The organism is Nocardiopsis sp. NPDC055824, from assembly GCF_053616335.1.
Map to the genome: position 1 here is coordinate 1 of NZ_JBSHDN010000006.1, position 57,671 is coordinate 57,671.

At 72.3% G+C, this 57,671-nt stretch carries 44 protein-coding genes (1 of these 44 running past the window's edge); 24 read left to right on the top strand and 20 right to left on the bottom strand.

The window, feature by feature from the left end; translation table 11 throughout:
- Positions 1-46: 46 nt before the first annotated feature.
- The 5 genes from ACWGL3_RS02980 to ACWGL3_RS03000 form a co-directional block, all read right to left on the bottom strand.
- Positions 47-715, bottom strand: coding sequence for a hypothetical protein (locus ACWGL3_RS02980; RefSeq protein WP_267945023.1), 669 nt, complete (start codon positions 713-715; stop codon positions 47-49).
- Positions 716-1,198: 483 nt separating this feature from the next.
- On the bottom strand, positions 1,199-2,398 hold the full coding sequence (gltS, locus tag ACWGL3_RS02985; protein WP_267945021.1) for a sodium/glutamate symporter: 1,200 nt from the start codon (positions 2,396-2,398) through the stop codon (positions 1,199-1,201).
- Entirely contained in the window at positions 2,395-3,333 is a 939-nt protein-coding gene (gene hutG / locus ACWGL3_RS02990; RefSeq protein ID WP_267950418.1) for a formimidoylglutamase, read from the bottom strand. Before hutG ends, gltS begins: the two co-directional genes overlap by 4 nt.
- Positions 3,334-3,338: 5 nt before the next feature.
- The gene (locus ACWGL3_RS02995; protein ID WP_267945020.1) at positions 3,339-4,079 is read right to left on the bottom strand and encodes an IclR family transcriptional regulator; all 741 of its coding nucleotides are present in this window, start codon (positions 4,077-4,079) and stop codon (positions 3,339-3,341) included.
- A gap of 260 nt (positions 4,080-4,339) precedes the next feature.
- The gene (locus tag ACWGL3_RS03000) at positions 4,340-5,083 is read right to left on the bottom strand and encodes a hypothetical protein (protein ID WP_267945019.1); all 744 of its coding nucleotides are present in this window, start codon (positions 5,081-5,083) and stop codon (positions 4,340-4,342) included.
- A gap of 1,212 nt (positions 5,084-6,295) precedes the next feature.
- Between ACWGL3_RS03000 and ACWGL3_RS03005 the strand changes: the two genes are divergently transcribed.
- The 4 genes from ACWGL3_RS03005 (at position 6,296) to ACWGL3_RS03020 (ending at position 12,034) form a co-directional block, all read left to right on the top strand.
- The gene (locus ACWGL3_RS03005; protein WP_452460727.1) at positions 6,296-8,386 is read left to right on the top strand and encodes a HelD family protein; all 2,091 of its coding nucleotides are present in this window, start codon (positions 6,296-6,298) and stop codon (positions 8,384-8,386) included.
- Positions 8,387-8,784: 398 nt separating this feature from the next.
- On the top strand, positions 8,785-9,834 hold the full coding sequence (locus tag ACWGL3_RS03010; protein WP_267945017.1) for an STM4015 family protein: 1,050 nt from the start codon (positions 8,785-8,787) through the stop codon (positions 9,832-9,834).
- A gap of 408 nt (positions 9,835-10,242) precedes the next feature.
- On the top strand, positions 10,243-11,178 hold the full coding sequence (locus ACWGL3_RS03015; protein ID WP_267945016.1) for an AraC family transcriptional regulator: 936 nt from the start codon (positions 10,243-10,245) through the stop codon (positions 11,176-11,178).
- 91 nt (positions 11,179-11,269) lie between these two features.
- Positions 11,270-12,034, top strand: coding sequence for an SDR family NAD(P)-dependent oxidoreductase (locus ACWGL3_RS03020; RefSeq protein WP_267945015.1), 765 nt, complete (start codon positions 11,270-11,272; stop codon positions 12,032-12,034).
- Positions 12,035-12,145: 111 nt separating this feature from the next.
- Here the strand turns inward: ACWGL3_RS03020 and ACWGL3_RS03025 are convergent, their stop codons facing one another.
- From ACWGL3_RS03025 to ACWGL3_RS03035, 3 genes are all read right to left on the bottom strand, one after another.
- Entirely contained in the window at positions 12,146-12,811 is a 666-nt protein-coding gene (locus ACWGL3_RS03025; RefSeq protein WP_452460728.1) for a hypothetical protein, read from the bottom strand.
- 106 nt (positions 12,812-12,917) lie between these two features.
- Positions 12,918-13,103 (bottom strand): DUF397 domain-containing protein, encoded by a 186-nt coding sequence (locus ACWGL3_RS03030; protein ID WP_452460729.1) that lies wholly within the window; start codon positions 13,101-13,103, stop codon positions 12,918-12,920.
- Between the two features lie 28 nt (positions 13,104-13,131).
- Entirely contained in the window at positions 13,132-13,971 is an 840-nt protein-coding gene (locus ACWGL3_RS03035; protein ID WP_452460730.1) for a helix-turn-helix domain-containing protein, read from the bottom strand.
- 969 nt (positions 13,972-14,940) lie between these two features.
- Between ACWGL3_RS03035 and ACWGL3_RS03040 the strand changes: the two genes are divergently transcribed.
- The 13 genes from ACWGL3_RS03040 (at position 14,941) to ACWGL3_RS03100 (ending at position 25,498) form a co-directional block, all read left to right on the top strand.
- Positions 14,941-15,468 carry an ATP-binding protein gene (locus ACWGL3_RS03040; protein WP_452460731.1) on the top strand — a complete coding sequence of 176 codons (528 nt, stop codon included), beginning with the start codon at positions 14,941-14,943 and terminating at the stop codon, positions 15,466-15,468.
- A 405-nt stretch (positions 15,469-15,873) separates the two neighbouring features.
- Entirely contained in the window at positions 15,874-16,245 is a 372-nt protein-coding gene (locus ACWGL3_RS03045; RefSeq protein ID WP_452460732.1) for a hypothetical protein, read from the top strand.
- A 365-nt stretch (positions 16,246-16,610) separates the two neighbouring features.
- The gene (locus ACWGL3_RS03050; protein ID WP_452460733.1) at positions 16,611-17,036 is read left to right on the top strand and encodes a hypothetical protein; all 426 of its coding nucleotides are present in this window, start codon (positions 16,611-16,613) and stop codon (positions 17,034-17,036) included.
- A gap of 21 nt (positions 17,037-17,057) precedes the next feature.
- Entirely contained in the window at positions 17,058-17,678 is a 621-nt protein-coding gene (locus ACWGL3_RS03055) for an SAF domain-containing protein (protein ID WP_267945008.1), read from the top strand.
- Between the two features lie 31 nt (positions 17,679-17,709).
- Positions 17,710-18,540 (top strand): hypothetical protein, encoded by an 831-nt coding sequence (locus tag ACWGL3_RS03060; RefSeq protein WP_267945007.1) that lies wholly within the window; start codon positions 17,710-17,712, stop codon positions 18,538-18,540.
- Positions 18,537-19,859, top strand: a complete 1,323-nt coding sequence (locus ACWGL3_RS03065) for a CpaF family protein (protein ID WP_267945006.1) — start codon at positions 18,537-18,539, stop codon at positions 19,857-19,859. Before ACWGL3_RS03060 ends, ACWGL3_RS03065 begins: the two co-directional genes overlap by 4 nt.
- Entirely contained in the window at positions 19,856-20,701 is an 846-nt protein-coding gene (locus ACWGL3_RS03070) for a type II secretion system F family protein (protein ID WP_267945005.1), read from the top strand. The genes ACWGL3_RS03065 and ACWGL3_RS03070 overlap by 4 nt, the downstream gene beginning before the upstream one ends.
- On the top strand, positions 20,698-21,576 hold the full coding sequence (locus tag ACWGL3_RS03075) for a type II secretion system F family protein (protein WP_267945004.1): 879 nt from the start codon (positions 20,698-20,700) through the stop codon (positions 21,574-21,576). Before ACWGL3_RS03070 ends, ACWGL3_RS03075 begins: the two co-directional genes overlap by 4 nt.
- 20 nt (positions 21,577-21,596) lie before the next feature.
- Positions 21,597-21,800, top strand: a complete 204-nt coding sequence (locus ACWGL3_RS03080) for a hypothetical protein (protein WP_267945003.1) — start codon at positions 21,597-21,599, stop codon at positions 21,798-21,800.
- The gene (locus ACWGL3_RS03085) at positions 21,797-22,183 is read left to right on the top strand and encodes a TadE family protein (protein WP_267945002.1); all 387 of its coding nucleotides are present in this window, start codon (positions 21,797-21,799) and stop codon (positions 22,181-22,183) included. Before ACWGL3_RS03080 ends, ACWGL3_RS03085 begins: the two co-directional genes overlap by 4 nt.
- The gene (locus tag ACWGL3_RS03090; RefSeq protein WP_267945001.1) at positions 22,180-22,602 is read left to right on the top strand and encodes a TadE/TadG family type IV pilus assembly protein; all 423 of its coding nucleotides are present in this window, start codon (positions 22,180-22,182) and stop codon (positions 22,600-22,602) included. Before ACWGL3_RS03085 ends, ACWGL3_RS03090 begins: the two co-directional genes overlap by 4 nt.
- The gene (locus tag ACWGL3_RS03095; protein WP_267945000.1) at positions 22,602-22,979 is read left to right on the top strand and encodes a hypothetical protein; all 378 of its coding nucleotides are present in this window, start codon (positions 22,602-22,604) and stop codon (positions 22,977-22,979) included. The genes ACWGL3_RS03090 and ACWGL3_RS03095 overlap by 1 nt, the downstream gene beginning before the upstream one ends.
- A 14-nt stretch (positions 22,980-22,993) precedes the next feature.
- Positions 22,994-25,498 carry an OmpA family protein gene (locus tag ACWGL3_RS03100; protein WP_452460734.1) on the top strand — a complete coding sequence of 835 codons (2,505 nt, stop codon included), beginning with the start codon at positions 22,994-22,996 and terminating at the stop codon, positions 25,496-25,498.
- A 219-nt stretch (positions 25,499-25,717) separates the two neighbouring features.
- On the opposite strand, the gene ACWGL3_RS03105 is transcribed toward ACWGL3_RS03100, so the two are convergent.
- The 3 genes from ACWGL3_RS03105 to ACWGL3_RS03115 form a co-directional block, all read right to left on the bottom strand.
- On the bottom strand, positions 25,718-26,593 hold the full coding sequence (locus ACWGL3_RS03105) for a DUF1963 domain-containing protein (protein ID WP_267944998.1): 876 nt from the start codon (positions 26,591-26,593) through the stop codon (positions 25,718-25,720).
- Between the two features lie 468 nt (positions 26,594-27,061).
- Positions 27,062-27,790 carry an SMI1/KNR4 family protein gene (locus ACWGL3_RS03110; RefSeq protein WP_452460735.1) on the bottom strand — a complete coding sequence of 243 codons (729 nt, stop codon included), beginning with the start codon at positions 27,788-27,790 and terminating at the stop codon, positions 27,062-27,064.
- Between the two features lie 233 nt (positions 27,791-28,023).
- Complete coding sequence (locus tag ACWGL3_RS03115; protein WP_452460736.1) at positions 28,024-29,022, bottom strand: GlxA family transcriptional regulator; 999 nt, start codon at positions 29,020-29,022, stop codon at positions 28,024-28,026.
- 70 nt (positions 29,023-29,092) lie between these two features.
- On the opposite strand from ACWGL3_RS03115, the gene ACWGL3_RS03120 reads away from it, so the two are divergent.
- The 7 genes from ACWGL3_RS03120 (at position 29,093) to ACWGL3_RS03150 (ending at position 39,163) form a co-directional block, all read left to right on the top strand.
- Positions 29,093-30,451: an MFS transporter gene (locus tag ACWGL3_RS03120; RefSeq protein ID WP_452460737.1), complete on the top strand. Its 1,359-nt coding sequence runs from the start codon at positions 29,093-29,095 to the stop codon at positions 30,449-30,451.
- Positions 30,452-31,167: 716 nt separating this feature from the next.
- Positions 31,168-31,386, top strand: a complete 219-nt coding sequence (locus tag ACWGL3_RS03125) for a hypothetical protein (protein ID WP_452460738.1) — start codon at positions 31,168-31,170, stop codon at positions 31,384-31,386.
- Between the two features lie 244 nt (positions 31,387-31,630).
- Positions 31,631-32,104 carry a nitroreductase/quinone reductase family protein gene (locus tag ACWGL3_RS03130; protein ID WP_452460739.1) on the top strand — a complete coding sequence of 158 codons (474 nt, stop codon included), beginning with the start codon at positions 31,631-31,633 and terminating at the stop codon, positions 32,102-32,104.
- 362 nt (positions 32,105-32,466) lie between these two features.
- Positions 32,467-35,904 carry a phosphodiester glycosidase family protein gene (locus ACWGL3_RS03135; RefSeq protein WP_452460740.1) on the top strand — a complete coding sequence of 1,146 codons (3,438 nt, stop codon included), beginning with the start codon at positions 32,467-32,469 and terminating at the stop codon, positions 35,902-35,904.
- A 115-nt stretch (positions 35,905-36,019) separates the two neighbouring features.
- The gene (locus ACWGL3_RS03140; protein ID WP_452460741.1) at positions 36,020-36,472 is read left to right on the top strand and encodes a CoA-binding protein; all 453 of its coding nucleotides are present in this window, start codon (positions 36,020-36,022) and stop codon (positions 36,470-36,472) included.
- Positions 36,473-37,246: 774 nt separating this feature from the next.
- Positions 37,247-38,593 (top strand): condensation domain-containing protein, encoded by a 1,347-nt coding sequence (locus ACWGL3_RS03145; protein WP_344182124.1) that lies wholly within the window; start codon positions 37,247-37,249, stop codon positions 38,591-38,593.
- Positions 38,594-38,890: 297 nt separating this feature from the next.
- The gene (locus tag ACWGL3_RS03150; RefSeq protein ID WP_267944988.1) at positions 38,891-39,163 is read left to right on the top strand and encodes a phosphopantetheine-binding protein; all 273 of its coding nucleotides are present in this window, start codon (positions 38,891-38,893) and stop codon (positions 39,161-39,163) included.
- Positions 39,164-39,196: 33 nt separating this feature from the next.
- Here ACWGL3_RS03150 and ACWGL3_RS03155 read toward each other — a convergent pair whose 3' ends face one another.
- The 9 genes from ACWGL3_RS03155 to ACWGL3_RS03195 form a co-directional block, all read right to left on the bottom strand.
- A complete protein-coding gene (locus ACWGL3_RS03155) occupies positions 39,197-40,477 on the bottom strand; it encodes a condensation domain-containing protein (RefSeq protein ID WP_452460742.1) in 1,281 nt (426 codons plus the stop codon).
- Entirely contained in the window at positions 40,474-41,616 is a 1,143-nt protein-coding gene (locus tag ACWGL3_RS03160; protein ID WP_267944986.1) for an acyl-CoA dehydrogenase family protein, read from the bottom strand. Before ACWGL3_RS03160 ends, ACWGL3_RS03155 begins: the two co-directional genes overlap by 4 nt.
- Before the next feature lie 73 nt (positions 41,617-41,689).
- The gene (locus ACWGL3_RS03165; RefSeq protein ID WP_267944985.1) at positions 41,690-42,868 is read right to left on the bottom strand and encodes a threonine synthase; all 1,179 of its coding nucleotides are present in this window, start codon (positions 42,866-42,868) and stop codon (positions 41,690-41,692) included.
- Positions 42,869-42,974: 106 nt separating this feature from the next.
- Positions 42,975-45,656 carry a condensation domain-containing protein gene (locus ACWGL3_RS03170; RefSeq protein ID WP_452460743.1) on the bottom strand — a complete coding sequence of 894 codons (2,682 nt, stop codon included), beginning with the start codon at positions 45,654-45,656 and terminating at the stop codon, positions 42,975-42,977.
- A 1-nt stretch (position 45,657) separates the two neighbouring features.
- The gene (locus tag ACWGL3_RS03175) at positions 45,658-46,899 is read right to left on the bottom strand and encodes a hypothetical protein (RefSeq protein ID WP_452460744.1); all 1,242 of its coding nucleotides are present in this window, start codon (positions 46,897-46,899) and stop codon (positions 45,658-45,660) included.
- Between the two features lie 70 nt (positions 46,900-46,969).
- Positions 46,970-47,221 (bottom strand): acyl carrier protein, encoded by a 252-nt coding sequence (locus tag ACWGL3_RS03180; protein WP_267944982.1) that lies wholly within the window; start codon positions 47,219-47,221, stop codon positions 46,970-46,972.
- Positions 47,222-47,253: 32 nt separating this feature from the next.
- The gene (locus tag ACWGL3_RS03185; RefSeq protein ID WP_267944981.1) at positions 47,254-48,105 is read right to left on the bottom strand and encodes a 3-hydroxyacyl-CoA dehydrogenase family protein; all 852 of its coding nucleotides are present in this window, start codon (positions 48,103-48,105) and stop codon (positions 47,254-47,256) included.
- A 46-nt stretch (positions 48,106-48,151) separates the two neighbouring features.
- Positions 48,152-53,569, bottom strand: coding sequence for a type I polyketide synthase (locus ACWGL3_RS03190; protein WP_267944980.1), 5,418 nt, complete (start codon positions 53,567-53,569; stop codon positions 48,152-48,154).
- On the bottom strand, positions 53,569-57,671 hold the 3' portion of the coding sequence (locus ACWGL3_RS03195; RefSeq protein WP_452460745.1) for an SDR family NAD(P)-dependent oxidoreductase. Its footprint extends 526 nt past the window's final position; the window shows 4,103 of its 4,629 coding nt (coding positions 527-4,629); its start codon lies beyond the right edge, outside the window — the gene reads right to left on this strand; its stop codon occupies positions 53,569-53,571. Before ACWGL3_RS03195 ends, ACWGL3_RS03190 begins: the two co-directional genes overlap by 1 nt.

The following is a 57,671-nucleotide window of genomic DNA, read 5'->3' on the forward strand; positions in this document are numbered from 1 at the left end:
TCGCCCCGACCGGGCTCGGGGCGACGGACGGCGGCCCGGTCACCGGTCAGACCACGAAGAACGTGAACGCCCCGTACATCGAGATGCTCAGGGTGTACTCGTCGACCTCTCCGGTCGCCTCGTCCAGCGCCTGGCACGTGAACGGCGCGTCCGTGTCGGGCTCGCCTCGCACGAGGTCGGCCTCCATGTCGCAGAGCACGTACTCGGTGTCCGCCTGCACGCGCAGGGTGTCCTCGACCGTCTCGCGGATCAGCGGCCCGTCCACGAGCTGCGGCTGGTAGGAGACGAGGATGCCGGAGGACTCCACCGTGATCGCGTACTCGAACTCCTCCCCGAGGAAGTTCACCGTGCACGTGGCGGTCTCCCCCTCGGTGCCCGCGATCTCCGGGCACTCGGATGTGGCGTCCGGGTCCACGACCGACGCGAAAATAGAGACCTGTTCCAGGGCCTCCCAGGCGATGCGGTCGCCCAGCGGCGCGGAGCTGTCGGGCTCGGCGGGCAGGTCCTCCGCGGTCACCTCCGGCGCGGCGTCGGGGATCGGGCCCTGGTTGAAGTCGGCGGTGTCGATCTCCGGGGTCTCCTCCTCGGTCACCTCGGCGGCCTCCGGGGCCGCTTCCGGCTCGGGGGCGGCCCCGCCGCAAGCGGCGAGGACGAGGGTGGATCCGGCGGCGGCCACACCCAGGGTGATGCGGCGCGTGAGGGCAGGGTTCAGCATGTGTACCTCGGGGGTTCGGTGGAGGATCGGAGCCCCGCGTGGCGCAGGAGGCTCAGGTAAAGGGAGTGCTCAGACGCCGGATTTGTTGCACGCCGACGCCATATCGTGACCCGAGGCTCTCCCGCGACTCCTCGGGTGACGCCCGCTTCACAGCCGTTTCCGCGCCCCGCCTGACCTGACCGAATCTCCGGTGAGGCCGGTCGCCCGGCCCGCGCCCGGGCCCTCCCAGGCGCCCGGTTCGTCCGGCGTGCCCATCGCTCGGTCCAGGGGCACCGACAGCGGGATCGCCCCGTCCGCGGCCGTCCAGGCGTCGGTGGCGGCGTCGAGGCAGCAGATCACCGACGCCCCTCCGGCTCGGATGCTCTCCGGACCCTTCCCCCTTCAGGACGCCCCGCGGCCCCCGCCCCGGAGCGGGGACCCAGGCCGAAACGACGAGGGACCCCCAGGTCGGCGACCCGGGGATCCCTCGGGAGGCGGCTCGGGTCAGGCCACCGCGTTGATGCACCACACGATCCACGGCAGCGCCACGATGTCGATCAGCACCGCACCGGCCAGCGGGACGATCAGGAAGGCCTTCTCCGAACGGACCCCGAAACGCCGGTTGAAGGCGTCCATGTTCGCCATCGCGTTGGGGGTGCCGCCCAGGCCGTGGCCGACCATGCCGGCCGCCATCGTCGCGGCGTCGTAGCCCTTCCCCAGCAGGCGGAACACGACCAGCGCGACGAACAGCAGCAGGACGATCACCTGGACCGCGAGGAGCAGCACGAGCGGCAGGGCCAGCGCGTACAGGTCCCAGATCCGCAGGCCCATCATGGCCATGGTGAGGAACAGGCCGAGCGACAGCGACGACACCAGCGACAGGGCGCCCTGGTGCATGCGCAGCCCGAACCGGTCACCGACGTTGCGCGCGACGGCCGCCACCACCATGGCGCCCACGTACGCGGGCAGCACGAACCCGGTCGTCTCGCTGAACCACGTGCCCAGCGCGACCCCGGCCACCATCACCACGCCGATCAGCACGGCGGTGTTCACCAGCGGGCCGTAGCCCACCGGCTCCTCCTTCTCCTGCGCCTCGGCGGCGGCGGACGCGGCGGTGTCGGCGGCCGCGGGCACCTCCACCTTGTGGCGCCGCATCAGCCAGGAGGCCATCGGACCGCCCAGCAGACCGCCCGCGACCAGGCCGAAGGTGGCCGCGGCGATCGCGATCGCGGTGGCGCCGTCGGTGCCCAGGGCCTCGGCGGTGGGGCCGAACGCCGCCGCGGCGCCGTGGCCGCCCTCCAGGGCGACGGCGCCGGCCATCACGCCCAGCACCGGGTCGATGCCCAGGGCCGTGGCCATGCCGATGCCCACCACGTTCTGGAGGATCGCCAGGGTCCAGCACGCCAGCAGGTAGACGATCAGCAGCTTGCCGCCCTTGCGGAGCAGGCTGACGCTGGCGCCGAGGCCGATGGTGGTGAAGAAAGCGATCATCGCGGGCTCTTGCAGCGTGGTGTCCAGCTCCAGCTGGGCCACACCGGTCTCCCGCAGCGCCAGGACGGCCAGCGCGAACGCGAAACCGCCGATCACCGGGCCGGGGATGCTGAACCGCTGGAGGAAGCCGATGTGGCGCCGGGCGAACTCGCCCAGGAGCAGCAGGACGACGGCCAGGGTGGTGGTCTGGATCAGGTCCAGGGAGATGTTCACGAGTTCCGTCCTCTGGCCGCGCGCACGCGGTCCACCATGCGTGCGGCGACGCGCGCGGTCCGGCCGTCCACGTCCAGGGACGGGTTGAGCTCGGCCACGTCGAACAGGGCCAGCCGTCCCGAGGCGGCGACCTCCTCGACCACGGCCTGCACCACCTCGGTCGGAACGCCGAGCGGCGAGGGGGCGCTCACCCCGGGCGCCACCCATGCGGGCAGGGCGTCCAGGTCGAGCGTGAGGTAGACGTCGTCCACCGTGTCCAGGAAGGAACGGACGAAGGCCAGTACCCGCTCCAGGCGGGCGGCGGTGCACCGGTCGTCGGTGAGGTACTCGACGCCGAGCCGGTCGGCGCGGTCGAACAGCACGGGGGTGTTCCCGGCCTCGTTGATCCCGACGACGGCGTACCGGAAGTCGCGTCCCCGGGCCCGCTCGGCCTCGCAGATCTGGAGGAAGGGTGTTCCGGAGGTGGGCTCCGGCTCCTCGCGCAGGTCGAAGTGGGCGTCGATGTTGAGCACGCCCAGAGTGCGGGTCCGGTCCGAGCCCAGGCCCTCGTCCAGGCCCAGGTAGCTGGCGTAGGCGACCTCGTGGCCGCCACCGAGCACGACGGGGAAGTGCCCGGCCCTCATGGCCCCGGCCACCACCGAGCCCAGCGCGCGCTGGCCGGCCTCCAGGTCGCCGTCGTCCACGCGGACGTCCCCGGCGTCGTACAGCGCCTCGTCCCGGTGCAGGGCGAGCGGGGCGAGGGCGCGGCGCAGGGCGGCGGGTCCCTCGGCGGCGCCGGTGCGGCCCCTGTTCCTGCGCACGCCCTCGTCGGAGGCGAAGCCGACGATCGCGGTTCCGGCCCGGCCGGCGTCGTCGAGCGGGCGCACGGTGGTGTGCCAGCGCCGGTGTTCGGCGCCGGGGCCGTCGTCGCGCCCGGTCCAGACGGGGGGATCCACCCTGTTCAAATCGTTCCTCCACTCAGGTCACGCGCCGCCTCTTTGACGAGGCGGACGTAGTAGGGGCGCCGGCGCTCGGTCAGCGCCGCCGGGGCCATCACGGTGACGACCCCGTTCAGGGAGCCCGAGTCGCCGAGCACGGGGGCGCTCGCGCCCCACACGCCCTCGTCGAGGGCGCTCTCGCTGACCGCCACGCCCTGCTCCCGCACCAGGGGGTGCGCGGCCTCCAGGGCCCGCACCCGTTCGGCGGGGAGCCGGTAGGCGGCGTACACCTGCTGGCGCCGTGACTCGGGGAGGTGGGCCAGCAGCGCCTCGGCCGTGGCCCCGCGCAGCAGCGGCTGCACGGCTCCGCGGGTGTAGCAGCAGCGCAGCACCCGGGCCCCCTCGACGGCGTCCACGCACAGGGCCTCGGTGCCGACCGGCACCATGAAGGCCGCCAGTTCGCCGGACTCGTGCGAGAGCCGTTCCAGCCGTGGGCCGATGGCGGTGCGCTCCAGCGCGCCGTTGCGGTACTTCTCCGCGAACCGGACCGCCACGGGGCCGGCCCCGTAGGCGGTGCCGACACGCTGCACGAACCCGGTCGCGGACAGCCGGTCCAGCATCCGGTAGACGGTGCTGACCGGGATGCCGGTGGCCTCGGAGACCTCCGCGGCGGTGGCGTGTTCCGCTTCGGCGAAGACCATCAGCACGCCGAGCAGGCGGTCGGTGGTCCGCCCCGCGTTGCCGGACGTCGCGTCGGCTGACATGGCGCCCCCTCTCCCGGACCTGGCCAGCTCCGAGCGGCGCTCGGGACCGGCTCACTCTATGGATCGGACAAAAGGTATGAAAAGGGCAAATTCTCATCCGATGAGAAGGCTACGTTCCGATCCGCGCCCGGGAGTCCGACCGGTTCTGTGAGGCTGCACTCAGCCGTCACCCCTGGTGGGCACACGAAAAAGGCCCTGCTGAGCAGGGCCTTCGCCGGATGGTCGAGGGGACGTCGACCGCCCCCTCGGGAGGACCGGTCCTAGTACTCGGTGATCGACTCGGCGACGCCCTCGACGACCTGGACCTCGGCCATGACGGAGGTGCCGTTCGCCAGGGTGGCGTCGAACTCGTCGAAGTCGCAGATGACGTCGCCGGTGTCGGGGTCCTGGACGCCCCCGGCGCAGGCGTAGACACCGGCGTAGATCACGGTGTCCTCGGCCACGAAGAACGCCGTCCCGTCGATCATGTACTCACCCGGGGCGATGTACTCCAGCTCGCCCCGCACGACGGCGGAGCCCTCGGGGGCCTCGTCGGTCCCGGCGGCGCCCTCGCCGGGAGCCGCCCCGGGCGCCGGCTCGGCCTGGCGGTCGTTGTCGTACTCGGTGATCGAGAGGGCGTTCCCGGGCTCCTCCACCTCGGCCTCGGCGTACACGGGCGCCCCGCCCTGCACCGCGGCCTCGAGCGACTCCAGGTCGCAGTCCACGACGCCGAAGCCGTTCTCGTCGAGGCCGTCCTCGGCGGGGCAGGCGTTGAGGCCGCCCAGGATCTGCGTCTCCTCGGTGACGAAGAAGGCCTCGCCGTCGATGCTGAACTCGCCCGGGGCGATGAATTCCAGCAGGCCGCTCCGGGGCTCCGTCACCACCGCGGCCTCGTTGCCCTCACCCGCGTCCGAACCGGCGGCCACCGCGTCGATCACTTCCTCGGAGGAGCACGCTGCGGAGCCGAGGGCCACCACGCCGGAGGTCGCGAGGGCCAGGACGGTGGTACGGAAATTGCGGTTCATGCGATTCCTTTCTCCCCGAGGGAAGAGATATCTCATTGCGGGTGAGGGTTTTCGGGTATGGCTTTGGCAGGGATTTCGGGAATGGAGAACACGCGCGGTGGGGGAGGTGCGGTGTCTCGTGCAACCCGGGAAAAATGCGCTCCGATGGGCGCTTCCCCGCCGGTCGAGCTCGTCGAGAGGTGCCGTGGCCTCTAGCTATGCCTCATCGACGTCGGGATCGGATGTGTCGGGCTCGTTCCGTCATCGACGCGTGTCCGAGTTTGTGCATTTCGGTCGCCCGGCAACGCGGATCGCCCTTTCTCCTGTGCTCGGCGGGACGCTCCCAGCGCCGCTCCTCTTGTGTCCGTGGTTTCTTTCTGTGCCTTCTGATGTCAGAGGGGCCGGAGGAGTTCTCCCGAATGGCGAAGATTTTTCGGCACCGGGCCGAGACGACGACTCCCCAGGACGAAGAGCCTGGTCAGGACGGTACGACGGGCCCGGTCGGGGAGGGTCGGTGGGTGCGGTGTCCCCCGGTTTCGGAGCCGAGCCCCGATTGCCCATCCCGCCCGACCTCCTCACCCGGCACGGACTCGGGCTGCGTGCTTCGCGAGGGCGCGTGCACCGGACTGCCACCGCGACCGCGGACCTTCTCGGCAACGGCGCCCTCGACGGTGCCGTGAGGAGCGGCCACCGCGCCGCGGCGGAGGCCCTGCGCAGGGTCCGAGGCGGGGGTGTTCCGTCCGGGCGGCGCCAACGGTGCACCGCGCCGCCATCCACTCCGCGTACGCGATGGGCAGGGCAACCGGCCACTCTCGAACGCCACACGCCGCGAACGCGTTCGGCCCCGGCTGCGCACGGACCGGCGCCGTCGCCCCGGGCCATTCCTGCAAGCGGTCGACCGACGGCATTCGGCGACATCCGACACCTGATACCGGTTTTTCCCGTGGCACCGAGAATGCAGTAGCGGATATCGGCTGACAGAACGCCCGACCGGACGCAACCGGCCGACCGCCGGACTCCGCGACCCTGCCCACCGACCTCGGCAACCACCATGCCCGCGATTTCTGCTACAGCACCAGGCAGAAGTGACGACACTCACGCCAACGAATATTTCGCTGTTTCGCGGTGTTACGCTCCTTGCTTCTACCGTGAAACGGAAAGGGTAGATTTCGAGTGCCCCCACGCAATGCCACCCCATCGCCGAATGGCGACCATGCCGCGCAGACCGCAGCCGTGGCCGAGGAACAGCTCGTCCTCGACGAGGCCTTCACGCGCCGCGACGAGATACTCCAGTACCTCGACGCCGAGATCGCGGTCCCGGCGGGCGACACGACCGGGCACGCCCGGCTGCGCATGATGGCCGACCGCCGCGAGGAGCTGCGGCGCGCGGACCGGGGTCTGATCTTCGGCCGGCTCGACGCGCTCGACCGGACGGTCCTGCGCGTGGGGCGCGTCGGTGTGCCCAGCGCGGGGGACGACAGCGATCCCCTGGTCATCGACTGGCGCGCACCGGCCGCGAGGCCCTTCTACACCGCGACGCCGGTCGACCCCCAGGGGCAGGGCCGACGCCGCCACATCCGTGTCGACGGGCGGGAGGTGACCGGCGTCGACGACGAGCCGCTCGACGGGTCGGGGGCGGGTGAACTGGTCGGCGAGGGCGCCCTGCTCGCGGCCCTCGGAGAGCGGCGCACCGGCCGCATGGGTACCGCGGCGGCCACCCTGCAGCGCGAGCAGGACGAGGTGGTCCGCGCCGACTCCCGGGGGCCGCTGGTCGTGCAGGGCGGCCCGGGCACCGGCAAGACCGTGGTGGCACTGCACCGGGTGGCGTACCTGCTCTTCACCTATCCGCAACTCGCCGCGCAGGGCGTCCTGGTCCTGGGCCCGTCCCTGCGCTTCCTGGAGTACATCACCCAGGTGCTGCCGGCCCTCGGGGAGACCGCCATCGTGTCGGCGACCTGCGACACCCTCGTCCCGGGGGTCGGCGTGGAGCGTGCGGAGTCGCGCGAGATCGCGGAGATCAAGGGCAGGGGGCTCTGGCAGCAGGCGCTCTCCCGGTACTCGGCCTCGCTCGTCCCGCGGCCCGTCGACCTCGAACTGGTGTGGGAGGGGGAACGGTACACGATCGGTGAACACAGGGTCGCCCGGGCTCTCGCGTCGGCGACGGCCGGGCACTCCTACCACGCAGCGCGCGCCCTCTTCGGCCAACAGGTCCACCATCTGCTGACCGACGCGATAGCCGAGCGCAGCGAAGAGCTACTGGCGCAGATGGAAGAGGGCTTCGAGGACCTGCTCGCCCGGTTCGACGCCGGGATCACGCGCTCGGACAACCGCGCCGCGAGCAACGGCACCACCGGAACGGATGTCGACGGAGAGCTCACCGAGGAGGACCTGGAGCGACTGCACGACCGGATCGCCGCCGACTCCGGCGTGGCCGCCACGCTGGAGGGGTGGTGGCCGACCCGCGACACGACGACGGAACTGCGTCGGTTGCTCGGTGACGCGGAACTGCTGCGCCGGTGGGCGCCGGAGCTCACCGACGCCGAAAGGGAGATGGTCGTCGGTGAACCGCAGGAGTGGGCAAGCAGTGACATCCCCCTGTTCGACGCCCTGGACGATCTTCTGGGTGATGTGCAACCGAACGAGGAGCAGGGGGAGTTCCTGACCGACCGGGCCGCGGCACAGCGGGACTGGGTGTACGGGCACGTCGTCGTGGACGAAGCACAGGAACTCTCCGAGATGCAGTGGCACATGGTCATGCGCCGCTGCCCTTCCCGTTCGATCACCGCTGTCGGCGACATCGATCAGGCCGAGGCGCCGCACCGGCACACGACCTGGGAGGACGCGGTGGGCGCGGCCTTCGGCGCAAGATGGGCGCAAGCCCGGTTGACCATCTGCTACCGCACCCCGCTGGAGGTCATGGCCCTCACCGGGCCGGTACTCCAGAACGCGGGCAGCCGGAACGAACCCCCTCGCGCCGTGCGCGCCTCGGGCGTCGAGCCCTGGGAACGCACGGTGGACGAGGACGGCCTCGCGGCCGAGGCGGTCCGCATCATCGGGGAACTCTCGGAACGGTGGGCAGGGGGCATGGTCGGTGTCATCGCTCCCCGCGAACGCCTGCGGGCCCTGCGCGCGGCACTGCCCGACGTGCCGGTCCTCTCCGCCACCGAGGCCAAGGGGCTGGAATGGGACGCCACCCTGCTCATCGACGCCCCCGGCATCACCGCCGAACCCCGTGGCTGGAACGGACTGTACGTCGCACTGACACGGTGCACCCAGGAGTTGGGACAACTGCTGGTGACACACGGGGCGGAGGCGCCGAGGTGATCTCGACGGCACCGGGAAGGCGACCCTGACCCCTTTCCGGAACACGGCCCCTGGCTCAGGTGCCGCTGAGACGGTCTCCGCGCCCCGGATCTGCGGCCCCTCGCGCAGGTCCGCCGCTGCCCCACCGGTGGAGGGGCAGCGGACCTGCCTCTCCCCGCCGGAACGGACCTCGTATAGAGCGTTCGGTCCGGGTGACGTTGTGTGCACCGTCGTGCCGAGCTTCGTCAGGACCTCACGGAGGAACGGTTCGGGCTCACCACAGCCCTCGGGAGCGGGCCCGCCGTGCTCGGTGCTCCCACCTTCGACCATGCGCCGGAGAAACGCTGCGCCCGGCCCCTGCCTGTCCGCGCGCACTGCTAGACATGTCGCACACCCCTGGCCCGCAAGGAAGAAACACCATGATCCGCGAACACCTCACCGAGTACGCCGGCCTCCCCGTGGTCGAGTTCCTCGACCGGGAAGCGGAGGCGCACTACCTCCGGGAGGCCGCCTACAGCGCGCGCAGGAACCACGTGGAGGCCCCGACCTCGACCCCGCACCGGGAGAGGATGGACAAGGCCGAGCTCGCCCCGGACTCGGTGGCGTGGCGGCTCCGCCTCTCCAGCTACACCGAGGAGCTCGTCCCCTACCTGGCCAGGTTCGTCGAGGAGGTGGACACCTCCCGGGTGGTCGCGCTGGTGATCGGCGACTGGGGGTTCGAGGAGGGCAGCGACATCTCCTCCCGTGAGCTCCGGGACGCCCTGATCGCCCACGCCCCGGCCCTGCCCGCACTGCGCTCGCTCTTCCTCGGCGACATCACGTTCGAGGAGAACGAGATCTCCTGGATCCAGCACTGCGACATGGCTCCGCTGCTGGCCGCCTACCCGCGTCTGGAGGAGTTCACCGTCCGCGGGGTGGGGGAGACCTACGCGGGGGCCGAAAGGCTCTCCCTGCACGTGCCCGAACACGGCGCGCTGCGCTCGCTCACCCTCCAGAGCGGCGGCCTGCCCGCCGAGGTGGTGCGCCAGGTCCTGACCTCGGGGCTGCCCGCGCTGCAGCGCCTGGAACTGTGGCTGGGCGTGGAGGACTACGGCGGCGACGCCACCCCCGACGACCTGGCGCCCCTGCTGTCCGGGGAGGCCCTGCCCGGGCTCGGACACCTGGGCCTGCGCAACTCCAGCCGCACCGGGGAGTGGATGCGGGCCCTGGCCCAGGCTCCGATCACGGCCCGCCTGTCCTCGCTCGACCTGTCCCTGGGCACCCTGTGCGAGGACGACGTCGAGGACCTGCTCGCCGCCGTGCCGGCGCTCTCCCACCTGGAGCGCCTGGACCTGCACCACCACTACCTGGGTGAGGAGGCCGCCGAGCGGGTGCGGGCGGCCTTCGCACAGGCGGGGGTGGAGGTCGACGTCTCCGACCGGCAGGAGGCCCGTCAGAAGGACGACTACTACCCGGCTGTCGGCGAGTGAGCACGCCCCGGCTCCGGACCGGCTGAGTTCCTGCCGCTGGCCTCTGCTCCCACCCCTGCTGCATCCGCCGCCACGACGGGGAGGGCACACCGGCGTTCAGGAACAGGGGTGAGCCTGCCGGACTCGGGGATCGGCCGCCGTTGTCGACAGTGCCCCCACCCGGGTCACGGTCGCCACGGCGGTCGGCCCTCGCGTCCCCACGGTGTTGACGCTGCCGACCGGGCATGGACCAGGACCCGGCCCCTGGGCGTGAGCCGTTCCTGAGGGATGCGGAACACCACCGGCCGGAAGAAAGCCGGTACACCGACTGGCGCCACCTGGCAGGCTCACACGGAGAGGACTCCGTGGTCCTACACAGAGGAGCGCGGACGTTGACCGGATGCCGTCTCTTTCGCGATAGTTCCGGACATGACCGATGACCAACTCTCCGAGGTGATCGACCTCGTCGGGATTCGCGGACATGTGACCGGCGGCTTCGCGGTACAGGGCCCCTGGGTGTCGCGCGCCTCGGTCGATGAAGCGATGAAGCTCATCGTGATGGTGCACGGCCGGTCCCGGCTCACCGCCGACGGCGGCGAGCCGATCGCGCTCGGACCGGGCGACGTCGCCATCCTGAACGACCGGTCGTGGCTGGAGGTCGAGGGCGGCGCCGGCGACGGGCCGCGCCGTGAGGTCGTACCTGATCCGGACACCCTCCGCCTGCGCACCGCCGACGCCGACCACGACGACGTCGTCATCGGCATCCGGGTCGACCTCAACCGTGTCGGTCGCGAGCTCCTGCTCCAGACCCTCCCTCCGGTGGGGCACGTCCGGGCCGCGGACACCCAGGCCCTGCGGTTGCGCGGCGCCCTCGACCTGCTGCTCGCCGAGGTGGTGGGAGGCCGGCCGGGGGCGGAGTTCGCGATCCGGCAACACGGCCAGCTCCTGGTGCTCGAAGTCCTGCGCGCCTACCTCGGCCGACTCGAACTGCCCCCGGGGTGGCTGCGGGCGCTGGCCGATGAGCAGCTGCGTCCCGCGCTCGGGCTCATGCACAGCGCACCCGGTAAACCCTGGCGCCTGGAGGAGCTGGCGCGTGCCGCCGCGATGTCGCGAACCTCGTTCACGGACCGCTTCCGCTCCCTGGCGGGCATACCGCCGCTGACCTACCTCTCCCGCTGGCGGATGCTCCTGGCGCAGCGCGCCCTGCGCGATAGCGACGTGCGCGTAGGTTCGCTGGCGTCCGAACTGGGCTACGCATCGGAGGGCGCGTTCAGCAGCGCGTTCAGGCGGCAGGTGGGCGAGTCACCGCTGCACTACCGCTCCCGGGTGCGCGACGCACCCTCCGCCGGCCCGGAAGCTCCGTGATCGGACCCGGACAGGCCGCTCGGGACGATCGGGCAGAAAATACGGACTCGGAGGCATGGAGGGCCCGACCGGCTCCCGTGAGGATGGGCCCATGCCACAGAACGAACACCTCACCACCTCCCGCGCCACGGTTTCCGGAACCGCGACGACGGCGCTGATCACCGGTGCCGCACGCGGGATCGGCCTGGAGGTCGCCCGACAACTGGCCCTGACCGGGGTTCGTGTGCTGATCACCGCACGGGACTCCCGCCAGGCGGCCGAGGCGGCGAGCCCCATCGAGGGGGTCGAACCACTCCCGGTCGATCTCGACGTCACCGACCCCACGGCGGTCGAAGCCGCGGTGGAAGCGCTCATCGCACGCGCCGGGCGACTCGACATTCTGATCAACAACGCCGCAGCTTCCCCCGACCGGACCGACACCGCCACCGGGGCTGACCTGGGGGCCGCCGCCGATGTCCTACAAGTGAACCTGTTCGGCGCATGGCGCATGACCCAGGCCCTCCTCCCGCTGCTGCGCGCCTCGGACCACCCGCGCATCGTCAACGTGGGCTCCGGCGCCGGGTCCCATGCCGATGAGCGGTTCGGTCTTTCCCTGATGGGCGGATCGGCGGCGACCCACGCCGTCAGCAAGGCAGCACTGAACGCCTTCACAGCGGTGCTGGCCGCCGAACTGGCCGACACCCCGGTCATCGTCAACGTGGTCTGCCCCGGTGTCACCGCGACCGCACCCGGTGCTGAGCACCTGGGCGCACGCCCGGTCGAGGCCAGCGCTCCCGGTGTCGTATGGGCCGCGACCCTGCCCGACGACGGCCCGCGCGGCGGGTTCTTCCGCGATTTCCACCCTCTCTGCTGGTAGTTCGTGCCCGGACGCTTTCGCCTCCGGGGACGTTCTCGAGCACCGGCAGCCCGCAGCGGGTGTTCCGGAGCGGACACGGCTCCGGTCGTGGGCCGGGAGCGCTCCGTGTGTCTACGCCGCGTTGCCGGGTGCCTCCCCGGCGGCGTCGTCGTAGGCGTCGCGGAACGCCTTCGAACGGCGGCGCTGGCGTGGCACCAGGAAGAGGACCGAGACGGAGAGTCCGCTCAGGAGGATGGCCAGTCCCAGGAGGACGAAGACAAAGGGCGAGACTCCCTCCGCCAGGAGGCGGCTGATGCCCAGGAAGGCGTTGAAAAAGGCCACCATCCCTATCAGGGCGAAGGAAGGGGCCGTCGACGTGCTGCTCAGTTCCTTCGCGACGACGATCCGTCCCAGCCGGTTGGTCTCCGGGTCCGCGCCGAGCCTGCCTTGCCGGACGAGCCGCCAGGCCTCCGCGAGCTTGGCGGGGTCGGTGTCCGCGGGGAAGCGAGCGAACCCGGGATCGTGGCGGGCGCGCTCCGTCACTCTGGCGGGCGACGAGAACACGATGATCAGTGCCATGGGGATCGTGAACACCGCCAGCAGGATCACGGCGATGAGGAGACTCAGCTGCCACGGGCGGCCGGCGGTCACGAACGCGATGATCCCGCTTGCACCCATGAGGAGGAACAGGAGGCCCGAGAAGCGGAGGGTGTACGCGCGGGGGTGGTTGTCGCGGTAGATCTGCATTCGGGCTCCCCAGAGGAAGCGCTGGGGGCGGGGGTCTCCCTGGGGGGTCATGCCCGCAATGTATCGGTACGCGGTGCCAACGGCCGACGATGACCGTACACGCGGAGGTGCCCGGGGGAGGCCCCGGTTGGGTCGGCGGGCCCCTTGCCGGCTGCGGCTAATTCCTCGGGATCGTGCCCAGGAGGGCCGCCCATGAGGGGGCGTCGAACTCGATGTGCCCGAGTCTGCGGTTCTGGGTGTCGCGCACGGCCGTCTTCCCGAACAGACATGCCACTTCGACGCACTGGGGGCCATCGGGGTTGCTGTAGCTGGACTTGCGCCATTCCGCCGCGCTGTCGTTCACGGGAGCCTCGATTCCGGGTCGCTCGTCATCAGATCAGGCCTTCCAGGAAAGTGGCTGTGTCCTGAACGGACAGCGCGCTTTCCCGGGTGCGGCTGAACACCAGACTATGGCGGGTGATCTCGGCCTCTGACTCCAGGTAGAAGCCGTCCCCGCGCGCTTCGAGGAAGACCACGCTGTCAGCGCTGTTGCCGTTGCTGAAGCCCAGGATGGTGAACGGTAGCCCTGCTGCTGCGTGTGCTCCGGAGGAGAACGGGAGCACCTGAATCTCGACGTTCGGGCGTTGGCCGATGTCCAGTAGGTGGTGGATCTGCTCACTCATCACCGCTCCTCCTCCGATCTGGCGTCGGACGGCAGCCTCGTCCATCACGACGGTGAGTCGTGGAGGTTGTTCGCGTTCGAGGAGGGTGCGCTGCCGTTCGAGCCTGCTCTGTAGCCTCTGCTCGGCTTGGTTGCCCGTGCTCCCGACAGCGGCCTCCAGCAGTGCGGAGATGTAGGCCGGGGTCTGCAGCAGTCCCGGGATCAGACCGATGTTGAACTCCTGGATCACCGTGGCCTCCGCCTCCAGACCGACGAAGGCTCCGGGGAGGACGTCCTCGTATTGGAGCCACCACGGTTTCTGGGCGCGCGAGTCCCGGGCGATCTGGATGAGTTCCTGGGCTACGTCGACGGGTGCGCTGTAGAGCTGGCACAGGGCCATGATGTCGCCGGCCTTCACCCGCTGGAAGTTGCCAGCTTCAAGCCGCTGGATCTTGGCCCTGCTCCAACCCAGGGCCCTCCAGACCTCGTCCTGTGTCAGATCGGCGGTGGTGCGCAGCCTCCTGAGCTGGATGGCCAGGTATCGCCGTCGGACGGGCAAGCCGGTTGCCATGAAGCCCCCTCTGTTGTGACCACTGCCAGCGGGTCACAGTCTTCCAGGTCCAAAACGAACAAATGCGACTTTGATGCTTATATTATATGAGGCCCTTGAGAAATGAGGCCGCCTCACTTATTTTTAGAGCATCAGGATCCTCGAGGTCGTCAGGGGTTCCGTGGTTGGTGCTTGTCTCCCGGGGGTGGAGGGTCGGTGGGGGCGGGGCTTCGGGGTGTTCTGGGGCATGCATGCGAGGGGTGCTCTGAAATCCGACAGATCCACCAAAGCTGAAATAGTTGCATCTATTTCGCAAATTGTGCTTGTGATGTGAAAAGAGGCCTTTCGAGAACCTTGGTCGAGGCGACAGAAAAGAAGATGCCCCACTCAAGTGCTTAGGACCACTCGAGCGGGGCGTGATCACCACCTGAGAACGCAGGAGGAGACCGTGGAACACCCTAATGGACGACACCGCAGGCCCCGCCACAGCGCGGCCGGTCGGATGTGGGTCATCGCCGCCGCGCTGATCGCCATGGCGTTGACCTACGTCCTTGTCCCCCGGAAAGCGTCGAAGGCGCGGTCCGCGATCGCGCAGACGCCACACCGCCCCGCGCTGTCGGCGGGGCTGCCTCGACGCGTACCGCGGGAGGGCACGCTGGAACTGCCGGGACTCCCGGGGAAGCGGGCGCAGATGAGCTCAGCCGTGCTGAACTCCCAGCGTTGGGGGAGCGGCTACCACCAGGAACACTCCGGGAGCCTGCCTGCTGGCGACTGCCTCTGGCCGGATCCGGACGAGATCGCGGGCACTCTCGTACGCCCTTACCTGCCGTCGATCGCGGAGCAGAGCGTGCCGAGGATTCCCCGGCCCCGAGTCCCCGTAGGCGATCCTCTTGTCGAGCCCTGTGGCAGGGGAGGGGCGGACGATCCGGAGGGCCTCAGCGAGCTCGCTGCAGTGGTCCGGGTCTACCTCGACAAGGTCGGGGGAGCGTCATGATGAATCCGCTTCCCTCGCCGTGCTCGACCTCGGCTCCGGAACTGTCTCCACCCAGGAGGGCGTCCACCTGGTGGGAGCACCGCTCCTACCCTTCGGAACTCGCCTCCGCCGGCGAGGTCCGTGCGCACCTGCGGACCGATCTGCAGGGCTTCGCATGCGACCTGGTCGACAGTGTCGTCCTGTGCGCGGCCGAGTTGGTCGCCAACGCGGTCAAGTACGCGCCCGGCGGCGACAGCGTTCTCCGGGCCCTGGCACTCGTGAACGAGCGCACCCTGTGGTTGGCGATCGTCGACGGAGGCGGCGGAGCGAGCGTTCCCCGCATCCCGATCGGGCGCAGCGATGCGGAGTGGGACTGGGCCGAGGGGCAGCGCGGCCTGATGCTCGTGGACGCCCTCGCGGAGCGTTGGGGCCATTACCGTGTGGGTCCGGGACGGCAGAGCATGGGTCTGGGTGTCTGGGCCTCCTTCTCGGTGGCATCCGAGCAGGTCCCACTTGGGTTGCCGAGGTTCCGCCTCACGGATTGACCGGGTGGTGATCACGGTGGGCGGCGTCCGATCCGGACGTCGCCCACCGTCGTGCGCAGACGTCGTTCCGACGGCGTTCCGCCTGATGGGGCAGTGTTTTCGCAGGTAGCCGACTTGGACATCGGGGGTCGGTGAGCTTGCCGACAGTTTTCGGCTCTGCCATCCAACGAGAACGACTTGTGCGGAGGGTAACCGAGGGACTACGTTCTCCTTGATCACTAAGAGTGATCATCATGACACTCCAAGGAGTCTTTTGTGGTGCGTCGCTTCTCCCTGCCCGCCTTGGGGTTGGTGCTGGTCACGGGATGCTCCGTCGGAGTAGACGAAAGCCCCGAACCGGTCGTCCGGTCGTCCGTGGCACCTGCGGAATCGGAAGGTCCGGAAGGCACTCCCGAGGAAGAGGCCGTGGCGGTCTACCTGGATTTCTGGGACGCCATCGTTCTGGCCTCGGCCGAGATGGACCCGGAGCACCCGGCTCTGGAGGAACACGCGGTCGGACAAGCTTTGGACCTTTCCCAGGAAGGTGTCCAGGGAGTCAAGGATGCCGGTCTTGGCATGGAAGGTGAGCCGGTGCTGCGACCTGAGGTGATCTCCGCTGAGCCGGCGGCTAACCCGAGGTCGGTCGTGATCAGGGACTGCAAAGGTGCGGGGGACTGGAAGGTCGTGGGTGAGGCCGAACCCCGCACGGATAACGTCCGTGTGGACGCTCGTGTGAACCAGGACGTCTTCGAGTGGTGGGTCGTGGAGATGCAGATCTGGGGACCCGGGACGTGTTGAGCTCTATGGGCACTCTCGTGCTTGGTTTGACGGCACCACTGCTCGCGGGCGTGATGCCGGCAGCGCCGCTGCCTCAAGGGCCGGATTTCGAGGGTCGAGTCTCTTGTCAGGGAGACGAGTGCAACGCCTTCGCCGAGTCCACCCAACGTGGTGCATCCGGCAGCGGAACCACCCACCCGCGCCCAGCCAACAGCGCCCCGGTCTCCCTCTCCGCCGAGTCACCCTGCGTCGAGTGGGACCGCGAGGACCCCGGGTGGTCGTGCGGCGCCTCCACCCGCTCCGAACCGGCAGGTGGCGGCGCGGCCGTCGATCCCCGGACCGCTGCGGAGCGCGCGCGGGCGTCGATGGTTCTGCCCGACCCGACGGTGGGTTCTTCTCCGGCGGCCGAGACGGTCGTGGGCTTCCCGCTCTGGTTGTGGGTGGACCGCTCCGGTTGGGAGCCGGTCAGCGCGACCGCGGCTGTCTCCACGGGTTCGGTGACGGTGACGGCGACCCCGGGCGGGGCCCGCTGGGCGATGGGCGACGGTACGACCCTCGACTGTCCGGGGCCGGGGACCGTGTTCGTCCCGGACCGCCACGAGGCCGACGCCCCGTCACCGGACTGCGGCCACACCTATACCCGCGCCTCCCGGGGGCAGGCGGCGGGGCGGTTCCCGGTCACCGTGACGGTGACCTGGTCGGTGGAGTGGTCGAGCACCGCGGGCGGTGGCGGAACCCTGGACCCGCTGACGACGAGCGCCTCCCGTGCGGTGCGGGTGGCCGAGGTCCACGCGCTGGTCACCGATGGCTGAGTGCGCAGAGACGGAGAGAGCGTGACGACGACGTTGTCCGGACCCCACGTGTCCGAACGGAAGACGGGGAGGTCCCGGCTGTCCCTGCCGCGCCGCAAGGGCTGGAAGCGGCCCTTCGCCGGGGTCGCGGCGGTGGTCGTCGGCGGGGTGGTCGCGGCGTGGGCGGCGGGGCACGAGGAGGAGCGCGTCCCCATGGTCGTCACCGCGGAGGACGTGGCCGCCGGTGAGGCCCTGACCATCGCGGATCTGCGGATCGTTCCGGCCCTGGGGGTGGAGGACCTGGATCTGGCGCCGGTCGACGAGGCTCTCGGGGGGCGCGTGGCGATGCCGGTTCCGGCGGGCACGGTGCTGACCGGGGCGATGCTCGCGGACACCTCGGGCTGGCCGGGTCCCGGTCAGGCGGTGGTGGCGGTGCAGACCCAGCCGGGCATGCTTCCGGCTTCGGCGCGGGAGGGCGCGCTGCTGCTGGTGCTCGGTGCCGGGGAGGGAGGGCCCCACAGCGTTCGGCTGCACTCGTTGGGGGAGGAGGGCGATCTCGCGGGTTCCCGTGTGGTGGAGCTCGTGGTCGCCGAGGACGAGGTGGCCGATGTGGTCGGGGCAGTGGACGAGGGCGTGCGGATGGCGCTCATGTCCGCGCGGTAGGGCGACGGACACAAGAACAAGGGGGAGAAGCATGATCATCGCGGTCTGTTCGCTGTCGGGGGCGCCGGGGGTCACGACGTTGGCCACGGCTTTGGCGGCGGTGTGGCCCACGGGTCCGCTCACGGTTCCGGTGCTGGTGGAGGCCGATGCGAGCGGGGGTGACCTGGGGGCCTGGCACCGGCTTGCCGGGCGTCCGGGGCTGGTCTCGCTGGCGGCCTCGGTGCGGGCGGGCACGGACCTGTCCCTGGTGCAGGAGCCGGGGACGCACGGGGTCCTGCTCCGGCACGGTACCGAGCTTCCCGGCGGGCTGAGGGCGGTGACCGCGCCGACGACCGCGCACGAGGCCTCGGCGGTGGTGGCGGCGCTGGCGCACCGGAGCCAGGTTCTGCGGAGCGGTGTGAGCGTGGTGGATCTGGGGCGGGTGATGCCGGGGACCGCCGGTGCGCACCTGCTGTCCCTGGCGGACGTGGCGGTCTTCACCGTGGCGGGTGGGGACGCCGCGCAGATCCACCGGCTCGCCCGGTGCCGGGACGTCCTGGACGCGCTGGCCGAGAACGGGACGGCGGTCGGTGTGGCGGTGCGCGGCTCCCGGTTCCCCGCGGCGGAGGTCTCGGCGGTGACCGGTTATCCGGTGTGGGCGGAGGTGCCGCACGATCCCGCCGGCGCGGCCTTCCTGCGGGGGGAGGCCTTCCGGCCCCGCGGGCTCCGGGAGCGTTTCGCCGCCTGGTCGCACGCCCGCCAGGATCCGGAGACGGTGGACTGGATGCCGCTGCTGGCGTGCGCCCGGCGGCTGGCCAACCATGTCGAGGACCTGCCGCCGGCTCCGGTGCCCCTGGGTCACCGGGCGGAGGTGGCGGCGTGAACCCCACGATCCACGCCCCGCAAGGGCTCTCCCCGCACGGGGCGGCCGAGCACCTGGAGGGGCTGGCCCGTCGGCTGGCCGAGCGGGTCACCGACGCCCTGGTCCGCCAGGACGCCGGCACCGCCGCCGAGCACGACCGCGGGGCGCAGCGCGAGCGGGCCGACGCGATGCTCTCCGCCCTGCTGGAGGAGCACGCCTGCCACGCCCTGACCGGCGCCGCCCGTCCCCTGGCCGAGCAGGACGAGGCGTGGGTCCACGCCCGCGCCCTGGCCCAGGTCTGCGGGCTGGGTCCGCTGGAGCTGCTGCTGGGCGAGCCGGGTGTGCGCGACATCCACATCAACGGCACCCGCGTGTGGGTCGACCTCGGCGACGGTCGGCGTGAGGAGCGCCCGCCGGTCACCTCCTCCGACGCCGAGCTGGTGGCCCTGGTGCAGCGCCTGGCCGGTCAGGCACCGGGCGGGGAGCGCCGTTTCGACGCCTCGGCGCCGCTGCTCAGCATGGAGCTCGGTGACGGCGCCCGCCTGTCCGCGGTCATGGGGGTCTCCCGGCGTCCGGCGGTCACGATCCGCCGCCACCCCGAGCGCGAACTCACCCTCACCGACCTGACCGCGTCGGGGATGCTCACCCGCCCGGTGCGCTCCCTGCTCACCGCGGCCGTGCGCGCCCGCCTGAACGTGGTGATCGGCGGGGCGACCGGTTCGGGCAAGACCACCCTGCTGCGCGCCCTGGCCCGGCACATCCCGCCCTTCGAGCGGGTCGTCACCATCGAGGACGCCTTCGAGCTGGGCCTGGACTCCGACGCCGACCTCAACTGCCTGGCCCTCCAGGGTCGGCCGCCCAACACCGAGGGGGCCGGGGAGATCACCCTGGCCGACCTGGTCCGGCACGCCCTGCGGATGTCCCCGGACCGGGTGATCGTCGGTGAGACCCGCGGCCAGGAGACCGTGGCGCTCCTGCACGCCATGACGATGGGCACCGACGGTTCCATGGCCACGGTCCACGCCTCCTCCTCCGCGCAGATCCTCACCAAGCTCGCCACGTACGCCAACCAGGCCGGTGAGCGGCTCTCCCTGGAGGAGGGCGCGGTGCTGATCTCCTCGGCCGTCCACCTGGCCGTGCACATCGACACCGACGACCGCGGCAACGGGCACGTGTCCAGTGTCCGCGAGGTCGTGGGGGTCGACGGCCCCCAGGTGGTGACCAACGAGCTGTACGCCGTGGAGCACGGCGGGTTCGCCACGTCGCCGAGCCCGCAGTACGCCCGCAAGCTCCTGCGCGCCGGCCTGGACCCGGCCGCCCTGTTCGGGGAGGCGACGTGAGCGCGGTCCTCATCGCGAGCCTGGGCGGGGCGGCGGTCGGCCTGGGGGTGGTGCTCCTGCTGCCCGCGCTCACCTCCGGTCTGCCCGGGGTGTGCGAGCGCCTGGAGCGGGGCCGCCACCTGTGGTGGAAGGCCGCCGCGGTGGCCGGGGCGGGGATGCTCACCTGGGGCATCACCGGCTGGCCGGTCGCCGCGGCCCTGGCCGCCGGGGCCGCGTGGTGGCTGCCCGCCGTCCTGGGCCCGGACCGGGCCACACCCGCCGAGGTCGCGCGCATCGAGGCCGTGGCCGGCTGGACCGAGCAGCTCCGCGACCTGATCACCGCCTCCTCCGGGCTGCGGCAGGCGGTCCGGGCCTCCGCGGTCATCGCCCCCGCCGCCGTCCGCGACGACGTGCGAACGCTGTCCCGCGACCTCACCGCCGGGGCGGACCAGGAGGAGGCGCTCACCGCCTTCGCCCACCGCGTCGGCAACGAGACCGCGGACCTGGTCGCCACCGCGCTGTCCATGGCCTCCCAGCGCCATGCCGCCGACCTGGGGCCGCTCCTCACCAGCCTGGCCGAAGCGGCCCGCGACCGCGCGGCCATGCTCGTGCGCACCTCTGCGACCCGGGCGCGCACCCGCACCTCGGTCCGCATCATCATCACCACCGCGGCCGCCATGGTCGTCGGCATGGCCGTCCTCAACGGCCCCTACTTCGCCCCGTTCGACTCGGCCGCCGGCCAGCTCGTCCTCGCACTGATCGGCGCCGTATGGGCCGCGGCGCTGGGGTGGCTGACGCGGCTGTCGAACCCGCCGCGCACGCAACGCGTGCTTGCGGCCCACCCGCAGGAGGCAAGGACATGAACACCCTCATCGCCGGGCTCGGCGGCGCCACGGCCGGCGCCGGCCTGTACTGGACCGTGTGGACCCTGCGCCGCCCCACCCTCGCCGAACTCCTCCCTCCGCCGGAGGAGCAACAGGCGCGGCCCGCGCCCGTCAGCCCCTTGCGGGCGGTGACGGCCGCCGGCGCGGGGGTCCTCGCACGCACCGGGTGGCCGGGGGAGCGCACCGGGCGCGACCTGGCCGCGTGCGGTACCGACGCCGACGTCCACCGGATGGACACCTGTGTCGCCGCCCTCGCCGGCCTGGCCCTGGGGATGCTCGCGTTCGCCGCCGCGGCGCCGCCGCAGTCCCCGCTGCCGGCCCACTACGCCCTGGGCCTGGCCGCCTGCCTGGTGGTCCTGGGGGCGTGGACCCCGACCCTGGTCCTGCGCCGCAGGGCGGCCCGCCACCGGGAAGAGCTGTGCGCGGCCACCTCGGTCATCGCCGACCTGGTCGGCGTCGCCCTCGCCGGGGGAGCGGGCGTCACCGAAGCGCTCACCGCCGCCACCCGGCGGGGCCACGGGACCGCGTTCACCCGCATCCGGCGGTGCCTGCACGAGGCCAACCTGCGCACCCGCCCGCCCTGGGACGCCCTGGCCGAGCTCGCCGAACGCACCGGCGTGCGCGACCTGGACGAACTCGCCTCCTCCATCCGCCTGGCCGGGACCGACGGCGCCCGTGTGCGCGCCTCGGTCCGCGCCAAGGCCGCCTCCCTGCGCATCCACCGGCTCGCCGCCCTCGAGGGGGAGGCGTACCGGGCCACCGAGCGCATGACCCTGCCCGTCATGCTCCTGGTCCTCGGGTTCCTCCTGCTCATGGGCTATCCCGCCATCGTGCACGTCACCACCGGATTCTGAACCCAGGAAGGCCCGCGCCCGTGAACCAGGCCCTGCGCCGAGCACTCACCGCACTCGTCCACGGCAGACGAGGCGGCCGCCGCACCGGCGACCGCGGATCCGGCACCACCGAGTACGTGCTGGTCCTGGTCATCACCATCGGCATCGCCACCGCCGTCGGCGCCATCCTCACCCCGATGATCACCGAGAGCGCCCAGTCCATCGACCTGGGCGTCAACCCGTGAAACGCCTCGCCGCACGCGGGGACCGGGGCAGCGCCGACGTCCTGTTCGCCGTCCCGCTGATGTTCGCGATGCTGCTCGGCATCCTCCAGTACGGGATGTGGACCCACGCCCACCACCGCGCCCAGGCCGTCGCCACCGAGGCCCTCGCCGCCGGGCGCGCCTTCGACGGCAGTGCACGGCAGGGGCGGGAACGCGGCCACGCCATGGTCCAGGACCTGGGCGGCGCCGTCCTGCAGGACGTCCGCGTCCGGGTCGAACGCCGGGCCGGCACCACCCGCGCCACCGTCACCGGCACCGCGGTCAGCCTCGCCCCCGGCTGGTACCCGCCCGTGGAGACCACCCTGAGCGGCCCCACCGAACACGTCCCCGGGGCCGGGCCATGACCGGCGCGGGCAGCCGGGACCGGGGGAGCGCGGCGGTCGAACTGGCCCTGCTCGTCCCCGTCCTGCTCGCGTTCCTGGCCCTGATCGCCCTCACCGGCCGCGACTACACCGCCGCCCTGGCCGCGGACGCCCTCGCCCACTCCGCCGCCCGCGCCGGATCCCTGCACACCGACCCCGCCACCGCACAGCAGGCCGCGGCCCAGGCCGTCGCCGCGAGCGTGGGCACCTGGGGCCGCGCCTGCCAGGACCCCGCCGTCCACTTGCACCCCGCCACCGTCGCGGGGGCGCCGGCCGTGCGCGCCGAGGTCACCTGCACCGTCCACCGCGACGACCTCCCCGACCTCGGCACCGGCGACACCCGCACCGTCACCGCCCGCGCCGTGTCCGTCACCGACCTGCACCGCGAACAGGCACCCTGATGTTCGGCAGCAGCCCCAGCGCCTTCGTCGTCGCCATCGCCGCGACCCTCATCGCCTGCCTCGGGCTCGTCCACGACGGCGCCCAGATGCTCCGCACCAAGACCCGCACCACCGTCCTGGCCCACGAGTCCGCCCGGGCCGGAGCCCAGCACCTGGACCCCCACCTGCTCCGCACCGGCACCCGCGCCCTCGACCCGGCCGCCGCCCGCACCGCCGCCACGGCGCACGCCCGGGCGGGCGGAGGCGACGCCGAGGTGTCCGTGGGCGCCGACACCGTCACGGTCACCGTCACGAGCACCCACCACCCAGCGCTCCTCACACTGCTCGGCGACGTCCACATCTCCTCCCGCGCCACAGCCACCGCCCACACACCGTGAGACGAGGGGGACCCGTGCACCCGATCCGGACGGCCCTGGCCGCTACCACACCGGCACTGCTCATCGCACCGCCCGTCCTGCTGAGCCGACAGCCCTGGCCCGACACCGCAGGCGTGAGCGCGGAGCACCTGCGCCTGTCCCTGCTCAGCGGCACACTGCCCCCACCCCTCGGACACACGCTGGTGCTCGCCCTGCTGTGGGCGCTGTGGGCCGCCTTCGCCCTGCTGGTGGCAGCCGACACGGTCGCCCTGCTGCGGGGACAGGTTCCCCGCATCGGACTGCTGCGCCTGGCCGCGACCGGCATCGCCGGAAGCTCGGTGGCCGTGTCCGCCCCCGCGGTCGCCGCCGTGGCCCCCGCCGACACCGCGCCCACCGACGGCGCACACGACGCCCACAGCGCGCCCACCGGAGAACCCGCACACGTGCTGGAGCGCACCCGCACGCTCACCGGGTTCGGCCTCGACTCCGCCGACCTCACCCCCGCCATGGCGGACGAACTGGGACCCACCGTCGAACTCCTCCAGCTCTTCGGCGACCCCGACACCGCGATCACCGTCACCGGACACACCGACGCCACCGGCCCCGACGAGCACAACCGCGCCCTGTCCCTCCGGCGGGCCGACGCGGTCGCCGCCGCCCTCACCGAGCAGCTCGGCGACGGATGGACCGTCACCACCGCAGGCGCCGGTTCCGACCACCCGCGCGAGCACCCCGAACTCGGCCCCTCCGCCGACCGGCGCGCCGAGATCACCTACACCCTCACCACTCGCCCCCACACCAACGCCGACAGCGAGACCGAACAGCAGGAGGCGGCCGTCGGCGCCGCACCGGTCGCGCCCGCCGCCGAGGCACAGGACACCTCTGCCCTCCCCGTCGGCGCGGTGCTCGCCGGAGCCCTCGCAGGGGGCGGGGTCGGAGGCGCCCTCGGCGCGGTCGCCGGACGGCTGACGGCACCGGGACACCGCGGCAAGCACCAGGCCGGCGAGGACGAGCACGACACCGAACCCCACGACGAACCCGGCCCTGACGACGACACCGACGCAGACCCCGAACAGCCCCTCGGCACCCCCGTCCCCGTCACCAGGGACACCGGCGGCGCGGTGATCAATCCCCAGGGCCACCTCCGCGTCGCCGACAACCTCAGCGTCAGCGCACACGACGGACTCGCCGTGACCGGAACCCACGCCCTGGGCGTGTGCGCCTCCCTCATCGGCCGCGCCCTGACCGACCCGGGCATCCGCGTCATCACCACCCGCGAACTCGTGGCCCAGGCCGGGGCCTCACCCCGGGTGCGGGCCCCGGGCATGACCGTCAGCGCGGACACCGCCTCGGCCGTCACCGAGGCCGAACTCGCCTACATCACCGCCGCCCGCGACGAAGGGGGCCCGTCACGCACCCTGCTCGTCGTCAAGGCCTCCGAGCACACCCTCGCCCAGGACCGGCTGCAGGCCCTCCGCGACGGAGAGGAGGAAGGGGAGGTCACGGTCGTGATCCTCGGCGAGGAATGGGGCGTGCCCGTCCTGCGCTGCGACTTCTTCGACACGGTCGACGTCACCGCCCCCGACGGGAGCACCGACACCTACGACGGGCTCCGGCTCCTCCACATCGACCAGGCCACCTTCGCCGCCGGCTTCTCCACCGCCGCCGCTGCTGGGGAACCCGATCGTGCCGGGGAGTCGGTGCCGGCGCCCCCGGAAGAGGAGAAGGAAAAGGAAGAGGCCGCCTCGGAGCCGGCGGCCGAGCCTGTCGGGGCCGACCCGGAACCGGACGCCGAACGACCTCCGAAGGTCGACATCCGCCTGTTCGCGCCCCAGCCGAGCATCACCGTCGACGGTGTCGACATCGGCGTGAAGATGCGCAGCGCCTCACGCGCCATGCTCGCCCACCTCGCGCTCCACCCCCACGGGGTGGGCACCGACGCCCTCACGGAAGCCGTCTTCTCGACCGAGCCGGGCAAGAAGAGCCGCCATCTGCGCAGCAGTGCCTGCACCAGCGCACGGGTAGCCGTCCGAGAGGCGCTGGAGAACCCTGACGCGGAGATCATCGACGTGGTTCCGGGCCGCTACCGGATCCACCACGACACCGTCGACGTGGACGTGTGGCGCTTCGACCGGGCCCTGCAGGCCGCCAAGAAGGCCGAGGACGACAGGACCGCCCACACCTGCCTGCGCGCCGCCGCGGCCGAGTACGACCACATGCTCCTGACCGAGAGCGACCTGCCCTGGATCGAGGAGAAGCGCCAGGCCTACCGCAGGGCCGCCGCCGACTGCTTCGTCGGCCTCGCCAAGGCGGCCGACGACCCCAGGCAGGCGCTGGCCTGGCTGGAACGGGCCCGGGAGGCCGACGACCTCAACGAGAGCATCTACCAGGAACTCATGCGGACCCAGGTGGGCCTGGGCCGACCCGACGCCGCCGAGCGCACCTACCAGGACCTCGCGGGCAAGCTGAAGTCCATGCGGGCGCGCCCGAGCGCCGCCACGAGGAACCTGATGGAGGACCTCACGAGGAGTCGGCGGTGAGGGTCGGGCGCGCCGCTGGGAAGTGTCGGCGCCGGACGCCTGTCCGGGCCGGAGGGATTGGCCGGAGAATCCTGCGGCAGCCGACGGCTTCGGGGGCCTGGTTCAGTGTTTTTCACCGGATCTGATGGAGGCTGCGGCGTGTGCCGGGATCGCCTCCCGTCACCCGGACCGTGGCCTGGGCTTCGGGTGGGGCCTATGGCTTGTGCGTCACCGACCTGGTCACGGGGCATCGAAAATGGTCACGGTCAGCGCCTTGTCCCACCGAGCGGCGGCCAGGTCGTCGTGGCGGATCATGAATTTCGTGTAGTACTCCTCGTAGATCCCTCCTTCATTGGCGAGCGGTATCCAGTCGCTCGCCAGCCGGAGCGCGTCCTCGTCCAGATAGGAAAACCGCTCTCCCTCAGCGAGGGTCTTCGCCGTGATGCTGCTGACCGTCGCATCGTCATCGGCGTACCCGCCGATGACGTAGTAGGCGCCGGACGACCAGAGGCCGTAGGCCAGAGACCGAAGTTCGTCCAGGTGCGGCAGTTCACGCTCCATGTACCGGGCCAACTGCTGCTGGAAGGGTGACATGTCGTCCCACTCCAAATCCTCCCAGAACTCGTGCCAGCCCTCCTCGTCCTCGTCGCCCTCCTCGAGCCAAAGGGGGAGAGCGGCTCTGAGCCCGTCGGCGCAGACGTCGATCCGCTCGTCGACACACGCGGAGCCGGGGGGTTCCGCGACCTCGGTTTCGGTGCCGTCCGGCACATACACGACTCGTGCGTACTGTCCCGGATCGGCCCGCGGTCCGTCGCAGTCCATCTCTTTGTCAACGAAGAAGAGCAGCGTCCCGTTTGCCGGTAGGTCGAAGCCGTCGACCCTCGGCAGCGCCCCGCAATCGACGGAGAGGAGCAACGGCAACGGAATGTCCCCGGCGGACGGCCACTTCATGCCCACCGGTAGCCGGGGCAACCCACCGATGTGCCCGACCGGAGGACCATCGCCACGCGCGGACAATCCGATCGACAAACGAAGGTGTTGGCTGAACCTGTTGATCTCGTCGTCCGGGATGCCCAACTCAAGCGCTGCCCGACGAAACTCTCCCCGATGATCCATGCCCGAGAAGATAGGCCCTTTCCAACTCGGCTGTGTCGGCAGGGTGTGGGTGGGGATGGGTTGTACATGGTGGATGCGAGTGGTCGATCACCTTGGACCATCCCAGCGATCCGTCTCCAGGAAGCCGCGCAGCTCCCAGGCGAGGCCGCATGTCCTCTCCGGGAGCATGATCAGTCCTGCCTTCGAAGTGCCACTCGTCGCCGGGGAATGGATGGTGCAGCCCACGTCCGTTGGGTAGGGGATCCCACACGCTTGGCTGAGACCGTCAGGTCTCGTTCCAAGGAACATCAGGTTCGGGCACCGTTCACCCGCGAAGATCTTCCGCCAGCTCTGCAGAAAACACATCGATTCCATCACCGCCTCACATCGTCACCGGGAGTGAGGTTGAAAAAGGCTCAGTGACTGGTTTCTGCGCATCGCCAGCTCCTGCTCATGGGCTATCCCGCCATCGTGCACGTGCCACCAAACTCAGGACATGCCAGAGCCTCCATCACACCCGGAACGAGATATCCAGGGGGTTCGACGGACGGCGGCCTCGGCCCTGGCGACCCAGGCGAGGTACCAGTCCGCGAATCCGATCCGTGCACCCGGGGCGCCGAGGGGGCGCATGCCACCCTCGGACGGGAAGCCGTCGACCCACATGGATCCGCGCTCGGGTCCCGTCACGACGAGCCAGTGGCAGTGGCCGCAGCCCTCATGGCTCAAGCACAGCGCCCCGGAGGTGAACCGGCGGAAGAGCGTGTCATCGGCCTCCCTCCACACGCGGCAGGTGGTGTCGAACCCCTCCTGTGTCCCGAAAGCGGAGCGCACCGGCTCCCGGTCCTCGTGCTCGGCCAGGAGCCGCGATCGTTCCTCCGCCGTCGGAAAGACCGACCCCAGGGAATCGTGCCGCATATCGCCGCTCGGGTCGGTCCACTCCCACCCCGTGTCCGTCCGGTGCAGGGCGCCGAGCCCATACCCCGGCCCGGCGCCACCGGCACCCACCTCGAGCAGGAAGCCGCGGTAGTCCGCCGGCAACGAGACACCCCACAGGGTTTCCGCGGAGGAGACCTCCCGCTCCGTCAGCGGGGCGGCGAGCCGGAAGCGGTCTCCTGTCACACCATGCCCGTCCCGGGCGCCGAAGACGTCGCTCGCCCGGTCCTGTCGGGCCAGGGCTTCGACCCGTTCACGGACACCGTTCCAGACCGTTGCTCGCACGGGCCGAAGCGTAGCCCAGGGCGGCGGAGCCGGCCCGAGAAGGTCGGTGCGTCGAGACGAGCAGCACCGTGTGCTGCACGCCGGGGCAGAGGCCGGGATCGCCTCCCCTCACGCTCGGGAGATCGGAGCCGCTTGCCGGATTTCCGCGCCCGGACCGGCGTTCCGTACGCGACCCGTCGAACCCGCCCGCACTGGAAACCCTCGTGCAACGCCACCGTTGTCGGCCCGGGGGATCAGGGCACCTCGTCCGCAACCCCCTGGAAGGTGCGGCGGTAGGCGCTGGGGGACACCCCGAGCCCGGCGTGCATGTGCTGGCGCAGCGACGCCGAGGTGCCGAAACCGGCTGCGTGCGCGATCCGGTCCACCGCCAGGTCCGACTCCTCCAGGAGCTGCCTGGCCCGGTCGAGCCGCTGCTGGGCGAGCCACTGGCCCGGTGATTGGCCCACCTCGTCACGGAAGCGGCGCGTGAACGTGCGCACGCTCATCGCCTCCCGGTCGGCCATGTCGCTCAGACTCGGCTGGAGGTGCAGGTGGTCCAGGGCCCAGGCCCGGGCCCGGGAGGTCGAGGACCGCTCGGGATCGGGCACCGGGTGGCGGATGTACTGGGCCTGCCCACCGTCGCGGTGCGGCGGCACCACCGTGTGCCGGGCTACCTCGTTGGCGACGGAGGCGCCGTGGTCGGCGCGGATCATGTGCAGGCTGAGATCGATCCCGGAGGCGACCCCGGCGGCGGTCAGCACGCGCCCGTTGTCGGTGTACAGCACGTCGGGGTCCAGGTCGATGTGCGGGTACATCGCGCGGAAGAACCCGACGGACTGCCAGTGCGTGGTGACCCGGCAGCCCTCCAGGAGTCCGAGGGCGGCGAGCACGAACGCGCCCGTGCAGATGGAGGCTATCCGTGCGTGCTCGGGGATGCGGTTGACGACCGCCGCCAGCGCCGGGGAGATGGGGTCGTGCGGGCGCTCCACGTAGTCCTCCTGCGCCGCGGGCAGGATCACCGTGTCCGCCTCGTCGACGGCCTCGGGTCCGTGGTGGACGTTCAGGGTGAAGTCGGTGTCAGTGGTGATCACGCCCGGTTCCACGGCACAGGTCACGACCTCGTAGAGGGGTTGGCCGTCGGTCCCGACGGCCCGCCCGAAAAGCCGGTGGACGATCCCCGTCTCGATGGGCAGCAGGCCGTGCCGGGCGAGCACGGTCACGTGGTGGCGGTCCGGGTGGACGAAAGCGGTCATGGCCGGATACTTTCACATGTTGGCTTTCGGGCCACTGTCGGCGTGGGGCTCCGCGCCGGAGTCTGGACACATGACTTCGACGAGCCCCTCCAGGAGCACCGGGGAGACAGCCTCCAGCACCGGGCGGGCGCCCGCACGGGTCCACCGGGCCTGGCTGATCGCCCTCGTCGCGGGCGCGACCATCGTCGCCGCGGCGGCCTTCGCCGCGATGCCCGGGCTCCTCGTGGACCCCCTGCACACCGAGTACGAGTGGTCGCGCGGCTCGATCGGTGCCGCCGCATCGGTCAACATGGTCGTGTACGGCCTCATCGCCCCCTTCGCGGCGGCGCTGATGGACCGGTTCGGCATCCGCCGCATCGCCCTGGCCGCCCTGGCAACCGTCCTCGCCGGGGCCGGACTGACCACGGTGATGACGGCTCCCTGGCAGCTGACCCTCTACTGGGGCCTCCTCGTCGGTGCGGGCACCGGATCACTGGCGATGACCTTCGCCGCCACCATCGCCGACAACTGGTTCGTCAAGCGCCGGGGCCTGGTCATCGGCGCGCTGACCGGCGCCGGCGCGTTCGGCCAGCTGGTCTTCTTGCCCGCGCTCGCATGGATCATCGACCACCAGGGGTGGCGTCCGGCCATCGTGACGCTGGCCCTGACATCGTTCGTGATGGTGCTCCTCGTCGCCCTGGTCCTGCGCGACCACCCCGCCGACGTGGGACAGCGCCCCTACGGAGCCGACTCCTTCGTCAGCAGGCCGAGGACGGAGCAGGGCGCGGCCCGTCGAACCGTCCGGGTCCTGCGCGACTCCGTGCGCAGCCGGCAGTTCTGGCTGCTCGCCGGGACGTTCGCGGTGTGCGGCGCCACCACCAACGGGATCATGTGGACGCACTTCGTGCCCGCCGCCCAGGACCACGGGATGGCCGTGACCGTCGCGGCGGCGCTGGTCTCGACCATCGGCGTGTTCTCCCTGGTCGGCACCATCGTGTCCGGCTGGCTCACCGACCGCTTCGATCCGCGTGGACTGCTGGTCGCCTACTACCTCGGCCGGGCCGTGCTCCTGGCCACGCTCCCCGCGCTGTTCGGCCCCGACGCCGGTGCCGCGCTCATCGCCTTCGTCGTGGTCTTCGGTCTGCTGGACGTGGCGACCGTGCCCCCGACCATCCTGCTCTGCCGCCGGGTGTTCGGTGCGGACGGCGCGATCGTCTTCGGGTGGGTGAACGCCATCCACCAGGTCGGCGCCGGCGCCATGGCGGTCTTCGGCGGCTTCACCCGTGACGTGACCGGGAGCTACGGCCCGGTGTGGTTCATGGCAGCCGCACTGTGCGCCGTCGCGGCGGTACTCGCCCTCCGGATCGCCCGCAGCGGTGGGAACGATCCCTCACCCGGCGGGACACGGACCGTGGACCCGTGCAACGACGACGAACAGGCCGGGAAGTGAGCACCATGGACGGGAACGGTGTCGGACACGCCGCGAACAGCGGCCTCGCGCGCCCCGGCGGGACGGACCCACACGTCGCGGACGCCGCCGCATTCCCCGGGAAGGCCGATGCCCGGCGCAGGCCCTCGCCGGCGTTCTCCCTCGTCCTGCTGCTCCTGATCGCGGGCGTGGCCTATGTGGGCTCTGCCGGGCTCGACCAGAGCCTGAGAGCGGCGCGGGGCGAAGGGGCCCCGGGGGTGTTCACCGTGTCCGCTCTCAGCTGCGTCCACCACCCCGGGCACGAGTCGTGCACCTGCCACGGCCGCTACACACCGGACTCCGGCGGAGAGGCGCGCGGCGTCTACCTCCACGCCGCCGGACGTGACACCTGCCGGGAGGGTGAGGAGATCCCGGCGGTCGACGTGGGCGCCGCGAACCGGGTCTACGGACCGGACGGTTCGCGCGAGTGGATCCTGTCCTCGGTTCTCCTCGTGGGATCCGCGGCGGCGGTCAGCGGTATGACGGTGAGGTGGGTCCGCCATGTGCGCGGGATCAGGACGGCGAGGCGGTCGAGCCAGGGGGCACGACCGCGGCCATCGGATGCGCAGGACGCCCGTCTTCGATGCCGGGCCGAACATAGCCCCGGTCCAGGTCCGGTTCCCGGAGCCTCTGGGCGCCCGGGCCGGTTCCGGCTGTGCGCTGCGAAGAGTCTCTGCGGTGCCGCACACTCGGCGGACATGGCGACCGATCCCGTGCTCCACTCCGTCCGCGACTACTACTGGGGCCGCATCTACTGCGAAGGCCCCGAAGAGTACGAAGGAGAATACGAGCACCTCACCGATGACGGCCCCTTCTTCGCTGTGGAGGATCAGATCACCATCCAGGTGGTCAACAGCCGCCTTGTGGAACAGGAGGACGCCGACGTCGAGCTGAACTCCGTCCAGGACGATGGTTGATGCAGGTCGACCTGGACCTCCGGGGGCCGGACGACGCCCGGTGGGTGAGTATCGGTGCCCCGTAGGTGGTCCACCCGGCCCACGTCTGGTGAAGTCCCGTACCTCCTTCCGTCAACCGTCCTCTTCGGGTACCCGTTCCCTGGGGAGCGGCTTCGGAGGTGGGACTCGTGTCCGTTCCGGGGCCGGTCTGCCGTGGCGGCGTGGGCCATGGTGGATGTAGCCGCTCCGCCCGTACGATGCGGCCATGGGACTGTTGACCCCGCTCGCCGTGCGGATCGGCGCCATCTCGTGGATACCGAGACTGCTGCCCCAGATCACCGGACTCGATCGGGGCCTCCAACGGGTCAGCCGCGGGTACATCGGGATACTCGACCTCGCCGGTCTGCCGAACATCATGCTCACGGTCGCCGGGCGGATCAGCGGTGAGCCGCGCAGGACGCCTCTGCTGTGTGTTCGCGACGGCGCGCATCTGCTCGTCGCCGGTTCGTCCTTCGGTGCGCCCAGGACACCTCAGTGGGTGCACAACCTCAGGGAGGCACCCACCGCCCTCGTCGAGAAATCGGGTCGGAGCGTCGAGGTCGAGGCAGAGGAACTCACGTCGCACGAACGTGAGCGGGCCTGGGCGCTCATGTGCGTGGTCTGGCCCAACTACGCCCTGTACGAGCGACGCACGGACCGCCTCATCCCCGTCTTCCGGCTGACCCCGGTCTCCGCCTGACGCCCGTCAGCTCCGGTGCGGACCGCCGCAGAAGGGGTCGCACGGCCTCGGCCGTTGGGGAGCAAAGCGCCCGTACCACCTCGCTCCGGGGACGCGTGGGCCTGATGTGTGCAGTGGGACTCCGCATGACGAACGCGCTGTCTTCAGGTGAAATCTGGAGACGGGCGGTCCTGCCCGGAGACCGTTTCGACGCCGATGGCGGGTGGGTGTGTCCGCTGTTCAGGCCTCTGCGTGGACGGCCCCGGCGAGGGAGATGAACAGGATTCGGGGTCCGTTCACTTCCTACACAAACGATCGGCTTGATGGTAGGAAGTCAACGCAGAGGGCTCTCCGCTATCCCCCGAGCCGCACGGAGGCTTCCCATGATTCGCCGGTGGTCGATCCGCTCACGCACGGGTACCGCGGTGGCCGCGGGTTCCGTCCTGATCCTCACCCTCTCCCTCGCCCCGGTCGCCCAGGCGAGCACGGCGCGTGAGGACCCGCGCGAGCACACCGGGTTCAGCGAGACCGTCGAGATCCCGCCGGGCGGCTCGGCCGCCACGGTCGAGGATCCGGAGCCGCGGCTGGAGACGTTCAACGCGGAGCGCCCGGTCGCCCCCGGTGTCACGCTGAACTCGTTCGAGGCCTACGGGCCGGACGGCTACACCGGGACGCCCACCTGGTTGCAGGCCGACCTGTTGACCGCCGACCTCACCGGCGGGGTGAGCGTCGACTACCTGTTCCCCGGCCGGGTGACCGAGCGGGAGCCGTTGAGCGTCCAGGCGGACCGGGCCGGTGCGGTCGCCGCGGTGAACGGCGACTTCTTCGACATCAACGCCTCCGGTGCGCCGCAGGGCGTGGCCGTGCAGGGCGGTGAGGTGATCCAGTCCCCGGCCACCAACGACTACCGCGGGTCGGCGGCGATCTTCACGCCCGACGGGCTCGGCTCGATCGGGGAGGTGTTCTTCGAGGGGACCGTCGAGCTGCCGACCGGGGAGACGCCGTCGCTGGACGCGATCAACAAACCGGCGCTGGCGACCGGCGGGATCGCCGCGTTCACCCCGTTGTGGGGGACGTACTGCCGGTGCCGGGCGGTCGAGGGGGCGACGGAGACGCTGGAGGTCGTCGTCACCGACGGTGTCGTCTCCGAGATCGTGGAGGAGCCCCGCGAGGGCGGGATCGCCGACGATTCCTTCGTCCTGGTCGGTCGCGAGAGCGGCGCCGCAGCGTTGTCCGACCTGGCCGTGGGCGACCCGGTCGGCATCGACTACGACGCGCGGGCCGGCGGGGAGCAGGAGCTCCACGCCGCGCTGAACGGCCGTCAGCTGCTCGTCGTCGACGGGGAGGTCCAGCGGGCCGGCCAGGGCAACAACACCCCGGGCGCCCCGCGCACGGCCATCGGCTTCTCCGAGGACGGCTCGCAGATGTTCCTGCTCAGCGTGGACGGCCGGCAGCCGTCGTTCGCCGAGGGCGTCGGCCTGGACGAACTGGGCGAGATGATGGTGGAGGCCGGCGCGCACACCGCGCTCAACCTCGACGGCGGCGGCTCGACCACCATGGTGGCGCGGGAGCCCGGCGCGGAGCAGGTGCGGGTCGAGAACCGGCCCTCGGACGGCCAGGAGCGCCTCGTCCCCAACGGGCTCGCCCTGTTCGCCCCCGAGGGCAGCGGCCGGCTCGACGGCTTCTGGGTCGAGACCCTGCTCGAACCCGGACGCGGCGACGGCCCCGCCTATGTCGCACCGACCCGGCCCGACCGGGTCTTCCCCGGCCTGAGGCGGACGCTCACCGCAGCCGGTCACGACGAGACCTACGCACCGGTTCAGGCCGATCCGCACTGGCGGTCCGGTGACAACCGGGTCGGCACGGTGGACCGGGACGGCGTGTTCACCGCGCGTTCGGCGGGCACCGCCACCGTCACGGCCCGCCAGCGGAGTGCCACGGGGGACATCGAGTTGACGGTGCTGGGCGAGCTGGCCCGGCTCGAGACCACGTCCGGGCGGGTGGGGCTCGCCGACGCCGAGGCGTCCGCGGTGGTCGGGGTGACCGGCTACGACTCCCGTGGGTTCGCCGCGCCGGTCGAGCCGGCCGATGTCGAGCTGGACATCGACGAGAGCGTCGCGCGGGTCTCGGTGACCGAGGACGGGCGGTTCGAGGTCCGGGCCGCCACCGACAGCGGGGCCACGGTCGCCACCGTCCGGGTCGCCGGTGTGGAGACGAGCTTCGCGGTCACCGTCGGCCTGGAGGAGACCGTCGTCGCCGATTTCGAGGATGCGGCCGACTGGTCCTACTTCGGCGAGCGCGCGGACGGAGGCGTCGCGGTGGCCGAGGGTCGGGACGGCGCCGCGGTGGGTTTGACCTACGACTTCACCGCTTCGACCGGGACCCGTACCGGCGGTGTCCTGCCGCCCGGCAGGGAGCTGGAGATCCCCGGCCAGCCGCAGGAACTGCGTGCCTGGGTGCACGCCGAGGGCAACGGGGAGTGGGCCAGCCTCCAGGTCTGGGACGGCTCAGGCCAGCTGCTGCCCGCGCTGCGTGCCGGCTACCTCGACGAACCGGGGTGGCAGCAGCTGGTCTTCGAGGTGCCGCCGGGCACGCAGTACCCGCTGTCGCTGCGCCGCCTCTACTTCGCCGAGACCGACCCGGGCGCCGGCTATCACGGCGAGGTGGTCGTCGACGAGCTGACCGCGATGGTGCCGCCGCCGGTGGACCTGCCGCCCGCCGAACCGGTCGTCGACCCGGTGGTGGCGCCCGGCCGGGCCGTGGCCGGCCAGGACTGGCGGTTCGCCGTCCTGTCCGACGCCCAGTTCGTCGCCCGTGCCCCGGACAGCGGGATCGTCGCCCAGACACGGCGTGCGCTCCGCGAGATCCGGGCCAGTGACGCCGAGTTCCTCGTCATCAACGGCGACCTGGTCGACGAGGCCGCCCCGGAGGACTTCGCGCTGGCCCGGCGCATCCTCGACGAGGAGCTGGAGGGCGAGCTGCCCTACTACTACGTGCCGGGCAACCACGAGGTGTCCGAGGGCACGCTGGACAACTTCCGGGAGGCGTTCGGGGAGACCCGGCACGTGGTCGACCACCACGGCACCAGGTTCATCTTCCTGGACACGGCGCGGTTCTCCTATCGGGCGGGCGACTGGTCGCAGCTGCCGCTGCTGCGCGAAGAGCTCGACCGCGCGGCCGACGACCCCGCCGTGTCGTCGGTCGTGGTGGCCCAGCACGTGCCCCTGCGCGATCCGCTGCCGACCCGGGCGAGCGAGCTGTCGGACCGCAAGGAGGCGGTCACCGTCGAGGGTTGGCTGGCCGAGTTCCAGTCCGGGAGCGGCAAGGGCGCGGCGTTCATCGGCGCGCACGTCGGCGTGTTCCACGCGGACCGGGTGGACGGCGTGCCCTACGTCATCAACGGCAACGTCGGCAAGAACCCCTCGGCCGGTCCCGCGGACGGCGGCTTCACCGGCTGGTCCTTGTGGGGTGTGGACACCGGCGGCGATCCCGCGGAGGACTGGGTGGCGACCGAGCTGCGCCCCCACGTGGACGGGTTGGTACTGGAGGCGCCGGCCTCGGTGGGTGTCGGTGAAGAGGTCGAGGTCACCGCGACGGTGGACAACGACGGCACCGCGGTGCCGGTCCTCTACCCGGTGAGCGCGGACTGGTCCGGTTCCGACGGCGTCCACATCGGCCCGGCCGGGGATGCCGGGGCCGACCACGTCGCCGCGTTCGACCCGGCGACGGGCCGGTTCAGCGCGCTGGGGGAGGGGACGGTCGACCTCGCCGTCACGGTGAACGGCGTCACCGAACAGGTGACCATCGCTGTGAAGCCCTGACGCCTGTACCCCGGCCACGTGGGGGCGGGGGTGCGCCGTCGCCCCCGCCCTTCAGCTGCGTCCACCGCTCTCCCGGGGCCCGAGCCGGGGCGCGGGAATCGGTGGCACGCCGGGGATGTTCTCCACGAACATGACCGAGCCGTGGCTGGACCCGAAGACCATCGACCACCTCCTCGACGACACCCGGACCTGGGCCGTCGTCGGCCTGTCGAACGACCAGGGGCGTACCGCCTACCGGATCGCAGAGTTGCTGCAGGCCAGGGGCAAGCGGATCGTCCCGGTCCACCCCGGGGCCGCCGCCGCGGGTGAGGAGGTCCTCGGGGAGAGGGCCTACGCGACGCTGGCCGACGCGGCCGCCGCCGTCGGCACCATCGACGTCGTCGACGTCTTCCGCCGTTCGGAGGCGGCCGGCGAGTTCGCCGACCAGGCCGTCGCGATCGGCGCCGGCGGTGTGTGGTTCCAGCTCGGCGTCCTCGACGAGGAGGCGTTCCAGCGCACGCGGGAGGCCGCAGTGCCGATGGTGATGGACACCTGCCCCGCCATCGAGTGGGGCAAGCGCGGCGCCTGAGCGGTGGCGTCCGGTCGTGCCGGGTGGCGTTCTCCGACGACTCCCGGCACGCGCCGTCCCGGGCCCCGGGTCCCGGTCTCTTCCCGCGTAAGAGCTCATCTCGAAGGCCCTGCGAGGTGCCCTGCGCCTGGCGTGATCACACGCTGTGAGTGCCGTGTTGCCTTGAGGGCTCTGGGGGTTCCTCCGGCCACCGCCGCCTCGCGCACCGGAGCCGGTACACGCCGGAGCCTCCATCACACCCGGCAGGAAACGATCCGGTGGGGGCCGTAGGCGGCGTGCACCGGCCCGCTGGCCGTGATCGTCCTCCCATGACCAGCGCGAACGTCACCGCTCACCGAAAAGGAAACTGTCCTGGGCGGTGTCTGCCAGCTCGCCGCCCTGTCCGTGCTCGGCACAGACCCGTGCGGTGCCGCCCCGAACTGTTCGAAGGGCGTCCGTCCGGGATCGGGCCGACCCCGGAACCGTAACTCTGCGAATTCGGCCCCGGTATTCGTCCGTGGCCATTGCGCCCCTCTCGCCGTTGACGCCTCCCCGACTGCTCTATGCTGCCCCACGCATTGCGGGAGTGTTCGGGAAGCGGCGGTGCGTCTTGTCGGGAGAAAGGCCTGGAAATTTCGGATGGAACTGCTAGAATTCTCCGCAAGCATTATTTTCGGGAATCCGGTGTCCTGCTTTTTCGAAGGCAGGGCAACGGCGGGTTTCGAACGAAGTCCGAACGCCGGTCCCCGCAGCGCTCGTTGACGAGACACCCGCTCCGACGGAAGAGGGTCCACCATGGTCGCCGACCGCCGCGCCGACATCCCCTTCGAGGCGTGGGGCGGCGCAGATCCGCAGTACGGCAGGCTGACCTGCGGTCAGCGTTTCATCTGGGACATCATCGCCGACCTCGCCCCGAACGACGAGCACCTCAACTCGGAGCTCCTGTTGGACGTTCCCGGTGGCACGGAGCTCGAGGTGGTCCTTCGCTCGGTCCGCGCACTGGTGGAACGCCACGCCTCGCTGCGCACCCTGTACACCGTGGACGAGGAGGGGGAGCCCGTCCAACAGGCGCACGCGCGGGGGACGATCCCCGTGGCGGTGATCGACACGGAGGAGGACGCCGAGCGGGTGGCGGAGGAGACCGCGCGGGCGAGCGCGGGCGAGCGGTTCTGCCTGGACACCGAGTTGCCGGTCAGGTTCTCGGTGGTCACCCAGGAGGGAGCCCCCCGGGTCCTCGTCCTCGTCCTCTCGCACATCGTCGTCGACATCTGGGGCCTTCGCCTCCTCGTCGAGCAGACCGGCAGGCTCCTCGAAGGACAGCACCCCGACGACGTCCTTCCCGCCGACCCGTGGCAGCCACTGGACCAGCTCGCGTACGAGGAATCACCCGCCGGTCGGCGCAAGCTCGAGCGGGCGCACAGATTCCTGCGTGAGAGCCTGGCCGACGTCCCCGCGGGCCCCTTCCCCGATTCCGCGCGAGTGCGGCCCCAGCCGAACCGCTACTGGATGGGCGAGCTCCTCTCGCAGGCGCCCGACAAGGCCGCCCGCCTCCTGGCCCGGCACCTGGGCGTCAGCGCCTCGTCGGTCCTCATCGCCGTCGCGGCGATCACCCTGCACCGGCTCTGCGGGGTGACGGAGTTCGGTTTCTCGCTGCGGACCCTCAACCGCTACGACGCCAGGACGCAGACCGCCGTGGGGCACTACTCACAGGAGCTCCCGCTCGTGCTGCGCCGTCTGGACCGGGAGCTGCCCGACATAGCGGGCGAGGTGCAGCGCAGTGCGGTCTCGATGCTGCGGTGCCCCTACTACTGGCCTCCGGAAATGCGCCGCATCAGGGAGGAGGCCGTGCCCCCCGCGCGTTCGAACGCCACGATCAACTACATCGGCAAACCGGGGGGCGGGCCGGCGGAAGCGGAGGACATCCCCGCCGCGGAGCTTCTCGCCGACGCCGGGAACGCCCGGTTCCGATGGCTGTTCGAACACAGCGAGGAGAAGATCCAGTTCCTCCTCTCCTCGCATCCGCGCAGCCTCTCATGCCTCGTCGACACGGCCTTTCTGCCGCCCGAACTCGCGGAACGGTACCTGCGCACGGTCCAGGACTCGCTCGTGGACCTGGCCCTCTCGGCGGTCCACGGACACTAGCGGGTGCGGGATCCGACGGCCGCGGTTCGCGCGCGTGCGGGTGGGGAGCGGTCGCTCCCGCGGTCCGTCCTCCGCCGTGTCCACGGTCGGGGAGCCGCCGCGCCCCCTCACGGGGAGGGGCACGGAGAACCGGCGACCCCCACGTGTGCGGGTCCCTGCCGACGGCGCGAGGACGGCCCGGCACGAAGTCCTTTCGTCAGTCCTGTTTCCCCGAGGAAGGGCTGTTGACAGTTCTGCGGGCCGCTCAGTACTGTTCACTCGAAATGCCGGGAGCACAGAGGGTTGGGCGGTCGATTCATGGGATCCGATGTTCGTGCTATTACCGATGAGGAAGTCCTTGGCGTCGTTATATCCGGTCTTCCCGGTTTCAGGAACACCGAACAGCTGACCCCGCAATCGGACCTCTGGGCCGCCGGGATGGATTCCCTGTCCAATATCTCCGTCATGGTGGCGATCGAAGGCGAGTTCGATATCGAATTCCCGGACGAGTTCCTGACGCCCGAGGTTTTCACCAGTGCCGCGAACATCGCGGAGGCGGTCCGCGCGATCCTCGGCGGCCGGACCGGCTGACGGCCCGCCCGAGGTGGGGGCGGGCCGCGCTTCTCACACCTGCCGCACCGGGTCCAGGCTCACCTCCCGCAGGGTCTGGGCGGACCCCTCGGCGATGCCGATCAGTCCGGCCTCGATGGCGGCGGCCGTCCTGGCCGGGCCGTCGCCGGGCATGAGGCGCTCGCTGGCCCCCACGCCGATCAGCACCCCCTCGCCCACGGCGATCGCCAGGTGCAGGTTCGCGCCGGTGCGCTGGCCGGACCCGCGCCACTGGGCCCCGGTCAGCAGGGGGGAACCCGGCGCGGGCTCCGCGTCCACCGCGCCCAGGAAGTTGAAGTGCCTGGCGAAGCCGGTCGGCTCGGGGTCGGGCTCTCCCTGGTCGCGCAGCCGCGCCGCGAGCGCGTCGACGTCGTAGGAGCCGTGCATGTAGGCCGACAGGCACTGCACGTAGGTGGCCTTGAGGAAGTCCAGGGGGTGGGCGTCCTCGTCGACGGCCACGGTCACCGGGGCGTACTGGTTGAGCGAGCCGACCACCCTTGCCCAGCGCTCGTCGACCCGGTTGGCGGCCATCAGCGCGAAGGTGGGCCTGTCGCGCGCCTCGAACCGGGAGACCGCCAGGGCGCCGACGCCGAGCAGCACGGACTGGACCGACACCCGCAGGTCCTCCGAGAGCTTCCGCGCGGCGGCCAGGCCCTCCAGGCTGTAGACCGAGGCCCGGCGGCGCCTGCTGGTGTCGGCCGGATCGCGGTCCCCCAGGTCCTTCCAGACCCCCGCCCAGTGGCGCAGGCTCCGCTCGCCGGCCTCCGGGCGCTCCCGCTGTGCCAGCGCCAGCTCCAGGGGCTGGGGCCCGGGCTCGGGGTCCCGCCCCTGGAGGAGGCGGCCGAAGTCCTCCTCCAGGACGGCCAGCGCGGCGTTGTCCGCCGCGACGTGGTGGATGGCGGTCACCAGGTAGAGGGGTTCGCCCTCGAAGGTGGCCACGGCCGCGCGCCAGGGCCGGCCCGCGTCGACCGGGATCGGTTCGGCCGCGTACCCGGCGGCCAGTCCCAGCGCGGCGGCCGCGGTGTCCTCGGCCAGTTCGACCGCCGGGACCTGCGACGGCTCGAAGGGGTGTACGCGCTGGGCGGGGGTTCCCTCGGCCGTGTACGAGCTCCGCAGGCCCTCGTGGGCCTCGACCAGGCGCAGCCAGGCGTCCATGACCTGGGCGGTCCCGACCCCGAACGGCACCTCCCAGGCGCTGGTCAGGTTCGCGACCGCCTGTGCGCCGGGGCCGTGCACGGCGAGGGAGCGCAGGACGGAGAGCTGGCCGTGCGTGAGCGGCCCGGTCCGCGCGCTCATGAGCGGGCCGCCTTCATGGCGTAGGCGCTCAGCAGGGTCTGCTGGATCTGGGAGGTGCCCTCGATGATCTCCAGCACCTTGGCGTCCCGGTAGTACCTCTGCACGGGCGCCTCGGCGCCGATGCCCTGCGCCCCGTGGATCTGGACCGCGTGGTCGGCCGCCCGCACCGCCACGGTCGAGCTCCGGTACTTGGCCATGAGGGTGTGGTGCACGGCGTCGGGGTCGCCCTGTTCCACGCTGACCCCGGCGTGGTGGCACAGCAGCCGTGCCGCCATGGTGTCCGTGGCCATGTCGGCGAGCATCTGCTGGACCAGCTGGTGGTTGGCGATCTCGGTCCCGTACTGCACGCGCCGGCCCGCGTACCGGGCGGACTCCTCCAGGCAGGCCTGTGCCAGGCCCACCGCGCCCCAGGCGGTGCTGTACCTGCCCAGGTCGAGGGCGTTGGAGGCGACGAAGGCGAGTCCCATCCCGGCCCTGCCGAGCAGTCGGGCGGAGGGGATGCGGCAGTCGTCCAGGGTGATGCGGCCCAGCAGCGATCCGCGCAGGCCCATCAGCCCCCGGACGGGCTCCACGGACAGGCCCGGGGTGTTGCGCTCCACGAGGAAGGCGGTGTGCTGTCCCTCGAGCGAGGCGAACACGAGGAAGAGGTCGGCGGTCTGCGCGAAGCTGATCCACTTCTTGGCGCCCCGCAGGACGATCTCCTCGCCGTCCCGGGTCGCGGTGGTCGCGACCGCTTTGGCGTCGCTGCCCACACCGGGTTCGGTCAGGGCGAACGCGGCCGTGACCTCGCCCGAGACGATGCGCCCCAGCCACCGGTCCCGCTGTTCCGGGGTGCCCCACCTGGCCAGGGACAGCGCGACCATGTCCTGGCACGCCACGAAGTTGCGCACGGTCTGGCAGGCGCGGCCGAGCTGCTCCGAGAGCAGTCCGTACTCGACCATGGGCATGCCCGCGCCGCCGAGCGCCTCGGGGACGGTGGCCCCGAGGTATCCCCGCTCCGCGAGCAGGGCGACCACCTCGGGGGAGAGGGTCTGCTCGGCGTCGAAACCGTCCGCGAGGGGGGCCAGGTGTTCGTCGGCGAAGGCGCGGAACCCGCCGAGGCGGTCGGACTGGTGCTTGGTGAGGTGTGTGAGTGTCAACGGGGTCCTCGGCGTGGTGCGGTTCTGTGGGTCGGTGGTCCGGGTCCGCCCGCTGCGGTCCGCGGGCGGCGCGCTAGTCGGGTCTGCGTGCGGTGCGGGGGTCGTCTCCGCCGGTCAGGTTGGCCAGGACCACCTGGTCGGGGGTGAGGCGTCCGGCCGCCGCCTCGTTGCGCAGGGCGGCGACGGTGGCGGCGGAGGAGTGGCACACTTCCAGCCCCTCCACCTTGTGGAGCAGTGTGCGCGCCTCGACCAGCTCCTCCTGGCCGACCTCGACGATGCCGCCGCCGGTGCCGGCGGCGACGTCCCTCATGTACGGGTAGGTGGCCCGGGCGTCGCCCAGCAGGATGGCGCGGGCGAGGCCGGCGGGGTCCTTGACCACGTCGTCCTCGGTGAGCTCTTCGCGCCCCTCCCGCCATGCCCTGGCCATGGGCGCGCAGGTGTCCTGCTGGACCATCAGCATGCGGGGCACCGCGGTGAGCCGTCCGGTCGCCACGTACTCCTCGGCGCCCTTGCGCGCCGCCAGCATCCCCATGCCGCTGCTGACGGCCTGCACGACGACGTCGGGCTGGACGTCCATGGAGTCGAAGGCCTCCAGGTAGGTCAGCTTCAGGCCCTCGCGGCGGGCCCAGTTGAAGAAGCCGCCCTCCCACACGAGCCCGTTCTCCTCGGCGAAGCGCTGCGCGGCGCGGCTGGCCTCCGCGTAGCTGCCGTCCACGACGGTGAGGGGGGTGCGTTCGCCGGGTTCGGCGCGGTGGTCGCCCGCGAACTCGCGGCCGCAGAAGAAGTGCGCGCGCATCGAGCCGTCGTGCTCGACGGCGCGGGCCAGGGACGTGGAGCTGTTGCCGGTGCTGGAGGCCACCCACTCCTCGATGCCGAACTGCCGGAACACGGCCAGGACCACGGAGGCGAGCCGGTCCTTGGTGGTTCCGGTCGGCTGGCGGGACTCGTCCTTGACCCAGAGGTTGGGCAGGCCCAGCAGGGCGCCGAGCTCGGGGGCGGGGCGGCAGGGCGTGCGCACGCTGATCCCCGCCGCGGGGAGGAACCGCGGCTCGACCGGCAGGAAGTCCTGGTAGGCCAGTTCCGGTCGGCCGCTCTCGCGCGGGGCGGCGCCGTCCAGGTCCAGGCGGGGGTCGAGCGCGCCCGTACATCGTTCGCAGCGCAGTGTGAACTGCGGTTCGCACTGCCATCCGCACAGGAGGCAGGTCAGGGCGAAGGCGGGGGAGGGGGCGGAGGCGTCGGCGTCCACGGGCATGGAGGTCCTTTGCGCGAGAAGGATCGGGTGGTCGGGCGCCGGCTCTTCCGGTGGCGGGCGCGGGCGGGCGGCGCCGTTGCGGGCGGTCGGCCGGTGCGGTTCGGGGTCAGGCCGGCGGGGGAGGGGTGTCGCGGCGGACGCGCACCCCCAGCTTTTCGAGGTTCTCCAGGGCCTGGACGAGGCCGGTGCGGTCGTCGGGGCCCTGACGCATGGTGGTCAGGACGGTGGCCCGGCCGCCGTGCGCCCGCACGCTCTGTTCCAGTGCGGGGGCCAGGACGGGGTGTGCGCTGATCTCGACCAGGACGTCGTGCTCGGCCAGGAGCAGCTCGGTCGCCTCCGCCAGCAGGACGGTGTGCCGCAGGTTGCGTGCGAAGTAGGCCGCGGTGGCCTCCTGCCACTCCAGTTCCCGCCCGGTGACCGAGGAGATCATGGGGAGCCGTCCCGGCCGGGGGCGGAGCTCTCCCACGGCCCGTTCGAGGTCGTCCATGACCGGGCCGATGGCCGGGCTGTGCGCGGGCAGGTCGACGCGGACCATCGCGCACAGCACGTCGCGGGCCTGGAAGTCGGCGACGACGGCCCGCAGTTCGGCGCCGTCCCCGGCCAGCACGGTGGTCCTGGGGCCGTTGTGGGCGGCCACCTCCACCGTCGATCCGCGGGCGTCCAGGTGGGCGACGAGTTCCGCGGCCGACAGCTCGAAGACCGCCATGCCGCTGCCGCGGCCGGCGACGCGGCGCTGCTGGTCGCTGTAGTGGTGGATCAGCCGCATGGCGTCCGGGACGTCGAGGACGCCGGCGATGACGCAGGCGGCGACCTCGCCGAGGCTGTGGCCCGCGACCGCGCCCGGCCTCACGCCCGCGTCCTCGAGCCAGGCGGCGATGCCGATCTGGACGGCGCACAGCAGGGGCTGCATCACCCCCACGTCCCCGGACCGGATGTGCGGTTCGTCGAGGTGGAGCTCCTCCAGGAGGGACCAGCCGGTGTGCCGGGCCAGCTCGGCGTCGCACTCGCGCAGCACCGAGCGGAAGACCGGTTCGGTGCGGAGCAGTTCGCGTGCCATGCCCGCCCACTGCTGGCCGTAGGGGGAGCACACGAAGGCCACGTTCGGCGCCTGTGCGACGGCCGCGGCCGGCCTGCCGGTGTCCGGGGCCTGCCGGGCGCCCTCGCGGCCCAGCTCGCTGATGCGCAGGTCGGGGGTGGAGGCCGCGGCCTCCAGCAGGTCCAGGAAGTCCTGTGTGAGCTTCTCTGCGTCCTGGTGGGTGTACAGGTCGCGGGCGTAGGTGAGGCTGGTGTCCACCCCAGCGGGGGTCCTGTCGTCGGTGAAGTCCTCGATCAGCTCGAAGCGCAGGTCGAAGCGGGTGATCCCCTCCTCCACGGGTTCGCGCTCCACCGTCAGCCCGGGCAGTTCCAGGTCGGCGGCGGCAGTGTTCTGGAAGGCGAGCATGACCTGGATGAGCGGGTGCCAGGCGGGGGAGCGCTGCGGGGCGAGCGCCTGCACCAGGTGGTCGAAGGGCACGTCCTGGTGGGCGAAGGCGGCCAGGCACCTGCCGTGCGTCTGGGAGAGCAGTTCGCGGAAGGTCGGGTCGCCGTCGGTCCGGTTGCGCAGGACGAGCGTGTTGACGAAGAAGCCGACCAGGTCGTCCAGCGTCTCGTCGGTGCGGCCCGCGGTCGGGGTGCCGATGGCGATGTCCGTGCCGGCGCCCCTGCGCGTCAGCAGCGCGGCCAGCGTCGCCTGCACCACCATGAACACGCTGGTGCCGGTGGAGCGCGCCAGTTCCTGCAGTGCGCGGTGGGTGCGGGCGGGGACGCGGGCGGGGACCCGGCCGCCCCGGTGCGAGGGCACCGCCGGCCGGGGGCCGGTCGCGTCGATCTCCAGCCGGTCGGACAGCCCCTCCAGCTCCTCGCACCAGAAGCGGGTCTGCCGGTTCAGCGGGCTCTGCGGGTCCTGCGGTGAGCCGAGCAGCTCGCGGTGCCACAGGGTGTAGTCGACGTACTGGACCGCGAGGTCGGGCCAGGGCGGTTCCGCGCCGGCCCTGCGGGCGGAGTAGGCGGCGCCGATGTCGCGGACCAGCGGCGCCAGCGACCAGCCGTCGCAGGCGATGTGGTGCACCACCAGCAGCAGCACGTGCTCGCGTTCGCCCAGGCGCAGCAGCCGGGCGCGCAGCGGGGTCTGCGCCGTCAGGTCGAAGAGGTGGCCGGACTCCGCGGTCAGGATCCGGGCGAGGTCCTCCTCGCGGACGCGGTCGACCTCCAGGCCGACCGGGGCCTCCCCGGGGTCGAGCACGATCTGCTGGGGCCGCCCGTCCCAGTCCGGGTAGGCGGTGCGCAGGCTCTCGTGGCGGGCCACCAGGTCCTCCAGCGCCCGGCGCAGCGCCGCGACGTCCAGCTCGCCGCGCAGCCGGTAGGCCATGGGCATGTTGTAGTTGCCCGCGCCGCCGTGCAGGCGGTTGAGGAACCACAGCCGCCGCTGCGTGTACGAGAGCGGGATCTCCTCGGGCCGCTCGGCCGGGCCCAGCGGCGGGCGCGGGTCCTGGCCGGCCTCTCCCAGCCGCTCGGCGAGCTCGGCGACGGTGGGGGCGTCGAAGACCGCGCGCACGGGGAGGTCCACGCCCAGGACGGCCCGGATGCGCGTCGTCAGCCTGGTGGCCAGGAGCGAGTGCCCGCCCAGGTCGAGGAAGGAGTCGTTCACGGAGACCGACTCCACCCCGAGGACCTGGGAGAACAGGGAGCAGAGGAGGTCCTGCACCCGGTCGCGGGGCGGTCGGGCACCGCCGGTGCCGGTGGCGCCCATCTCAGATCCCGCCCGCGGCGCGCACGCCCGTACGGACCGGGTCCGGCCAGTCCTGCTCGTCGGTCCCGAACTGGCTCAGGAAGGCGAACACGAGCCGTTCCAGGCCGAACCCGACGCACCCGCTGTGGGCGGGCCCCTCCCCGCGGGTGATGTCGAACGCGCGGCCGAACAGGTCGTCGTGGAAGTTGAACGAGCCGACCGCGATGCTGCGGTCGGGGCCGACGGGGAGCCGCAGCTCGTACTTGAGCTCTTGCAGGCGCTGCGACCAGATCCGCGCGGAGGTGTCGGAGCCGCTGAAGAAGGGGTCGTTGCCCACCTCGCACCAGCCGCTCAGGCCGAGCTCCTCGAGGAAGGCGAAGACCTTGCGCATGTAGCGCTCCCGCGCCCGGGCGACGTCCTCGCGCGACCCGAGGAAGACGATCTCCCGGATGGTGAAGTCCCAGAGCCGTTCCAGGGTGGTGGAGTAGCCCGCCTCGAACCGGAAGGACTTGCCGCGGGAGGTGACCACGTGCAGGCCCTCGCCCTCCAGCGCCCGCCCGCCGTACTGGGCGAAGGTGTGGTAGCACATGGTCGGCGGCAGGCAGTAGTCCACGTTCCCGCACGACTGCAGCACCGAGGGGCCGATGCCCGTCCGGGGGTAGGACTCCTGGAAGGACCGGTAGACGTCGATGTCGTTGTGCAGCCGCGTGACGAACATCAGGTGCTGGGGGAAGGACGTGAAGTACCCGGCCCTCTCCAGGGTCGAGGTCCTGATCAGCGTCGGGTACCGGAACTCGCGTGCGGAGTGGTCCTGCGCCAGGATCCCCAGGACCGCGCGGTCGAAGTAGGCGAACAGGGACAGCAGGGGTTCGCCGACGGCGACCTGGCCCTCGCCGACCTCGGCGACCGCTCCGGCCGCGGCCAGGCGCTCGAACGTGTCGCCGTCCGCGGCGCGCTCGTGCGGCGAGGTCCACACGGACTTGGGCCGGGTCGGCATCTGCGGGCGCACGTCGTTGTCGACCATCCGGTTGACCTTGGCCTCCAGCCCCTCCTCCTCGCAGGGCGCGCGGGTGGTCAGGTCCACCGCCGTCACCGTGTCGCCGTCCCCGACCAGCGCGAAACCGGAGATCCGCGGGGACACGAAGTACAGCCGCCTCTCGATCTCCGGCCCCAGCGCCCCGGGGACGGGGGTGTGCAGGGCGACGCGTGTGGGGCCGCCGCGGGCCGGGGCCGGCGGCTGGTCGTTGCGGTGCGTGTGGTTCACGGGGGTGCCTTACTCGCCGTTCGGAAGCGGGGAGGACGCGCGGGGGCGGGGGTACCGGTGCGCGTCGGAGTCAGCTCTGCGCGCTCGTCCTGGACGTGGCCAGGCGGACGAGCCCGTTCACCGTGCGGAAGTTGTCGAAGTCCATGTCGTCCGGGCCGAGCGTCAGCGCGAACTCCTTCTCGACGAAGGCGGCGAGCTGCATCGCGAACAGGGAGTTGACGTAGCCCAGGGCGAAGAAGTCGTCGGTGTCGGCCAGCGGCTGCCCGCCGGTGTGCTCGCGCAGGAACGTGTGGATGCGCTCTCGTGCGTTCTCGGTCGTCATGTCCGTGTCTCCTGTCGGGGGTCGGAAGGGGGTCAGTAGGTGTGGAAGCCCTGGCCGCTCTTGCGGCCGAGCAGGCCGGCGTCGACCATCTTCTGCAGGAGCGGGGCCGGGCGGTACTTGCTGTCGCGGAAGCTGTCGTGCAGGACGGTGATCGAGTTGAGGATCGTGTCGAGGCCGATGAGGTCGCCGGTCTCCAGCGGCCCCATCTTGTGGCCGAAGCAGCCGCGGAACATCTTGTCGACGTCCTCGGCCGAGGCGATCCCCTCCTGCACGCAGAAGATCGCCTCGTTGATCGTCAGCATCAGGACGCGGTTGGTGATGAAGCCGGGGGCGTCCTGGACGACGATCCCCTCCTTGCCGAGGTCCTTGAGCAGGCCCAGCGCCGTGTCCAGGGTCTGCTCGGAGGTGAAGTGCCCCTGGACGACCTCGACCGTGTCCATCAGCGGCACGGGGTTCATGAAGTGCAGTCCGAGGATCTCGGGAGCGCGTCCGGTCACCGACCCCACCCGGGTGATGGGCACGGCCGAGGTGTTGACGCCGAAGACCACGCCGGGGCGGCACAGGGAGTCGATCTCCTCGTAGACCCCGCGTTTGACGTCCCAGTCCTCCGTCACGTTCTCCACGACGAAGTCGGCCTCCGCCATCGGCGCGAGCCCGGTGCCGGTCCGGATGCGTGCCAGCACGTCCTCGGGGGGCTCCGACGGGGTCCGGCCGCTCAGCATGCCGTTGACGAGCAGGTCGCGCCCGATCTGGCTGATCGCGCTGTCGATCTGTGCCTGGGAGACGTCGACGAGGACCACGTCGAACGACGCCTCGGCGAAGGCCTGGGCCACGCCGCGCCCGATGGTGCCGGCGCCGATCACGCCCACGGTGCGCACACTCACGCGGTACCGCCTTTCCTGGTTCGGGATGGGGGAGCAGGGATGTGGTTCAGTCCTGGTCGTCCTCGCCGTCGAGGTGGGCGGCCAGGTCCGCGACCGTGGTGAAGCGGAACAGGTCGACCATCGACACCCTGACGTCGAGGGACTTCTGGATGCTCTGGGCGATCCGCAGCGCGGACAGCGAGTCGACGCCCAGGGCGAAGGAGCTGTCGTGGACGTTGACGTCGGTCAGGTCGAGCTCGCGCGCCCAGATGTCGCCGAGGGCCCGTTCGGTGTCGGTGTAGGCGCCGTCCTGCCTGCCGAACAGGGTGGCGCCCGCGGCGGGGGCCTGCGGCGCCCCCTCCCGGCGGGCGGCGCCGCGCGCCGCGGCCAGGGCGGTCCGCACGGGCGGGGAGAGCACGAAGGGCGCGCGCCGCAGCAGCTCGTCCAGGCCCCCCGCGCCGGGCCCGCCCAGGCGCGCGTAGTTGACCTCGCCCACGATGACGTTGCCGCGGGCGTGGGCCATGACCTCCTCGAAGCTGCTCAGCGCGTCGGCGGTGGTCAGGGACCGGAAGAAGCCCCGGTCCTCCTCGACCCCGTGGTCGAAGGCCATCCCGGTCTCGCTCCAGTCGCTCCAGTCGACCGTGACCGTGCGCAGGCCCCGCGCGGCGCGCTCCTCGGCGAAGTGGCCGAGGTAGCTGTTGGCGGCCGTGTAGTCGGACTGCCCGGCGGCTCCGAAGACCGACACCGTCGATCCGAAGAGCACCATGCACGCGGGCGGGTCGTCCCGGGTGACCAGGTCGAGCACCGCGGCGCCGAGCACCTTGGGGGCCAGGGTGCGCCGGAAGGTCCGCTCGTCCTTGCGGAAGAGGAAGCCGTCGCCCGCGATCCCCGCGGCGTGCAGCACGCAGGAGATCGGCCCCTGCTCCTGCCGGACGAGCCGCACGATCTCGGCCATCCGCTCCGGGTCGGCGACGTCGCCGCTGTAGCTGCGGACCCGGGCCCCGTGCTCCTCCAGCTCGCGCACGGCCCGGATCCGGTCCAGGAGCCGGGTGTCGTCGGCCGGGACGCCGTCCCACTCCTCGCGCGGGGGGAGCCCGGTGCGGTTGACCAGGGCCAGGCGCACCCCGGGCACGGTACGGCTCAGGTGGCGCGCGGTGGCCAGGCCCAGGCCGCCCAGGCCGCCGGTGATGACGTGGACCCCGTTCTCGGGGAGGGGGTCCTGCGCAGGGGTGTCGCGCAGGTCGACCGGGACGAGTTCGGCGACGTGGCGCACTCCCGCGCGCAGGGCGACGACGGTGGGGGTGCGCCGGGCGAGCAGGAGGTCGCAGACGGGCCCGGGGCCGGTGTCCCCGTCGGTGTCGACGCACAGGACCTCGGTCCCCTCGCTCTCCATGCCGATGACCTTCGCCAGGCCGAAGAGGGTCGCGTGCACGGGGGCGGTGGCCTCCTCCCGGCCGGTCACCCTGGCCACGCGGGGCGCCACGACGCTGAACCGGCCGGGGACGCCGCCGCGCTCCCACAGGCGGCGCACCAGGTGGAAGATGCTGTGCACGCCGTGGTCGAGGCGGTCCGCGAGCTCCGCGGGGCCGTCGCAGGGGCCGTCCGCCGGGGCGGCCACGTGCACGACCTCCTCCGGCGGCCTCTCCCGGAGGGCGTCCAGCAGCCTGTCGAACCCGTCGGGGGTCGGTTCGACTCCGTGGACGCCGCCGCCCGGGGCGCTCCGGGCGCCGGTGAGCTCCGCCTCGGACACGTGCACGCCCCGGGAGCGCAGTTCCGCGGCCAGGGCGCTGCCCCGGCCCGCGCGCTCGGAGACGACCAGGACCGAACCCGGTGCGTCGCGGGGCTCCAGGGCTTCGGTCGCGCGCCGCCAGCGCAGCGCGTGGTGGCGCGTGTGCGGGCGCAGCCGTGCGACGGTCCGCCGGGGGTCGGCCACGCGCTTGGCGGTGAAGCCGCGGATCTCCACGCAGGTGGTTCCGTCGTCGTCGCAGATCAGGACGTCGGCCCTGCGGACCTCGGCGTTGTCGGCCTCCGGGCGCGTGCGGACCAGGCTCAGGCCGGTGGCGGGGACGGGCGCGTGGACGAGCAGCTCGTCGTAGCCGACGGGGAGGAAGAAGTCCGCGGCCGGGTCCGGGCCGTCCTGCTGCCCGGCCCCGTCCCGCAGGGCGAGCCCGCTGAAACCCGTGGCCAGGTCGAGCAGTGCGGGGTGCAGGGCGTGGTCCCCGCACTCCGGCCGGTACCGCTCGGGCATGTCGAGGCGGCCCAGGGCGGCGCGGACGCCGACCCGCACGGTGCGCAGGCTGCCCGTCCACCGTTCGCCGAACTCCATGACCCGGTGCCCGTCCTGGCGGGCGCCGACGTCCACGGTCTCCAGGGAGCACAGCTCGTGCAGCGCGGCCGTGTCCTGGACGGGCGGTGCGTCGAGCGCGCGGACACCGACGGTCCCGCGGACGTGCTCGGTCCAGTGCCCGCCGTGCGGGGAGAGGCTGGCGACGGTGAACTCGGCCTCGTCCTGTCCGGTCTCCCGGACGGTGGTGTGGACCGTGCGGGGGGCATTCTCCTGGACGAGCAGTGGGACGAGGAACGTCACGTCCCGGATCCGCGTGACGGGGCGTCCCAGGTGGAGGGTGGCCGCCGCGCGGGCCATCTCCAGGTAGGTGGTGCCCGGGACGATCGCCTCGCCGGACATCATGTGCTCGGACAGCACCCAGTGCCGCTCCGTGGCGAACTCGGTGGCGAAGACCGACTGCCCCATCGAGCGCAGCAGCTCCCGGTCGAGCAGCGGGTGCGGGCCGCTGCCCCGCACCTCGGCCGCCTGGGGCTCCGCTTTCTCGAGCCAGTGCTTCCTGCGGTGGAAGGGGTGGGTGGGCAGGGGGATGCGGCGGGGGTTGCGGTCGGCGTGGTAGGCGTCCCAGTCGGGTGTGGTGCCGTGGAGCCAGAGCTGTCCGAGGGTCTGGTGCAGGGTCTGGACGGCGGTGCGGGGGTCGCGCTTGTGGGGCAGGCTGTTCAGGGTCGTCGCCGGGTGCTCGTGCCCGTTCAGGACGCGCCGGGCGAGGCTGCGCAGGGTCTGGCCGGGGCCGACCTCGAGCAGGGTGGTGTGGGGTGAGGCGGCTGCGGTGAGGACCCCGGCGGCGAACTCGACGGTGGCCAGGATGTGCCGTCCCCAGTAGCGGGGGTCCTGGGCCTGTTCGGGGGTGATCCAGTCGCCGGTGAGGTTGGAGACGAAGGGCAGGGCCGGGGGGCGCCGTTCGGCGGCGGCCACGGCCGCGGTGAACTCCTCGACCATCGGGGCCATGAGCTCGGAGTGGAAGGCGTGGGAGGTCGTCAGGGGCTGGGTGGGCCACCCGTGTTCGCGGGCGGTCTGCGCGAAGGCGTCGAGCGCCTCCCTCGGGCCGGAGACCACGCAGTCCCGGGGACCGTTGTGCGCGGCGAGGGAGAGCCCGGGGCCCAGGGCCTTCTCCACCTCGTCCCGGTCGGCCATGGTGTTGAGCATGGCTCCGGGGGCCTGGTCCTGCATGAGGCGTCCGCGCAGGGCGACCAGGCGCAGGGCGTCGGGCAGGGTGAAGACCCCGGCGAGGGTGGCGGCGGTCCATTCGCCGAGGCTGTGGCCGAGCATGCCGGTGGGGGCGGCGCCCCAGTGGAGCCAGAGCCGGGCCAGGGCGTACTCCAGGACGAACAGGGCGGGCTGGGTCCAGCGGGTCCGGTCCAGCTGTGCGGGGTCGGGGGTGGTGAGGAGGAGGTCGCGGATGTCGGCGTCGAGCAGGGGGTGCAGGATCCGGGCGCACTCGTCGACGGTGGCGCGGAAGTGCGGCTCCTCCCGGTAGAGGCCGTGGGCCATGCGCGGGTGCTGGGACCCCTGGCCGCTGAACAGGAAGACCAGCGGGGTGCTCCCGTGTGCGGTGTGGGCCGTGTGGGTGTGGGCCGGGTCGCGTGTCTCCAGGGCGGTGGCGATAGCACCGGTGTCGGGGCCGGTGACGGTGCGCCGGTGGGGGAACTCGCGGCGTCCGACCGCGAGGGTGTACCCGGCGTCGGTGAGGTCGGGATCATGTCGGCGCAGGTGGGCGGCCATGCGGTCGGTGAGGTCCTCCAGAGCCTCGGGGGTGCGCGCCGACAGGGTCAGCAGCGCGGTACCGCGCGGGGCCGCGCCGGCCGGTTCCCCGGGCTCCTCCGGGGGCGCCTCCTCGAGGACGAGGTGGGCGTTGGTGCCGCCGAAGCCGAACGCGCTGACGCCCGCCCGCCGGGGGTGCTCGCCGCGGGGCCAGGGCGTCAGCTCGGTGATGACCCGGAAGGGGGTGGAGGCGAAGTCGATGTCGGGGTTGGGCGTGCGGTGGTTGAGCGTGGGCGGCAGTTCCCCGTGCTCCAGGGCGAGCGTCGTCTTGAGCAGCCCGGCGATGCCGGCGGCGGCGTCCAGGTGGCCGACGTTGCCCTTGACCGTGCCCAGGCCGATGCGGCGGTCGGTGTCCAGCGCCCGCGCCAGCGCCTGCACCTCGATCGAGTCGCCGATCAGGGTCCCGCTGCCGTGCGCCTCCACGTAGCCGATGCTCCCGGGATCGGCGTCGGCCGCGGCCAGGGCCTCGGTGACCACCTCCGCCTGGCCGGACGCCGTCGGCGCCGTGAAGCTCGCCTTGACCGCCCCGTCGTTGTTGACCGCCGATCCGCGGATGACGGCGTGGACCGTGTCGCGGTCGGCGAGCGCGTCCTCCAGCCGTTTGAGCACCACCACGCCCACACCGGAGCCGAACACCGTGCCGCGGGCGTCGGCGTCGAAGGGGCGCACGTGCCCGTCCGGGGACAGGAACGACCCCTCCTGGTGCACGTAGCCGGTGTTCTCGGGGACCTTGTAGGAGACCGCGCCGGACAGGGCCATGTCGCACTCGAAGTTGAGCAGGCTCTGGCACGCGGTGTGCACCGCCACCAGCGCACTGGAGCAGGCGGTCTGGACGGGGAAGCTCGGGCCGCGCAGGCCCAGCTTGTAGGAGACCCGGCTGGTGAGGAAGGCCAGCTCGAAGGCGAGGCCGACGTTCTCCCCCTTGATCCTCTCGCCCTGCTCCAGGTTGCCCATGAGGTTGTCGAGGTAGGCCGTCGTGCTGGCGCCCCCGAAGACCCCGATCCGGCCGTCGTGGCGGGCCGCGTCGTAGCCCGCGTCCTCCAGCGCCTGCCAGGACGTCTCCAGGTACAGCCGGTGCTGCGGGTCCATCATCTTCGCCTCGCGGGCGGTGTAGCCGAAGAACTCCGCGTCGAACTCGCCGATCCCCTCGAAGCGCGGCGCGGCCCGCACGTAGTCGGTGCGCCCGAACACCGCGGGGTCCACCCCGGCGGCCTCCAGCTCCTCCTCGCTCAGTCGCCCGATCGACTCCACGCCCTCGCGCAGGTTCGACCAGAACGCGGACAGGTCCGCTGCCCCCGGGAAGCGCCCGGCCATCCCGACGATGGCGACACCCTCGTGCTCCGGGAGGTCCTCGGACCCCGGCTCGGCCGCGTCGGCCATCACTGCCCCCTTGCCTTGCGGCGCCGCTGCTGGTGCCGGCGCCGCTTCTGCGCGTTCTCTCTGCGTTCCCGTAGCGCGTCGTCCGTGCCGTCCTGCGGGCCGTCGCCGCCCCGGGCAGGCTCCGGCGGCGCGGCGACCCCGGCCAGGTGGGCGACGGTCAGCCCCTCGTAGAGGTCGCCCAGCGTCACCCTGCTGCCCAGCCGGGCGTTGACGGCGCCGACCAGCTGGATGGCGATCAGGGAGTCCCCGCCCAGGTCGAAGAAGCTGTCCTGGGCGCCGACCCGCTCGACGCCCAGCAGGTCCTGCCACACCTCGCGGATCACCGCCTCCGCGCCGGGCCCCGGAGCCGCCGGTCCGGAGGCGGCCCCGTTCGGAACGGCCGCCGGGTCCCGGACCGGTGCGGTCGCGGGCCGCGCCGCCAGGGCCTCGGCGAACAGCGCCGACAGGTCGGCGGGCGAGACCACGACCTGCGGCTCGCCCGAGTGCGCGAGGACCGTGTCGAGCGCGCGCAGTCCTTCGAGTGCGCTCATGCCGAGCCGTTCCACGCGCAGGCGCCGGCTGTGCTCCACGGAGGAGGGCAGGGCCGTGGTGACGGACATGCCGACGTCCTTCCAGGCGCCCCAGTCGATGGCGACCACCCGGCTCCGCCGGCCGCGGTCCTGTGCGAAGGCGTCCAGGAAGCAGTTCGCGGCGCAGTAGTCCACCTGCCCGGCGCTGCCGATGTTGGCGCCGTTGGAGCCGAACAGCACCAGGTGGTCCAGGTCCTGGCCGGCCAGGACCTCCTCCAGGACGAGCGTGCCCCGGACCTTGGGCCGCAGGACCTCGGCGGCCTCGCGCAGGTCCTTGAGCTGGATGAGGCCCCCGCCCGCCAGCCCGGCGGCGTGGAAGACGGTGTGGACGCCGCCCCAGCGCCGGACGGCCTCGTCCACGACCGCGCGCATCGCGTCCCGGTCGGTGACGTCGGCGCGGACGACGAGCAGCTGCGCGCCGCGGTCCCGGAGCCGTTTGAGGCGGTGCACGATCTCGGTGGTCCGGCGGTCGCCCGTGCCCGCGTCGAGCCAGGCCCCCCACTCCTCGGCGGGCGGGAGGCCGGTACGCGAGGTCAGGACGATGCGGGCCCCGTCGGACGCCAGGTGCTCGGCCAGCGCCAGGCCCAGGCCGCCGGTGCCGCCCGTGATGAGGTGGACGCGGTCCCTGCGCGCGCCCGGAACCGTGCGGGCCGGGGGCAGGGGGTGGGGGAGGAAGTGCTGCGCCCAGCGGTGGGGGCCGCGGTGGGCGACGGTCTCCGTGCCGGGGGCGGGCTCGCTCGCCAGCTCCGCCGCCAGCCGGTCGACCAGCCGCGGGTCGGGCGCAGGCCCGCAGTCGATGTCGACGCTGCGGCAGGCCGTGTCCGGCAGCTCGCGGGACATGACCCGGCAGGGGCCGAGCAGGGCGGCCTTGGCCGGGTCGAGGACCTCGTCGCCGGTGACGCAGTGCAGCCCGTTGCTGAGCACCCAGAATCGGCGCGGCTCCCCGTCGGCGTGGCGGGACAGGGACGTGGTGAGGCGGACCAGGCTCTCGAAGCCGAGCCGCAGAGCCGTGTCCGGGTCGCTCCGGTCCGCACGCACGGGCGCGGTCACGCTCCAGCAGTGGACGATGCGGGTGGGCACGCCGTCCGGGCCGTCGGCGAGGGCGGCCAGGAGCCGGTCGTGGTCGGCGCCCGAGGCCGGATCGACGGTGAACCGGCCGTCGCCGTCGTCCGTCCAGGCGTCGGAGGCGGCCACCTCGGTGACCCTGGCGCCGCCCTCGCGCAGCCGTCGCGCGAGCGCCCCTCCCACGCCCAGGCCGTCGGTGAGCACCATCCAGTGCCGGCTGTGGTCGGGGGCGGTGCGCAGGGGCAGCGGGGCGCGCTGCCAGGACGGGACGTGGAACCAGTCCGCGGTGTTCTCGTGTCGGCGGGGGAAGCCGTCCTCCGCCCCGTACTCCTGCTGCGCGGTCGGCTCGACCTTGTCCAGCCAGTGCTTCCTGCGGTGGAAGGGGTGGGTGGGCAGGGGGATGCGGCCGGGGTCCCGGTCGTTGTAGTAGGCGTCCCAGTCGGGTGTGGTGCCGTGGAGCCAGAGCTGCCCGAGGGTCTGGTGCAGGGTCTGGAGGGCGGTGCGGGGGTCGCGCCTGTGCGGCAGCGAGTGGAGCGCGGCCGCGGGGACCCCGGCGTCCGCCGTGATGCGCCGGGCGAGGCTGCGCAGGGTCTGGCCGGGGCCGACCTCCAGCAGGGTGGTGTGCGGGCCGTGTGCGGCGGTGAGGACCCCGGCGGCGAACTCGACGGTGGCCAGGATGTGCTGTCCCCAGTACCCGGGATCCTGGGCCTGTTCGGGGGTGATCCAGTCGCCGGTGACGTTGGAGACGAAGGGGATCACCGGGGGGCGCCGTTGGACGGCGGCCACGGCTGCGGTGAACTCCTCGACCATCGGCGCCATGAGCTCGGAGTGGAACGCGTGTGACGTGGCCACGTCCTGCGTGCTCCACCCGTGTTCGCGGGCGGTCTGCGCGAAGGCGTCGAGCGCCTCCCTCGGGCCGGAGACCACGCAGTCCCGGGGGCCGTTGTGCGCGGCCAGGGACAGTGAGGGCGGGAGGACCGCCTGCACGGCTTCGCGGTCGGCCATGGTGTTGAGCATGGCTCCGGGGGCCTGGTCCTGCATGAGGCGTCCCCGGAGGGCGACCAGGCGCAGGGCGTCGGGCAGGGTGAAGACGCCGGCGAGGGTGGCGGCGGTCCATTCGCCGAGGCTGTGGCCGAGCATCCCCGCGGGGGTGATGCCCCAGTGCAGCCAGAGCCGGGCCAGGGCGTACTCCAGGACGAACAGGGCGGTCTGGGTCCAGCGGGTCCGGTCCAGGCGGGCGGTGTCCTGGTCGGTGAGGAGCAGGTCGCGGATGTCGGCGCCGAGCAGCGGGTGCAGGATCCGGGCGCACTCGTCGACGGTGGCGCGGAAGTGGGGCTCCTCCCGGTAGAGGCCGTGGGCCATGCGCGGGTGCTGGGACCCCTGGCCGCTGAACAGGAACACGACAGGGGGGTCGTCGCGGAGGACCCGCGCGCTGTGCGCGGCCGCGGGGTCGCGTGTCTCCAGAGCGGCGGCGACGGCACCGGTGTCGGGGCCGGTGACGGTGCGCCGGTGGGGGAACTCGCGGCGTCCGACGGCCAGGGTGTACCCGGCGTCGGTGAGGTCGGGATCATGTCGGCGCAGGTGGGCGGCCATGCGGTCGGTGAGGTCCTCCAGCGCCTCGGGCGTGCGCGCCGACAGGGTGATGAGACCTGCGCCGCGGCCGCTCGCGGGGCGTGCGGGCGGCGGAGGGGCCTCCTCCAGGACCAGGTGGGCGTTGGTGCCGCCGAAGCCGAACGCGCTGACGCCCGCGCGCCGGGGGCGGTCCCCGCGCGGCCAGGGCGTCAGCTCGGTGACGACGTCGAACGGAGTGGCCGCGAAGTCGATGTCGGGGTTGGGCGTGCGGTGGTTGAGCGTGGGCGGCAGCTCCCCGTGCTCCAGCGCCAGCACCGTCTTGAGCAGCCCGGCGATGCCGGCGGCGGCGTCCAGGTGGCCGACGTTGCCCTTGACCGTGCCCAGGCGGACGCGCCGGTCGGTGGTGTAGGAGCGCGCCAGCGCCTGCACCTCGATCGGGTCCCCCAGCGCCGTCCCGGTCCCGTGGGCCTCCACGTAGTCGACCCCGCCCGGGTCCAGGCCGGCGCGGGCCAGGGCCGCCGCGACCACCGCGGCCTGGCCGCTCACGCTGGGCGCGGTGAAGCCGACCTTGACCGCCCCGTCGTTGTTGACCGCCGATCCGCGGATGACGGCGTGGACCGTGTCGCGGTCGGCGAGCGCGTCCTCCAGCCGTTTGAGCACCACCACGCCCACGCCCGTGCCGAACACCGTGCCGCGGGCGTCGGCGTCGAAGGGGCGCACGTGCCCGTCCGGGGACAGGAACGACCCCTCCTGGTGCACGTAGCCGGTGTTGAGCCCCGGGTCCACGTGCACGCCGCCGGAGAGCGCCATGTCGCACTCGCCGTCGAGCAGGCTCCGGCAGGCGGTGTGCACCGCCACCAGCGCCGTCGAGCACGCGGTCCGCAGGGACAGGCTCG

What these genes read in the sequence shown, in the direction of transcription:
- ACWGL3_RS02980 (WP_267945023.1), bottom strand. Translation starts at nt 715, where the DNA reads ATGCTGAACCCTGCCCTCACGCGCCGCATCACCCTGGGTGTGGCCGCC.
- ACWGL3_RS02995 (WP_267945020.1), bottom strand. Translation starts at nt 4,079, where the DNA reads ATGTCAGCCGACGCGACGTCCGGCAACGCGGGGCGGACCACCGACCGC.
- ACWGL3_RS03000 (WP_267945019.1), bottom strand. Translation starts at nt 5,083, where the DNA reads ATGAACCGCAATTTCCGTACCACCGTCCTGGCCCTCGCGACCTCCGGC.
- ACWGL3_RS03010 (WP_267945017.1), top strand. Translation starts at nt 8,785, where the DNA reads ATGATCCGCGAACACCTCACCGAGTACGCCGGCCTCCCCGTGGTCGAG.
- ACWGL3_RS03015 (WP_267945016.1), top strand. Translation starts at nt 10,243, where the DNA reads ATGACCGATGACCAACTCTCCGAGGTGATCGACCTCGTCGGGATTCGC.
- ACWGL3_RS03020 (WP_267945015.1), top strand. Translation starts at nt 11,270, where the DNA reads ATGCCACAGAACGAACACCTCACCACCTCCCGCGCCACGGTTTCCGGA.
- ACWGL3_RS03025 (WP_452460728.1), bottom strand. Translation starts at nt 12,811, where the DNA reads ATGACCCCCCAGGGAGACCCCCGCCCCCAGCGCTTCCTCTGGGGAGCC.
- ACWGL3_RS03035 (WP_452460730.1), bottom strand. Translation starts at nt 13,971, where the DNA reads ATGGCAACCGGCTTGCCCGTCCGACGGCGATACCTGGCCATCCAGCTC.
- ACWGL3_RS03040 (WP_452460731.1), top strand. Translation starts at nt 14,941, where the DNA reads ATGATGAATCCGCTTCCCTCGCCGTGCTCGACCTCGGCTCCGGAACTG.
- ACWGL3_RS03060 (WP_267945007.1), top strand. Translation starts at nt 17,710, where the DNA reads ATGATCATCGCGGTCTGTTCGCTGTCGGGGGCGCCGGGGGTCACGACG.
- ACWGL3_RS03075 (WP_267945004.1), top strand. Translation starts at nt 20,698, where the DNA reads ATGAACACCCTCATCGCCGGGCTCGGCGGCGCCACGGCCGGCGCCGGC.
- ACWGL3_RS03090 (WP_267945001.1), top strand. Translation starts at nt 22,180, where the DNA reads ATGACCGGCGCGGGCAGCCGGGACCGGGGGAGCGCGGCGGTCGAACTG.
- ACWGL3_RS03095 (WP_267945000.1), top strand. Translation starts at nt 22,602, where the DNA reads ATGTTCGGCAGCAGCCCCAGCGCCTTCGTCGTCGCCATCGCCGCGACC.
- ACWGL3_RS03105 (WP_267944998.1), bottom strand. Translation starts at nt 26,593, where the DNA reads ATGGATCATCGGGGAGAGTTTCGTCGGGCAGCGCTTGAGTTGGGCATC.
- ACWGL3_RS03115 (WP_452460736.1), bottom strand. Translation starts at nt 29,022, where the DNA reads ATGACCGCTTTCGTCCACCCGGACCGCCACCACGTGACCGTGCTCGCC.
- ACWGL3_RS03120 (WP_452460737.1), top strand. Translation starts at nt 29,093, where the DNA reads ATGACTTCGACGAGCCCCTCCAGGAGCACCGGGGAGACAGCCTCCAGC.
- ACWGL3_RS03125 (WP_452460738.1), top strand. Translation starts at nt 31,168, where the DNA reads ATGGCGACCGATCCCGTGCTCCACTCCGTCCGCGACTACTACTGGGGC.
- ACWGL3_RS03130 (WP_452460739.1), top strand. Translation starts at nt 31,631, where the DNA reads ATGGGACTGTTGACCCCGCTCGCCGTGCGGATCGGCGCCATCTCGTGG.
- ACWGL3_RS03135 (WP_452460740.1), top strand. Translation starts at nt 32,467, where the DNA reads ATGATTCGCCGGTGGTCGATCCGCTCACGCACGGGTACCGCGGTGGCC.
- ACWGL3_RS03140 (WP_452460741.1), top strand. Translation starts at nt 36,020, where the DNA reads ATGTTCTCCACGAACATGACCGAGCCGTGGCTGGACCCGAAGACCATC.
- ACWGL3_RS03145 (WP_344182124.1), top strand. Translation starts at nt 37,247, where the DNA reads ATGGTCGCCGACCGCCGCGCCGACATCCCCTTCGAGGCGTGGGGCGGC.
- ACWGL3_RS03150 (WP_267944988.1), top strand. Translation starts at nt 38,891, where the DNA reads ATGGGATCCGATGTTCGTGCTATTACCGATGAGGAAGTCCTTGGCGTC.
- ACWGL3_RS03155 (WP_452460742.1), bottom strand. Translation starts at nt 40,477, where the DNA reads ATGAGCGCGCGGACCGGGCCGCTCACGCACGGCCAGCTCTCCGTCCTG.
- ACWGL3_RS03165 (WP_267944985.1), bottom strand. Translation starts at nt 42,868, where the DNA reads ATGCCCGTGGACGCCGACGCCTCCGCCCCCTCCCCCGCCTTCGCCCTG.
- ACWGL3_RS03170 (WP_452460743.1), bottom strand. Translation starts at nt 45,656, where the DNA reads ATGGGCGCCACCGGCACCGGCGGTGCCCGACCGCCCCGCGACCGGGTG.
- ACWGL3_RS03180 (WP_267944982.1), bottom strand. Translation starts at nt 47,221, where the DNA reads ATGACGACCGAGAACGCACGAGAGCGCATCCACACGTTCCTGCGCGAG.
- ACWGL3_RS03190 (WP_267944980.1), bottom strand. Translation starts at nt 53,569, where the DNA reads ATGGCCGACGCGGCCGAGCCGGGGTCCGAGGACCTCCCGGAGCACGAG.